Below are 57671 nucleotides of genomic sequence, written 5' to 3' on the forward strand. Positions count from 1 at the left end.
GTTACGCCCGCCAGGCCCAGGACGAACAGCGCCGAGCACAGCACGGGCACCGCGGCCGCATGGAACAGCGCGCCGTTGGTCCAGTTGAGCGCAATCAGTTGCCCGCCGACGAGCGGCCCGAGCACCGAGCCGATCCGCCCGATGCCGAGGCTCCAGCCGATGCCCGTCGAGCGCAGCGACGTCGGGTAATACTGGCCCGCGAGCGCGTTCACGGCCGGCTGCCCGCCGACCACGCAGAACCCGCCCGCGAACACGACGACCAGCAGCCACGGCAGCGCATGCGCGACCGAGCCGATCAGCCCCACCGACACGGCCGCGCACGCGAAGCACGCGAACAGCACGCGCACGAAGCCGTAGCGTTCGATGAACCAGCCGAGCGACAGCGTGCCGATCACGCCGCCCGTCTGCAGCACCGTGCCGACGATCACCGCGGTGCCCTGCGAATAGCCTGCGTCGCGCATCACGGTCGGCAGCCAGTTCGACAGGAAGTACAGATCGATCAGGTTCATGAAGCTGATCGCCCACAGCAGCAGCGTGACCGGCAGGCGGCCGTGGCGGAACAGCTCGGCGACCGGTGCGCCGGTCACGGCGCGCTCGCGCACGACGAGCCGCGTGTTCGCATCGATGCCGACCTGCGGCGCGAAGCGCGCGAGCCAGTCGCGCGCCTGCGCGTCGCGCCCTTTCAGCACCAGGAACTGCAGCGACTCGGGCAGCCGCGTGACCATCGCGATCGTGAGCACGAGCGGCACCGCACCGCCGACGAAGAACACCGCACGCCAGCCGAGCGCCGGGATCAGCGCCGCGCTGATGAAACCGCCGATCGCAGCGCCGAGCGTAAAGCCGCACGACACGATCATCATCCGCTTCACGCGATGCGCGGCCGGGCTGAACTCGCCGACCAGCGCCATCGCGTTCGGCATGATGCAGCCGAGGCCGAGGCCCGTGACGAAGCGCAGCGCCATCAGCACCGGGATCGAGCCCGCGAACGGCGTCGCGAGCATCGTCACCGCGAAGAACAGCGTCGAGCCGATCAGCACCGGGCGCCGCCCGATCCGGTCGGCCAGCACGGACAGCCCGAGCGCGCCGAGCAGCATCCCGAACAGGCTCGCGCTGAACACCGGGCCGAGCGCCTGCTTCGGCACGCCCCATTCGGCGATCACGCTCGGCGCGACATAGCCCATCGCCTGCGCATCGAAACCGTCGATCACGAGGCACAGCCCGCACAGCACCAGCAGCATCCAGTGAAAACCCGGGCGATGGGTCTCGTCGATCACGCGCTCGACTTCGAGCACGCGCGCGTCGGCCGGCGCCGCGCTCATTGCGCCACCTCGGCGGCCGGATGCGCGGGCGGCGTCACGCCCTGCCGCGCGAGCGCCATCGCTTCGCGCAGCACGTCGGCGTCGCCGATCTGGTTCGCAAGCAGCAGGATCAGCTTCGCGTTGACGAGCTGGCTGTCGCTGTCGGACAGGTCGCGATGCATGTCGATCAGCGCTTCGTAGAACGCGTCCGGATCGGCCAGGCGCGGACGGGTATCGAGTGGGGGCATGACGGGGTCTCCGGTGTCGTTATCGTATTCAGCGTGCGCAGGTCGCGCGCGCCAGTGCGTCGGCGATCGCCTGACGGTCGAGCGTGCGCGTCCGCGCGCAGACATGCTGGTCGGGACGCAGCAGGTAGAACGTGCCGGGCTTCGCGTCATAGCGTTGCGCGGCGAAACCGTCGACGTCCTCCACGACGTCGACGCCGGCCACCGGCTGCGCGTGCCCGGCCGGCACGACGAGCACGGGCCGTACCGGCAGCGCGAGGCCGTCGACGGCCTGCGCGAACGCGGCCGCATCGCCCGGCAACCCGAACAGCACGCCCGTGAAACCGCCGCCCAAGTGTTGCAGCAACCAGCCCGACGCCCCCTGCGCGCGCACCGGCGCATCGGCCGCCGCCGCGCCCGGCCGCATCGTGCCCGCGAACGCGTCGCCGTCACGGTCCGGCGTGTTCAGCGGCGAATCCGCGAGCACCGCCGGCACCGACAGGCGGCCGCTGTTCACGAGCTTGCGCGCGAACTCGCAGTCGCGCGCGAGCTTCAGCGTCGCGTCGCGGAACACGCGCGACACCGAGCTCTTCGGCGTGATGAAGTCGGTCGAGCGCGTCGAGTTGCGGATGTTCTCGTCGGCCGCGAACTCGCGCTCGCTGGCGTACGTATCGAGCAGGCGGTCGGCCGAACGGCCGTCGAGCACGAGCTTCAGCTTCCATCCGAGGTTGTCCGCGTCCTGCACGCCGCTGTTCGCGCCGCGCGCGCCGAACGGCGACACGCCATGCGCGGAATCGCCCGCGAACAGCACGCGGCCGTGACGGAACGTGTCCATCCGCTGGCAGCGGAACGTATAGACGCTCACCCATTCGAGCTCGAACTCGACGTCCGGCCCGAGCAGCGCGCGCACGCGCGGGATCACGCGCTCCGGCTGCTTCTCCGCGACCGGATCCGCGTCCCAGCCGAGCTGGAAGTCGATGCGCCACACGTTGTCGGGCTGGCGGTGCAGCAGCACCGACTGGTTGCGGTGGAACGGCGGATCGAACCAGAACCAGCGTTCGGTCGGAAACTCCGCCTTCATCTTCACGTCGGCGATCAGGAAGCGGTCCTTGAACGTGCGGCCGTGGCTTTCGAGGCCCATCATCGCGCGCATCGGGCTGCGCGAGCCGTCGGCCGCGATCACGTACTGCGCGCGCAGCGTCGCGACGCCTTCCGGCGTCTCGATCGTCAGCACCGCGTGCTCGGCCGCTTGCTCGACGCCCGTCACCTTGTGCTTCCAGCGGATGTCGATGTTCGGCAGCTCGAACGCGCGATCGGCCAGATAGCCTTCGACGTAGTACTGCTGCAGGTTGATGAACGCGGGACGCGCGTGCCCTTCCTCGGGCAGCAGGTCGAATGCGTACAACTGCTCGTCCTGCAGGAACACCTTGCCGACGTGCCAGCTCACGCCCTTGTCGACGAAGCGCTCGCCGCAGCCGAGCCGGTCGAAGATCTCGAGCGTGCGCTTCGCGAAGCAGATCGCGCGCGAGCCGGTCGACAACGTGTCGTCGTCGTCGAGCAGCACAACGGGCACGCCCTGCTGCGCGAGGTCGATCGCGGCCGACAGGCCCACCGGGCCCGCGCCGACGACGATCACCGGGTGCACGGCCGCGTCATGCCCGCGCGCGCGGTACTCGAACTTCAGCGTCTGGTAATCGATGCTCATGGTCGCCATTCGCTCCTCAACACTGCCGCGCGCACACCGGCGCACCCGTCGTCCCGCCCATCATCTGCCGGTGCGCCGGCCCGCCGTCCGGTGCGCATTTCCTGTCAACCGCCACGTCTCGCTCCTTGCTTCCTGTTGATTCGCGAACGGCGCCGTTCCGCAGCGCCCGAATGCCGCATTTCTTGATCGGCGACAAATCCTGGATTTACGAATAGTAAAACCAATTACGAATAGTGAAATCAACGTAAACCCGAGGTCTCGGCCCCAAAACGGGATAACCTTATGAGCGAAACGCCAAGCCGAGCGTGGCGCGCGCTGCTAATATCGAGATACGAGGCGGCCCGTTCGGCCGCCGTTTTCCTTCTTACGCCGATGATTCCGCCCACCATTCCCGAGCTGGTCGCCCGTGCCGGGCAACTGCCGTATCTGCGGGATCACCTCACGCTCGCCGAAGGCGGCACCGCGGGCGCGAATCTGCCCGAGCGCACGCTCGGCAGCGCCTACGAACCGATCTACGACGTGACGATGCCCGGCGCGCCGCAATCGACGTCGTTCGCCGATACGATCGAGCGCTACGGCGACGAACTCGGCTTCCAGGCCGTCACGCTCGTCACGGGTGCGCCGCACGATCCGGTGGACTCGGCCGTCGACGACCAGACGCTCGTCGCGATCGACCGCCTGTCGCGCACACTGCACGCGATCAACTTCTTCGGCGCGCAGCGCCACGGGCTGCTGTTCCTGCGCGTGCACGAGCGGCTGCTCAAGAGCGTGAAATACGACCACGGCAAGCATTTCTCGTCGGTGCTGCAGCGCTTCGGGCTGCCGACCGAGCGGGTCGTGATCGAGCTGCCGGCGGTCGCGGTCGCGCACAAGACCTTCCTCGGCTACCTGACGCGCAGCTACCAGCATCACGGCTTCAAGGTCGCGGACAAGCTGCCCGATCCGGGCCGCATCCTCGCGGTCGAATCGGACATGGCACGGCCCGACTACATCAAGATGGATGCGGGCATCGCGTTACGCGACGGGATGGTCAAGGCGCTGGTCGCGTATGCGCAGCGCGTGCGGATTCCGCTGATCTTCGACGGCGTCGTCGACGAGATGCAGTGCGAGCTGCTGCGCCAGCACGACGTGCGGTTCATGCAGGGGCCCGTGTTCGCGAAGGTCGTGACGGCCTGAACGGAGGGAAGTGGCCGGCGCGCGCGGGAAGCGGTGCGCCGGATGCCTGAATCGGCGAATACTGCTTGTGGAATCCGGCCGGCGCGACGAGATAGTCGACGCCGGCCGGTTCGTTATTGGAGGCGGGGAACAGCCGGTCCGGCCTGAATGCGGCGCTGCCGCCCTCGCTCGTTCCCGCCGACACCGGCGACCGACCGGTTGCCGTGCCCCGCCGGGCTCAGGCCGTCTGCCCGAGCCGCTGCGCGAGCGCCTTCAGCTTCGGCCCGACCTGCGAGCGGAACGCGACTTCGTCCATCGACGACGCGGGGCCGCTGCAGCTCAGGATCAGCCAGCGCCCCTCGCGCGGCTCGCGAAACGGCACGGCCGCCGCGTTCACGTCCATGTGCCACGCGCGGAACGAATAGCAGCAACCACCCGCCGAGAACTCGGCCACCGCCTGCTGCGCGGCGGCGACGAGCGCATCGGCATCGGCCGCGCCGCCCGCCGCGCGGTGCAGTTCCGCATAGAGCGCGCGGCGCACGTCCTCCGGCTGCACGGCCAGGTACGCGCGCCCCATCGAGCTCGTCAGCATCGACAGCCGCGAGCCGGGCGCGAGCCCGAGCGTCAGCGCGGTCTCGCTGCGGATCGTCTCCAGATAGATCATGTCGAGCCCGTCGCGGCAGCCGAGCGACACCGCCGCACCGATCTCGCGCGCGAGCGCCTGCATGTGCGGCCGCGCGAGGTCGATCGTCCCCGAGCCCGACAGCAGCGCGTAGCCGAGCGACAGCACGCCGGCGTCGAGCGCATACTTTCCGAGCGTCTCGTCGTAGCGCAGGTAGCCGAGCACGGTCAGCGTATAGGCGAGCCGGTTCACCGTCGCTTTCGGCAGCCCCGTGCGCTCCGCGAAATCGCGATTGCCGAGCATCGCCTCGCCGGGCCGGAATGCGCGCAGCAGGTCGAGCCCGCGCGCGAGCGCGACGACGAACTTGCGTTCGTCGATCATGGTTTCGTCGATGGTTGAAAGTGTCATCTGATGCTACACTGGGTTCGATTTGCAAAACATTGTTCCGCACAGCGGAACTTCAGTCAAGCGAACTTTAGGTACGAGGCCCGCCCCCAAACCCGCAGGGCCCACAGGAGATGACACGATGAGCGCTGCAACTTTTCATTGGGACGATCCGCTGCTGCTCGACCAGCAGCTGACCGAGGAAGAGCGGATGGTGCGCGATGCCGCGCAGGCCTACGCGCAGGACAAGCTCGCGCCGCGCGTCACCGAAGCGTTCCGCCACGAACGCACCGACGCAGCGATCTTCCGCGAGATGGGCGAAATCGGCCTGCTCGGCCCGACGATTCCGGAGCAATACGGCGGCCCCGGCCTCAATTACGTGAGCTACGGGCTGATCGCCCGCGAAGTCGAGCGCGTCGATTCGGGCTATCGGTCGATGATGTCCGTGCAGTCGTCGCTCGTGATGGTGCCGATCTACGAATTCGGCTCGGACGCGCAGAAGCAGAAATACCTGCCGAAGCTCGCGACCGGCGAATGGATCGGCTGCTTCGGGCTGACCGAGCCGAACCACGGCTCCGATCCGGGCAGCATGGTCACGCGCGCGAAGAAGGTGCCCGGCGGCTACGCGTTGTCCGGCACGAAGATGTGGATCACGAACTCGCCGATCGCCGACGTGTTCGTCGTGTGGGCGAAGCTGGGAGAGAACGGCAAGGACGCGATTCGCGGCTTCATCCTCGAGAAGGGCTGGAAGGGCCTGTCGGCGCCCGCGATCCACGGCAAGGTCGGGCTGCGCGCGTCGATCACCGGCGAGATCGTCCTCGACGAGGTGTTCGTACCCGAAGAGAACCTGATGCCGAACGTGAGCGGCCTGCGCGGCCCGTTCACGTGCCTGAACTCGGCCCGCTACGGGATCGCGTGGGGCGCGCTCGGCGCCGCCGAGTCCTGCTGGCACACCGCGCGCCAGTACGTGCTCGACCGCCAGCAGTTCGGCCGGCCGCTCGCCGCGAACCAGCTGATCCAGAAGAAGCTCGCCGACATGCAGACCGAAATCACGCTCGGCCTGCAAGGCGTGCTGCGTCTCGGCCGGATGAAGGATGAAGGCACCGCGGCGGTCGAGATCACGTCGATCATGAAGCGCAATTCGTGCGGCAAGTCGCTCGACATCGCGCGGCTCGCACGTGACATGCTCGGCGGCAACGGCATCTCGGACGAATTCGGCGTCGCGCGCCACCTCGTGAACCTCGAAGTGGTCAACACGTACGAAGGCACGCACGACATCCACGCGCTGATCCTCGGCCGCGCGCAGACCGGCATCCAGGCATTCTTCTGATCGTCCGGATGCGGCGTGCCCGGCAGCGCTGCCGCGTACGCGCAAAAAGATACGGCCCGCCCGGCATGACTGCCGGGCGGGCCGTTTTTCATCGGATTCGCAGGTCCGGGCCGCCGGCCCGGACCCGCGCTCACGCGCCGCCGATGCTTACTTGTTCGGCTGCGGCGTCAGGCGCAGATACGGACGCACCGCGTTGAAGCCCTTCGGGAAACGCTTCTTCAGCTCTTCCGGATCCTGCAGCGACGGCACGATCACGACGTCGTCGCCGTCCTTCCAGTTGCCGGGCGTCGCGACCTTGTAGTTGTCGGTCAGTTGCAGCGAGTCGATCACGCGTAGTACTTCGTCGAAGTTGCGCCCCGTGCTGGCCGGATAGGTGATGGTGAGGCGCACCTTCTTGTTCGGGTCGATCACGAACAGCGAGCGCACCGTCAGCGTCTCGTTCGCGTTCGGGTGGATCATGTCGTACAGCTGCGAAACCTTGCGGTCCGCATCGGCGATGATCGGAAAGCCGACGACCGTCGACTGCGTTTCGTTGATGTCGTTGATCCAGCCCTTGTGCGACTCGACGCCGTCGACCGACAGCGCGATCACCTTCACATTGCGTTTCTCGAATTCGCCCTTCAGCTTCGAGGTCAGGCCGAGTTCGGTCGTGCACACCGGCGTGTAGTCGGCCGGATGGGAGAACAGGACGCCCCAGCCGTCGCCGAGCCACTCGTGAAACTTGATGGGGCCCAGGCTCGATTCCTGCTCGAAATCCGGTGCGATGTCGCCAAGACGCAGACTCATGATGTTCCCTCCTCGAACGATGCTGGTTGAAACCGCGCGCCGGGTCGGCGCGGGGCAGTCTGTCAGCTTACGGGAAGCAATGGGCCGTGCGAACGATTATTCCGTTTGATATTCATACTTTTTTGTCATTTTTACCCGGTGCTGCTGCAGGACAGCCGGCCGCGGAGGAAACTTTTCACCCCGTTTGCCGCTCTGTTCATGATTACAAGTCGTTTACCATGCAGTCTTGCACCGCCGCCGTGCGTCTTCCCGGCTCGCCAGCAGGCAGTCGTTTCGCTACGATGTGAACCTGCAGCATGACAGCACGATGGGAGTTGCAATGTCGGAAATCAACAAGGAGAAACTGATGTCGGATATCAAAACCGTTCTCGCGGACGCCGAAGACCTGCTCAAGCAAGCCGCCAGCAGCACCGGCGACCGTGCAGCCGAACTGCGCGAGAAGGCCATGTCGCGCCTGAAGCAGGCCAAGGACAAGGCAGCCGACGTCCAGGTCGTCGTGGTCGAGAAAGGCAAGAAGGCCGCTCGCGCGACCGACGACTACGTGCACGAGCATCCGTGGACGTCGATCGGCGTCGCCGCCGGCGTCGGCGTGCTGGTCGGTCTGCTGATCAACCGCAAGTAACGCACTCTGCGCCGTTCCGTCCCGTGGGCCGCGTCGCGCGGGCCACGGGCGTCGAAGCCGCCCGGCGGTTGCCGCCGGCCGGCTTTGTCCTAGCTGCTCATTGCACGCGCAAGCATCTCATCCATGACGACAGACACTACTTCGCAGCCGTCCGGCCAAGGACCGCTGCGCCGCCTCGTCGGCTCCGTGATCGGACTTCTGCAGACGCGCCTCGAACTGGTGGGCATCGAGCTCGCCGAGGAGAAGGAACGCCTGATGGGCGTGCTGTTCCTCGGGCTCGCCGCGATGATGCTCGCGACGATGGCGCTCATCAGCCTGACCGTGCTCGTCGCGATCGCGTTCTGGGACACCTATCGCTGGCAGTCGCTCGCGGCGATCACCGCGCTGTATGCGGCGGGCGGCATCGCGTGCGCGCTGAAGGCGCGCTCAAGCCTGCGCGATGCGCCGACCGTGTTCGAGGCGACGCTCGCCGAACTCGACAAAGACCGCGAACTGTTCCGCGGCAAGCCGTGAACGCAATCGCGCTCACCCTTCCCACCTACTTCGCCGACGCGCCATGAGCCAGAACGTTACGGGCAATTCACCCCGCTCCCATTCGTCGCGATCGAACTGGAGCGCGTCGCAGCACCGCGCGCTCCGCAAGGAACTGCTGATTCTGCGATCCGAAGTCGAGCGGCTCGAACTCGCGGAGGCTGCCGGCGAAATGCGCCAGGCCGTCACGCGCTTCAGCTGGCTCAAGGTGTTCGTCCCCGGCCTGTCCAGCAACAAGTTCGGCCAGTCCGCGAAAAACCTGAACGCGAGCCTCGGCAACCTCGTCAACCAGTATCCGATGCTGAGTTCGCTCGCGTCGCTCGTGCTGGCGAAACCCGTTCGTTCGCTGCTGCGCGCGAGCGCGGGCCCCGCGCTGAAGTGGGGCACACTCGGCTTCGCCGCATGGGAGGTCTACCGGATCTGGAAGCAGTCCCGCGACGAGCGCGGGCTCGACGCGCACGACGACTGACACGCGGCAACACGCGCGCACGGCCATGCGCCGTTGCGCGCCTTTCTTGCGAATTCAACGCACACCCCAGCAAGCAGCGCGCTGTTCGTCCGCGCCATCGCTCCGTACATTGCCCTTCGTTCCGTCCGAGCGCAACGTGAATGCGCCGCAGGCATCATCGTGCATCGGGCCCGTGTCGAGCGGGCTTGCTTCCAGTTCATAGCTCACCGGCGAGTCGTCGCCGTCCGGCTGCCCGAGCGTCAATCGATAGACGGCCCGCCCATCCGGCGGCGCCTGCGCGAGCGCGTCCGGCAATGCCGCAGGCGGAGCGCCATCCAGCGTTTCGAGATAGTGGGCCGCCCGGTACAGCGCGGACACCGCCGACGCGCGATGAACGCGCACGACATGCTCGCGATACGACGGGATGCCCCAGCCGACCAGCACCGCGACGATCGCGAGCACGATCATCAGCTCGATCAGCGTGAATCCCGCCGATCGGTACACGAACGTGCGGCCGCTCATCGAAGCACCGTCGCGACACGACGCCAGCGTAGCGCGACGATGCGCCCGTCGCGTATCGCGACCTGATGCTGCAGCCAGACGGCGCTCGACGCATGCGCGCCGACGCCACGTGCGGTGATGAGGTAAGCGCGGCCACCGGCCGGCCCTGCCCCGCGCCATGCCTCGATCAGGCATCGCGGCGGCTGCGCGGCCATCGGCCATCCAGCGAACGGCGCGAACGCTTCGCTGGCCGCCAGCGCCGGCATGCGCCGCCACGCGTCGGGCTCCGCGTGCGATTCGCGTTCGCTCATGTACGGCGCCGAGCCGCGCAGCAATCGCGCGGTGCACGCAGCAAGCGCGGCATCGGCCGCATGGAATGCGATCAGCCGATCCGACAACGCACGCGTGCGGCGCGCTTCCGTCAGCGCGGACTCGAACCACGTGCCTGTCAGCGCCGCGACGGCCGCACCGACCGCGATCACTGCCGGCAATGCAAGCCCTGCGTCGCGACGCCAGTCGCGACCGACTGACCGCACGCGTATGCGCGGCTCGCACCGGCGCGTCGTCGGGGTTTCCGTGCAGGCAGCCTGCGGAGGTTCGTCGCCGTTCGCCGCGATGAGCCGATGCGTGTTGCCTGCCGCAACGCATCGCGATACCTCCCGCTCGTGATGTCCTGCTCCGCTCATCGCAACACCTCACTTGCGCGCGTTGCGTCGCTCAACGTGTCGTTGAATGCGATCGCGGAATTCCTCAACGCGACGATGCGATCAAGCGTCAATCGTGCGCGGTTGTCCGGTGCAACGGCGGCGCGACCGTCGCAGTCGACGTGGCGAACGGGCGCGCGCATCGGTTCACCGCGCGCACGCACGCAGACATGCACGGCCACGACGTCGCGCCAGTCGTCGATACGCAACGCATCGGCATCGACGAACGGCATGCCGCCGCGTCGCAGGTAGCGCACGCGCAACTGATCGATTCCTGACACGACGGGCTGTGACGTGCCCGGGCGGCCGCTTCCTTCGCAATACAGTTCGGGTTCGCCCGTCGACGGGCTGACATGCGCATCGAAGCGGTTCTCGACCGGCGACCGTTCGCCGGACACGCCGACCCCCTGCCCGAGGCAGTCCGACACCTGGCCGCTCACGGTCGGCCATGTCGATACGGCATCGCCGACATACCGGATCAGCAACCCGTCCGACGAAGCGCGCACGGGCTCGCACCGCACCTGCACGCCATCGCCCCGCACGCGCGCCATCGAACAACCGAACACCGGCGGCAACGACGACGCCCCTTCGGCATCGAGCGGCCTGAATCCCGCCATCTGGATCTGCTGACCGATCAGCATCAGCGCGGTGCCGGCCGCATCGCGCATCCGGAACCCGTCTTCCGCGCGCCGCTGCGCAACGCGTTGCGCGTGGTACAGCGCACCGGCCGCAGCGAGCACGAGGAGACCGACGGTCATCGCAATCAGCACTTCGAGCAGCGTATGGGCACGCATGCGGCGATCAACCTGCATCGGCGGCAGCCTCCCGAAACGGAATCCGGACGCACGACGGCGGCTGCGCCGACACGCCAGCGGTTTCGCATCGCGGCGACGCGGCCGTATTGCCGCCGCGCCAGCCGACCACCGCGTAACGCACACCGTCGGAGCCTTCATCGAGCGTCATCGCGCCGCCGGGCAACGACGCAGCCGCCAGTGCCGTGAGACCGGCGTCGCCCCCCGCTGCTGCGTGCGATAGCTCAATGCGCGCATCGGCCAGCCACAGCGCGCGCTCGCGCCAGATCGTCGCGCGTTGTGCACGCGCCATCGCGAGCTGGCTGCCTGCCACCGCCAGCATCACGGTCGCGAGCAGCGCGATGGCCAGCATCGCCTCGATCAGCGACGTGCCGTGCATGGCGTTGCGCATGGCGATCACGCCGCGTCGCAACGGCCGGCGGCGACACGCGCCCGGCCGCCAGCCGCGATCCGCACGCAACGCGATACGCGCGCGTCGTCGGCCCCGGACGGGCCGCGCCGCGGATGCAATTCGAAGCGCCGGATTCCGCCGACCGCCTGACCGACCGGCGGCGCGAAAGCCAGATCGTGCGCTGCGCCCGCGACGGCCACTTCGGCATCGCGCGGATAGCGCCGCAGAACGCGCGACTGCCCGTCGAACTGCCCGCTGACGATCCAGTCGCACGACCATTCGGCCGGATCGCACCGCTCACCGGCACGCAGACAGGCGCCGTCACTCCCGGCCCGGCACAGCGTGACGCGCACGCCGAGACGCGTCGCTTCGGACCGCGCAAACGACAGCGCCCCGAGCAGTGCGCGGGAGCGCGCATCCACGCGTTCACGCATGCGCCACTGGTCGAACGCGGGCGCCGCATGGAGCGCGAGCCCGGCCGCCAGCGAGATGGCGACCATCAGTTCAACGAGCGTGAACCCGCCCGAGCGTCGCACCACGTTTTTCAAGGGGTGACAGTGAAGTCCCATCGCAGTCGCCTTCCGTCAAGGTGATGCGACGACTGTAGCGACGCGTGCGGACGCACGCCATTTGCCGAACGGCCGACTGGCGACATGCGATCGCGGCCGACACAATCGACGCGAACTGAACCAACGGAGAAGACGATGAACGGACGCGGCGCGTCAGCGCTTACGCGGTGTCTTGGCGGGAGAAGCGCGACGGAACTCTTCGATCACGTCGGCAAATTCGGAAACGTCCTCGAACCGGCGATATACCGATGCGAAGCGGACATAGGCGATCGTATCGAGGCCACGCAACTCGTTCATCACGAGTTCGCCGAGCTTCTCGCTACGCACCTCACGCTCGCCTGTCGCGAGCAGTTGATATTCGATACGGGCGACCGCCGCGTCGATCGCGTCGGCAGCAACCGGCCGCTTGCGCAGCGCGAGTTGCATGCTGGCGACGATCTTGCGACGGTCGAATTCCGTGCGGCTGCCGTCCTTCTTCACGACGAACGGCAGGGACAGCTCAACCCGCTCGTACGTCGTGAAGCGCTTGTCGCAAGCCGAGCAGCGACGGCGCCGGCGAATCGCGGCGCCATCCTCGGACACGCGCGAGTCTACGACCTGCGTGTCGTCATGCCGGCAGAACGGGCAGCGCATCGATCAGCGATAGACCGGGAAACGCTGGGTCAGCTCGGCGACCTGCGCGCGCACGCGCTCGATCGTCGCTGCATCTTCCGGGTTCTCCAGCACGTCGGCGATCAGGTTGCCCACCTTCTCCGCTTCCGCCGGACCGAAACCGCGCGTCGTCATCGCCGGCGAACCCAGGCGCACGCCGCTCGTCACGAACGGCTTTTCCGGATCGTTCGGGATCGCATTCTTGTTCACCGTGATGTGTGCCGCGCCCAGCGCCGCTTCCGCTGCCTTGCCCGTGATGTTCTTCGCACGCAGGTCCACCAGCATCACGTGGCTTTCGGTGCGGCCCGACACGATCCGCAGCCCGCGCTTCACCAGCGTTTCAGCCAGCACGCGTGCGTTCTCGACCACCTTCTCCTGGTAGGCCTTGAACTCCGGCGACAGCGCTTCCTTGAATGCCACCGCCTTCGCCGCGATCACGTGCATCAGCGGGCCGCCCTGGATGCCCGGGAAGATCGCCGAGTTGATCGGCTTCTCGTACTCGGCCTTCATCAGGATCACGCCGCCGCGCGGGCCGCGCAGGCTCTTGTGCGTCGTCGTCGTCACGAAATCCGCGTGCGGCACCGGGTTCGGATACACGCCCGCCGCGATCAGACCCGCGTAGTGCGCCATGTCGACCATCAGGTATGCGCCCACCGACTTCGCGATCTTCGCCAGACGCTCGAAATCGATCTTCAGCGAGAACGCCGATGCGCCCGCGACGATCAGCTTCGGCTTGTGTTCCTGCGCAAGCTTCTCGGCCGCTTCGTAGTCGATGTCTTCGTTCTCGTTCAGGCCGTAGCTCACCACGTTGAACCACTTGCCCGACATGTTCACCGGCGAGCCGTGCGTCAGGTGACCACCGTGCGCGAGGCTCATGCCCATGATCGTGTCGCCCGGCTTGAGCATCGCGAAGAACACGCCCTGGTTCGCCTGCGAACCCGAGTTCGGCTGCACGTTCGCGGCTTCCGCACCGAACAGCTGCTTCACGCGCTCGATCGCCAGTTGCTCGACCACGTCGACATACTCGCAACCGCCGTAGTAGCGCTTGCCCGGATAACCTTCCGCGTACTTGTTCGTGAGCTGCGAGCCCTGCGCGGCCATCACGGCCGGGCTCGTGTAGTTTTCCGACGCGATCAGCTCGATGTGATCTTCCTGGCGGCGGTTTTCCTGTTCGATCGCTGCGAAGACTTCGGGATCGACGTTCGCGATGGTGCTTTGGGCTCTGTCAAACATACGGTTTCCGTTAAGTGTGTACAGGTTGACCGGAGTGGCCGAGGACAGTGCGTTGCTGGCGGGACCAGCTCGACGTGGCGGAAGAATCCGTATGACGCGAGGCAGGACAGCCACCGGCGATGCACGCAACGGCGCACAACGGCTGCCCAGGCGAACGGCAAAAACGGCGCCCCGCGCTTCACGGTGGGATGCTCCACCTTGAACCCGAAGGGTTCTATCGCCAGTCACGCAGGGGTGATGAGCGCGTTAGTGTATTGGATGCGTCATGAATAGGCAACCGCACGGCAGTGCGCCTCAGGCAATTGGGGCCAGACTCTACGCGCCCGTGCCGAAACGCTTTGGCGCCTTGCCGCGGTGCGGCAATCTCAGTAGGCTTGCGGGATACCACCCGCTACTTTGTCACCGACCAGGAGCAGCAATGATCGTGTTCGTCACAGGCGCGTCCGCCGGCTTCGGCGCCGCCATCGCCCGTGCCTTCGTCAACGGAGGCCACCGCGTCGTCGCGACCGCGCGTCGCAAGGATCGTCTCGACGCGCTCGCCGCCGAACTCGGCGATTCCCTTCTGCCGTTCGAGCTCGACGTGCGCGACCGCGCAGCCGTCGAAGCCGTGCCGGCTACCCTTCCCGCCGAATTCGCGGCGCTCGACGTGCTCGTCAACAACGCCGGCCTCGCGCTCGGCGTCGAACCGGCCCAGAAGGCCAGCCTCGACGAATGGCACACGATGATCGACACGAACTGCACGGGCCTCGTCACGGTCACGCATGCGCTTCTGCCCGGCATGATCGCGCGCGGCCGCGGCCACATCTTCAATCTCGGTTCGGTTGCCGGCACCTATCCGTATCCGGGCGGGAACGTATACGGCGCGACCAAGGCTTTCGTCCGACAATTCAGCCTGAACCTGCGCGCCGACCTGCTCGGCACGCCGCTGCGCGTCACCGACATCGAGCCAGGCCTGTGCGGCGGCACGGAGTTCTCCAACGTCCGCTTCCGCGGCGACGACACGAAGGCCGCGAACGTCTACCAGAACGTCCAGCCACTCACGGCCGAGGACATCGCCGACACGATCTACTGGATCGCGACGCGCCCGGCGCACGTGAACATCAACACGATCGAGATGATGCCGGTCGCCCAGGCGCCGGCCGGCCTCACGATCCATCGCGGCTGACACACCGGGCACACCGCGGCCGCCTCCGGCCGGCCCGCGGTGTGCTACGTCGTACTACATTCCGTTACGAAACCGTTACGAATCCGGTTCCCGCCTTCCGGTAGAATGCGCGCCATGACTCAGCCTACCCGCCCCCCGGAAGCGCCTTCCGGCTTTACCTGGCCGGTGCGCGTGTACTACGAGGATACCGATGCAGGCGGCATCGTCTTCTATGCCAACTACCTGAAGTTCTTCGAACGCGCCCGCACCGAGTGGTTGCGCGCATGCGGCATCGACCAGCGCCGGCTCGCCGACGATACCGACGCGATCTTCATCGTCCGCAGCACGTCGCTCGACTACCGCGCGCCGGCGCGACTCGACGACACGCTGGCGATCACGAGCCGGCCCGGACGCATCGGCCGCGCATCGGTGGAATTCACGCAGGAAGCCTGGTGTGGCGACACGCTGCTCGTGGCCGGACACATCCGCCTCGGCTGCGTCGACCGTACCGGCATCCGGCCCGCGGCCATCCCGCCGGTCGTGCTCGACGCACTGCACCGCGGGCCCGTCATCGAGGCCGGGCAGACTGTATTGTCAACGAAGCTCGCATGAGCGCCGTTTAGACAAAGCCTATGAACTTGCCTTCCTGATTCGATACTAAGCAAGGTTCGGCGCCAGGCATGGCCGGCGCGCCGCGCCACACGCATACCGGGCGCCCCGAAGGGACGTTACTCAAACCTCTATGAACACTTCTCAAGACCTGTCGATCATTTCCCTCGTCCTCAACGCGAGCGTGCTGGCCCAGGCCGTGATGGGGCTGCTGCTGCTGCTGTCGCTGATGTCGTGGACCTTCATCTTCCGCAAGTGGTTTGCGATCCGCCGCGCGCGTGTGCAGACCGAACGCTTCGAGAAGGATTTCTGGTCGGGCGGCGACCTGCAGGCGCTGTACCAGAGCGCGGCCAACAACCGCCACACGATCGGCGCGCTCGAGCGGATCTTCGAATCGGGGATGCGCGAATTCCTGAAGGGGAAGGAAAAGCGCATCAGCGATCCGGGCCTCGTGCTCGACGGTGCACGCCGCGCGATGCGCGCGTCGTTCCAGCGTGAAATGGACGTGCTCGAAGCAAACCTCGCATTCCTCGCATCGGTCGGCTCGGTCAGCCCGTACATCGGTCTGTTCGGCACGGTCTGGGGGATCATGAACTCGTTCCGCGGCCTCGCGAACGTGCAGCAGGCCACGCTCGCGAACGTCGCACCGGGCATCGCCGAGGCGCTCGTCGCCACCGCGATCGGCCTGTTCGCCGCGATTCCGGCCGTGGTCGCGTACAACCGTTACGCGCACGACATCGACCGCCTCGCGATCCGCTTCGAGACCTTCATCGAAGAGTTCTCGAACATCCTGCAGCGTCAGGCCCAGTAAGGAGCGCGCCATGGCAGGAAGTCCCATCCGATCCAGCATGCGCGGCGGCCGCTCGCGCCGTGCAATGGCCGACATCAACGTCGTGCCGTACATCGACGTGATGCTGGTGCTGCTCGTGATCTTCATGGTCACCGCACCGCTCGTCGCCCCGTCGATCATCAATCTGCCGACCGTCGGCAATGCCGCGCCGCAGGAGCAGACCCCGCCCGTCGTCGTCAACATCAAGGCCGACCGCACGATGAGCGTCAAGTACAAGGGCGACTCGGGCGCGACCCAGGAAGACACGATGACGAAGGCCGAGCTCGACGGCTTCATCTCGGCCCGGCAGGCCGATCATCCGGACCAGCCGGTCGTGATCGCGGCCGACAAGACCGTGCAGTACGATGCGGTGATGACCGTGATGTCCGATCTGAAGGCGCGCGGCGTCAAGCGCGTCGGTCTCCTCGTCAAATCGCAATGAACCCGCAGCAATCCACGCGCGGCACCGGCTACCCGCCTCAGCCTCCCCGCGAGCGCGGCACGTGGCGCGCGTTCGCGCTCGCCGCGCTGATGCACGTGCTGCTCGCGCTGTTCCTCTATCACGGCGTGCAGTGGCAGAACAGCACGCCGGCCGGCGCCGAAGCCGAGCTGTGGACCGAGGTGCCCGACGTCGCCGCGCCGCGGCCCGTCGTGACGCCGCCCGCGAAGGTCGCGCCGCCCCCTCCCCCGGTGCGCGACGAGCAGGCCGACATCGCGCTGCAGCAGAAGAAGCGGCAGCAGGAAGCGGCCGCGCGCGAAGCGCTGCTCGAGCAGCAGCGCCGCGCGCAGCAACTGAAGGCCCAGCAGGAAGACGACGCCCGGCGCGCGCAGCTCGCGGCACAGCAGGCTGCCGCGCTCGCCGCGCAGAAGGCCGCGGAACGCGACAGGCAGAAGCAGGCCGACAAGCTCAAGCAACAGCAGCTCGCCGAGCAGCAGAAGCTCGAACAGCAGAAACTTCAGCAGCAGAAGCAGGCACAGCTCGAGGCGCAACAGGCGGCGAAGGCCAAGTCCGACGCGGCCGCGAAGGCAAAGGCGGAAGCCCAGGCAAAGGCGAAGGCCGAAGCGAAGGCTAACGCGGCGGCAAATGCCAAGCTCGACCGCGAGCGCAGCGCGCGTCTCGCGCAGATGCAGGGCCTGTCCGGCGCCGGCGAAGGCGGCGGCGAAGGCCTCGCGAAGAGCGGCACCGGCACGGGCTCCGGCGGCAATGCCGCCACGCCCGGCTATGCTGACAAGGTGCGCCGCCGCGTCAAGCCGAACATCGTCTGGACCGGCGAGCGCGCAGGCCTGACCACCGTCGTCAAGATTCGGTGCACGCCGACCGGTGACGTATTGAGCGCATCGGTCTCCCGCTCCAGCGGGAATTCGGGGTGGGATCAAGCCGTGGTCAGTGCGATCCACGCGTCGGTCCCGTTGCCGCCCGATTCTAACGGTCGTACCCCGTCTGACATTACGATTACCTTCAAGGCGGCGGAGTGAAAGGAAATACGCTTACACTCCGTGCGTCGCTGTCAGACGGGAACGAATCGGGTATTTTTACTGTCTCTCTGCGGTTGCGCAGCGATCCAAGCCATACGGGAAGCAAGAAGCATGAGTTTGATGACAAAGCTAGGTTTCAGGGCACTCGTGGCCTCGTGTCTGATTACGGCGGGCAGCGCCGCTAACGCCCAGGTCAACGTGCTGATCACCGGTGTCGGGTCGACCCAGTTCCCCATTGCCACCGCGAATTTCGCGAATGAGGCAGGCCTGCCACAGCAGGTCACGTCGATCGTCCGCTCCGACCTCGCCCGCAGCGGCAAATTCACCAACATCGACGCGGGCAGCACGCCCGTGCCCGAGACCGCCTCGGTCGATCTTGGCGCATGGAAGGCCAAGGGCGCGAATGCGTTCGTCGCCGGCAGCGTGAACCGCGAAGCGAGCGGCCAGTACAAGGTCAACTTCATCCTGTACGACACCGTGAAGCAGCAAAGCCTCGGCGGCCTGACGCTGGTGGCCGCAAACGACGGATCGCTGCGCAAGGTCGGCCATCAGATCGCCGACTACATCTATCAGAAGCTGCTTGGCACACGTGGCGTGTTCGCCACGCGGCTGTCGTACGTGGTCAAGATCGGCAACAAGTACAAGCTGCAGGTCTCCGATTCCGACGGACAAAATGCGATTAGCGCATTGACGAGCGCCGAACCGATCATCTCGCCGGCCTGGTCGCCGAACGGTACGAAGGTCGCGTACGTGTCGTTCGAGCGCAAGAAGCCGATCGTCTACATCCATGACCTGCCGACCGGCCACCGCTACATCGTCTCCGACCAGAAGGGCAACAACAGCGCGCCGGCGTGGTCGCCGGACAGCAACACGCTCGCCGTCGCGCTGTCGCTCACGGGCAATACGCAAATCTATACGGTCAATGCGAACGGCGGCGGCCTGCGCCGTCTCACGCAGAGCAGCTCGATCGACACCGAGCCGTACTATTCGCCGGACGGCCGCTGGATCTACTTCACGAGCGATCGCGGCGGCGCGCCGCAAATCTACCGGATGCCCGCACAGGGCGAAAGCGCCGGTGCCGCGCAGCGCGTGACCTTCACCGGCAGCTACAACACGAGCCCGCGCGTGAGCCCGGACGGCAAGCAGCTTGCCTACATCTCCCGCACGGGCGGGGGCTTCAAGCTGTATGTGCAGGATCTGCAATCCGGCGCGGCGAACGCCATCACGAATACGAACCACGACGAATCGCCGAGCTTCGCGGCAAACGGCCAGTACCTTCTGTACGCTACCCAGTCGGGTGGTCGCAACGTTCTGGCTGCAGTGCCCTCCGACGGCAGCGCGCCGCCACAGATCCTGTCCGTCCAGGGCGGCTCCGTTCGTGAGCCGTCGTGGGGGCCCTTCATGCAATGACCACAAGGAGAGTAACCATGATGTCGAATAAAGCTCGTCTGGCCCTGGCCGTGATGATGATCAGCGCGCTCGCAGCGTGCAAGTCGGGCGTGAAGCTCGACGACAAGGCAAACAACGCGGGTGCGGTAAGCACGCAGCCGAGCGCCGACAACGTCGCGCAAGTGAACGTCGATCCGCTGAACGACCCGAACAGCCCGCTCGCGAAGCGCAGCATCTACTTCGACTTCGACAGCTATTCGGTGAAGGACGACTACCAGTCGCTGATGCAGCAACACGCTCAGTACCTGAAGAGCCACCCGCAGCGCCACGTGCTGATCCAGGGCAACACCGACGAACGCGGCACGAGCGAGTACAACCTCGCGCTGGGCCAGAAGCGTGCGGAAGCCGTCCGCCGTGCGATGGCACTGCTCGGCGTGTCCGATTCGCAAATGGAAGCCGTGAGCCTCGGCAAGGAAAAGCCGCAGGCAACGGGTCACGACGAAGCATCGTGGGCGCAGAACCGTCGCGCCGACCTCGTCTACCAACAGTAAGTAACGGAAGAATCGCCGTATGACGCACCGTGTATCCTGGCTGCGCGTTGCCGCAGCAATCTGCGTCGCGGGCGCGGCGTGGTCGGCCGCGCCGGCGCACGCCGGCGTGTTCGACGACAACGAAGCGCGCCGCGCCGTGCTCGACCTGCGCAGCAAGACCGACAACCTGGCAAGCCAGCTGTCGGCCGCCCAGCGTACGATCCTCGATCAAACCAGCCGTCTCGACCAGCTGAACCAGCAGGTCGCGACACTGCGCGGCGAGAACGAGGACCTGACGAACCGGCTGACGACGCTCGAGCGGCAGCAGAAGGAGTACTACCAGGATCTCGACACGCGGCTCAAGAAGTTCGAGCCGCAGCAGGCGACGATCGACGGCGTCGAAGGCACCGTGCAGCCGGGTGAGACGGATGCGCTCAGCGCGGCGCAGCAGCAGTTCCGCAACGGCAACTTCAAGGCGGCGGCGGCTTCGTTCCGCAGCTTCATCGCGAAGTATCCGCAGAGCCCCTACCAGCCGACCGCGCAGTACTGGCTCGGCAACGCGCAATACGCGCTGCGCGACTACCGCGGTTCGACTGCGACGTGGCAAGGGATCGTCAGCAAGTTCCCGCAGCACCCGCGCGCGGCCGACGCGCTCGTGGCGATCGGTACGAACCAGCTCGAACAAGGCCAGAAGGCGGCCGCAAAGAAGACGTTCGAGCAGGTTGTTTCGCAGTACGCCGGGTCGAACGCGGCGCAGACGGCACAGGGCAAGCTCGAAACGATCAAATAATTATCGTGGCGGATTGTTGACGCACTAACAATCCGTCGCTATAATCTTTTGCTCTTCGGGTCGTCGGCTGCAGTTGATGGAGCAGCGGACTTCACCGGGATACGCACAGTCAACAGTCTGACGCCGTCGTTTCCCGGTTCTCGAGCAGTTTTTGAGCACGTGGGGTGGTAACTCAGTTGGTTAGAGTATCTGACTTTTAATCAGAGAGTCGAGGGTTCGAGTCCCTCCCACCCTACCATCTATCTTTTAGATAGTTGTAATTGAAGCCTCCCGCGCGGAGGCTTTTTTGCGTCTGCTTTCTGCGCGTCGAATTCGCAATTTCGACTTCTCAGTTCCGATCGAATACGCAAGCATCCGGCATCCTTCCCGACGCGCCGGATGACTCAAGGCTCATCGCCTAGCAGGATGCAAGAAGGGGCTCGACAGCAATGCCAAGCCCCTGTTCCTTCGGCTCGCGCCCAGCACTGGCCATCGCTACGGCCCACGCGCCTGCAAACAAGCCACAATCACCCTGTCCATCACGGCTGACGCGCATTCGCCGCCACGGCCCCGTCGGACGTCGCCGCCGCAACCGGCACCTGCCCCGCCGCTGCTCCCGGCGCGCGCAATCGCACGATCCCCGCCTCCCCGACTTCGACGAACAGATCGCCTTGCGGCGTGACGACCATCCCCGACGGTCGATTCAGCGACCCCGGCAACGCGCCGGGCCGATTGCCGCGCGACCCGAGTTGCCCGGCGATCACCGCCGCATCGCCCTTCGCGTCGATCCGCAACACGGTATGGTTCCCGCTGTCGCTCACGTACACGTTGCCGCTTGCATCGGCCGCGATCCGGTCGGGCATGCACCACGTCCAGTCGCAACTGATCAGGTTGTTCGTCAGCCGGTCCTCCTCGTCGCGCGACTTCGCATTCGCAAGCGCGCCGTAGTACGCGTGCTCCGCGGCCGGCCACGGCCCGGGCAGGAAATGGATCCGGTGGGCGCCGGTTGCGGGATCGATCTGCCAGATCACATCGCGGCTCAGCACGTAGAGCTGTCCTTGCGGGCCGATCGCCAGATCTTCATAGCTGCCTGGCCGTCGCCGGCTCGCGACGAAACGCTCGACGTCTTCGCGCGGAATCTTGTACTGCTGCGCCTCGCGCGCCACCGTCGCGACCGTTCCCGTCGAGAAATCGAGCCGGCGGATGCTCGCGCCGTGGCCCGCGACATAAGGACTGTCGTCGAGCACGTACAGCCGGCCATCGCGGTCGAAACGCAGGTAGCGCGGCCGCCAGAACGTCGCCTGCGCGAACGGGCCGTCGACCCGCGTCTCGTCGCTGACCTTGCCGCTCACCGTCTGCACGTTGCCCTGCGGATCGATGCGCCGGATCAGCGCATTGCCGCTGTCCGCGACATACAGGTTGCCCGACGCATCCAGTGCGAGCCCCGACGGATAGCGGAAGCGCGCGCTCAAGCGCGGCCCGTCGCTGCGCCCCTTGTCGTCCGGCGCGCCTGCCCACAGCTCGCCCTTGCCGTCCGGCGCGATCCGGTAGATCGCGTCGTCGAGCCGGTCGACGTAGTAGATCGTGCCGTCGGCGGCAACCGCGAAGTCGTCGTCGACCGATCCCGGCAACGGCACGGCCTTCGCGTCGGCCGTGTCGGTCACCAGCAGCGCATCGCTGCGATTGCTCACCCCCGCGTACGCGAGCAGGCGGCCGTCCGGCGCCGCCTGCAGCACGACCTCGCCGCTGCCCGTCGTCACCAGCCGGCGGCCCGATCCGTCGATCGCCAGCGACGTCAGGTCGCGATCGTCCAAGCGGCCGCGGCGCAACGTCGGCTGCGCGATGCGCACGGTCGCGCTCGGCTTGCCGTCGGCGCCGACGGTCACGATCGAACGTGCGCTGGCCGCGATCATCTGTCCCGCGCCGTCGAACGCAAGTGCGATGTAGTCGGGATCGTCATGTGCGTCGCTTGCTTCGGTGTTCTTGTCAGTCTCGCTGGCCGGCGCCGCGCCGATGAACGGCACGCTGCCGGCCAATGCGGCGACCGGACCGGGTTCGGGCGGCACGCGCGTGGCAGCGGCGGCTGCGTCGCTCGCAGCCGCCGCCACGTCCGACGCGTCGGCGGCCTTGCATGAAGGCAGCGGCGTATAACCGGTCGGCGTCACACGGCCGAACGTCTTGCCGTCGGTGATCCAGATCGCGCCATCCGGGCTCGCCGCGATCGCGCGGATCCGCGTCGGCATGCAATCGCCGTCGGGCTGCTTCCACGTCGCCACCGATCCGTCCGCGCCGACGATACGCAAATGGCCCGAGTACTGTTCGAGCGTCCAGAGCCGGCCCTGCCCGTCGAGCGCGACGGCGTCCGGTTGATCGAGCTGGCCGACCCCGCGCGGACCATCGGCATCGCCCGACTTGCCGGGCACGCCCGCGATCGTCACGACGGTGCCGTCCGGCCGGATCGCGCGCACCAGCGAATTGCCGGCGTCGGCCACGTAGACGGTGCCGTCCGGCGCACGTACGGCGTCACCGGGCTGGTCGAAGCGCGCGGCAGACGATACGCCGTCCTGATACGCGCGCACGCCGCTGCGGCCGGCCAGCGTCGTCACATGGCCCTGCGCATCGATATGCCGCACCGTCGACGCGTACTTGTCCACCACGAGCACGCCGCCGTCACGATCGACATGCAGCCGCAGGGCGCCGGCGAAACGCGCAGCCGCGCCGGTGCCGTCGAGATTGCCTTCCGAACCCGGCGTGCCGGCTACCCATTCGAGCGACGGCCCGCCCGCCAGCGGAAAATTGCCGCATGCGCTCAGCAGCACGGCCACGGCCGCGCAGGTCGCGATGCGCACGCCCAACCCGTTCGCATTCCGGATCATCCTCTTCTCCTTACCCGTTCCATTCACGCCGGCTGCCGGTACGCGCATCGCGCGGGCCAGCCGGACGATTCCTGTCGTTCACTGCGACGCGGCCTGCGCAGCTGGTTGGCAGAACAGCTCGCCGTTGGCGGCGACATAGTCGGCCAATCGCCCCGGATCGCGCACATCGAACAGCGACACGCTGCCGTCCTGGCTCGCATTGAGCACCGCGAGCCGGCTGCCGTCCGGACTGAACGTCAGCGCGAGCGGCCATTCGCCGGTGCGATATGCCGCGCGCAGCATGCCCGTCGCGCGATCGGCGACCAGCACGGTGTTCTCCTGCGGCAGCGTGAAAGCCACCGTGTGGCCGTCCGGGCTGAACGCGAAGCGATAGCTCGTCAGCGCGCGGCAATACTGCGCGGCCTGACGCGGCCGCAACGTGTTCGCGTCATAGGCTGCGATGCCGTCGCGAAACAGCGCGACCAGATCGCCGGAACGCGGTTCGACCGCAACGTCGTATGCGTCGGCATCGGCGATCGTGCCGACCTGCGCGCGCGTCTGCGTATCGAAGGCATCGATGCCGCCCGCCACGCCGTTCGTGACGAACAGGCGCCGGCCGTCCGCGGACAACGCGAGCGCGGCAGGCCGCCCGAACGGCTGGTTGCCGGCGTTCCCGCCGCTCAGCGCAATCGGCTTGCCGAGCGTGCGGAAGGTCGCGAGATCGACGACGGATACCGAATTGGCGACCACGTTGAGCACATACGCGCGCGTGCCGTCCGGCGACACCGCGACGGCCTGCGGAAAACGCTGCACCTTCGCGACGCCATCGACACGCCCGCTGTCGAGATCGAGCTGCGCCAGCGAATCGGGACGCATCGAGCTGACGTACGCATGGCGTTCGTCGGCAGCGATCGCGATACCCGTCGCCCCCATCCCGCGACAAAAGTTGTCAGGACACCCATCCTTGGCTGGCTTCGCCGGTCGATCGCCCAGATCGCGCATACGCTGCCCGGCCGCCACGTCGATCACCGCGACCGTGTTGTCGCTGTTGCTGGTGACGTACAGGCGCTTGCCGTCCGGCCCGAACGCGATGCCGGCCGGCCCGTTCCCGACCGCGATGACGGCCGGCGCATCGGTCTTCGCGGGCGTTGCCGCCGCAGGGTCCGTCTGGGCGCACGCGCCGGCCGCCAGCATCGCGAGCGCCACGGCAAGCACCGCCCGATGCAGGATCCGCGGCTTGAAATCGACTCTCACTTTTTTGCTCCTGGAAGATGGGCATGCGGCGCCGGACGACGTGTCAGCGCACGCTCACGTCGCGCAGCACCGCACCGTATCCCGCGTACAGATTGCCGTCCGGCAGCAACTGCCGCTGCGCGAGTTGCCGGTGCACGATCGGCAGGTTATGGAACGGCATCCGCGTGAACAGGTGATGTTCGATATGGAAATGAATCGCGTGCGGGCCGAACAGGAACGTCTGCCACGAACGCCGGACGATCGTGCGCGCGTTGCGGCTCTGGTCCGCGCCAGCCGGCAGCCCGGCGTGCTCGAAGATCGCGCGCACCTGCCCGGCGAGCGGCAACAGCGTGACGGACGGCACGATCCACAACGCGACGTACAGCAGAGGATGCCCGGCCAGCGCGAGCGCGCCGAACAGCACGCCGTTGCCGGCCAGCATCGATGCGACTTCCCACGCGGCATACGCGCGCGACTTGCCGACCTTCGGCAACGCATGCGCAAACTCACCGCGCGCGAGCTTCACGACGCTCGTCACGTAGCCGATCCCGCACGCGTAGGCGAGCAGGCGGCCGACCAGCCGCCCGCGCGTCACCGGATAGTCGTGAACGCCGAACAGCAGCGCGACGGGATCGTCCGACTGCATCGGCGCGCGATGATGCTTCAGATGGCCCGCGCAATACGTGCGCAGCGACAGCCACAGCGGGCCGGCCGCAAACAACTGGCCCAACGCGTCGTTGACGCGCCGGTTCCGTGCCAGCAACCCGTGCGCGCCTTCGTGCATCATCACCGCGAGCGCGAGCTGGCTGCGCGCGATCACGATCGCGGCAACCGCGTACACGAGCGGATGCGGGAATGCGATCGCAACCGCGAACGCGGCGGCAATCATCAGCCAGTCGCCTGCCAGCGCCGCGCCGATGCGCGACGCGTTCACGCGAAACAGCGCGGGATCGGGCACGAACCGCGCGAGCTCGGCGTTCGATCCGGCGTGATGAACCTGGGCATCCGTCACGCGAGCCTCCTGCGCAGCGAACGGCGCTCGACCCACAGCGCACTGGCCATCGCGAGCGCCACGCCGCCCAGCACATCGGCAACCGTATGCTGCTTGAGCGTCAACGTCGACGTACAGATCAGCAGCCCGATCGCCGTTGCCACGATCCGGCGCCGGTCCGCGAGCATCCGGCAGGCGAGGCACGTCACCGCAACGTGCAGGCTCGGAAAACCGTTGGCCGCGAAATCGAGCTGCCACATGCGCGCAAGACGTTGGCGCACGAACGCATTGCCGATCTCCGCGACATCCGGCCTCGGCACCGCTTCCGGAAACAGCAGGAAGGACACGACACCGAGCACGAACGCGATCAGCACGGCCTCCTTGAACGCGGCGAACGCAGATGGCCTTGCATACGCGGCAAGCGCAATCACGAACGGAAAGAAGCCGACATAGATGGCCCACGACCACGCGATGAAAGGAATCCGCGCATCGATCGCCGTGGCGAACACATAGCGCGGCGTGACGCCGCGCTCCAGCAAAAGGAAGATCGCAAGGCCGGCAACCATGCCGAACGTCGCGGCCAGCATCTGCCGGATATCGAGCCGGCGCTCGTCTCGAAACGACAACGTGTTCATCGCGGCGCCGGCGCCTCGCATCGCGTATCGGCGTCGATCGCCTGCGCCCGCGGGCGCAACGCGAGGACGCGCGACGTCCATGCATCCACACGTGCATGCGCATGCTCGCGACCGGCGATCGTTCCCGCCGGTGTGCCGGGATTGCACATCAGCTCGGTTGCGGCCTGCCCGACTTCGTGCCGGAACGCGGCCGCATCGCCGCGCCACGTGACGACGCGGTGCACGAGTTGCAGCCGTGCCGCGCGCGCGGCGTTGCTCGCCTGCTCGGGCTGATCGGTCAGCACGAGCAGGATCGGGCGACGATACACGCGCGCGATCGACAGCGCGGCCATGCCGGGCGCCGATACGATCAGCGGCGCATGTGCGGCGCGCGTCGACCAGTCCGCGTCGACGCCGGTCCAGCCGTCGTGCCCGGCGTACCCCTCGCCCACGCGGTGCGCGGTGAGCCCCGCGTCGCGCATCCCGGCCGACAGCGCATCGGCAATCGCGACATCGCGAAAGTGCGGGTTCAGATAAATGGCCGCGGCAGCCGGCTCCGAAGCCGGCAGTTCGACGGCGACCGGCACCGGCGTCGGCAGCCGGCAATGCAGGTGCGAGCGCGGCGCATCGTCAGGGACGTCGTACGCAAAGTCGTGCTCGATGCAGCCCAGCGCCGAATCGATCTGCCAGTCGACGATCCGTGCGAAAGCACGCGCCAGCGCGCGCGGCAGCCGCTCGTCGAAGTTCGCGGTCAACGCGCGGCGGAGACTGCCGCCATACACGTGAACGATGCGACGCCGCCAGCCCGGCACCGCGCCCATGAACAGCAGCGCCGGTTGAAACGAGTCGTTGATCACGAGATCGGCATCGCGGACGATCGCATGCAGCCGCGCGATGTCGCGCAGCATGCGCGTCGGCCTGAATACGTAGTGCGCGACGTTGCGATCGGTCGCATCGCGCAGCATGTTCTGCCGTTCGTCGAACTGCACCGCGTAGTGACGGGACAGCACGGCCGCGTCGATGCCGAATGCCGACAGGAATGCCTGCCCCGCATCGGACGTCGTCAGCACGTCGACCTGCGCACCGGCCGCGCGCAGCGCATGCACGAGCAGTTGCGCACGCATCAGGTGGCCGCGCGCGTCGGCCGTCGCGAGATAGACGATCCGCTGCATCATGCGTGCGGACGAAGCGACTGGAGCCAGCCGGCCGCATACATCGCCAGTGCGCCCGTCACGCCGAAGCCGGCCTCGATCGCGCGAATCTCGTCCAGCAACGCGGCGAGATGTGCGGCTTCGGACGGTGCAACGAGACGGCGCAGCGTGTCCGAGCAGAGCCGGACGTGCCGCGTCTCGTCGGCGAGCACGCGCGCGAACAGCGGATACAACGGATGCGCCGCGCCGATCGTCTCGCAGTGGCGCGCGAGCACGCGCATCGCCATCTGTTCCGCACACAGGCCCGCCGCATAGGCGGGCACGAGCTTGCCTTGCGCGAAGTGCGGCGCATGGCGCTGCGCGAGCCGCCGCCATCGGATGATCTTGCGCCGGCTCAGCCAGTCGAGTTCGTGCGGCGCCGTCGACGGCGTGACGCCGCGCGCTCGCAGCGCATCGGCAAACGCGGCCGCGTGGCGGTGCTCGTCCGCGAGATGCTGCTCGATCCGCGGCGCAAGCCAGTCCGGCGGCTGCCCGGTCCAGTCCTCGTGCAGCGCGCACTCGGTCGCTTCTTCGCCGATCAGGTACATGCGCAACAGCCAGCGCTCGCCATGCGGGCTGCGATGCAGCTGCCGGAGCGCCGCCCGCTTGATGCGATCGACGAGATAGGCCCGTGCCCGCGCCACGCCACGCGGCACGGGCGCATCGAGACAGTCGAAGCGCTCGCCGTGCGACGCCTGCGGCGAAACGGGCAGTTCGCGCGCCGAGGTCATGCGGGCACGCCCCGTGCGGACGCGGATTTCGTCGCGGCCGCCGCAGCAGCAATTGAATCGCGACGCCAGCCGAGGATCAGGCCGACGAAGCTTTCCTGCATGAACGCATGCGCGGATGCGGCCGCGCCCGCGAATGCCTCCTCGTGTCCGTTCACGCGCAGATAGCCGTTGCCGTCGCGCGCGCCGAATTCGATCCGGTCGTTCTTCCTGAAGCCGCGCGCGCGCACGTCCTTCACGAGTGCGCTGCCGTCGAGACCGAACAGGAACAGCTCGCGCTGCGCGACCCACACCGGAATGTGATCGCTCAGCGCATCGAAACGGATCGACCACGTGCCGGACGCGAGCGCGCGCTCGACGTCGGCATCATGCGGTGCGTTCGACGTGAAGCTCGCGCGCGCGACCGACTTTGTCAGGCCGCCGACGCCGAGCGCGATCGTGATGTCGTCCGCCAACGGTTGCTTCGGATCGGTCGCGCTCACCTTCACGAGATGGCGCGCGAGCCGCGATGCCAGCGACGGATGCGCGAACAGCGCAAGCGTTTCGTCCGGCGTGAGCATGTCACGCTCGCCGTCGCCCTCCTTCACGCGCACACGATACGGATCGATCCGGACATCGGTGAACTTGCCGCGCACGGGCGCATGAACGTACACGTCGCGATCCCACTTCGCACCATCGCGACGCAGCAGCACGTGCACGCTCAACGGCACGCGCCGGCCGTCGCCGTCGACGCCCGTGCCCTGCAGCAGCACGTCGCCGAGCACGTCCTTCGTGCGGCGATTCGCATCGCTCGAAAACACGATCGCATGCGCGTCGGTATCGATGCTGGCATGAACGTCGGGCGCATCGAGCGCGACACGATTGCAGTCCGTCGCGGCCGCGCTCGCGAACGGGCAGCCGCTTTGCGACGCGAAGTGGTAGATCCCGCGCCCCGCGTGATCGACCGGCGCGGCATGGGCGCCGGCGCTGGCGGCAAACAGGGCGAGGCAGGCAACACGGGTGGCGAGTGAGGGCATGGTCGTCGTCGGGATGGATGCGGGGTGTCGGCGGTCGTGGCGGCGCCGTGTCAATGACGGTGATAGGACAGCGCTTCGAGATCGCGCCGGGCCGATGCGCGCCCGGTGAGACCGAAACCGCGGGCGATCGCGCCGAGCGTATCGACGCCGGACGCGACGATCGTGACGCCGACCGCCGCGAGATAGCGGGCGGCGCCGAGCCGCGGCAGTTGCTGGCGATTGAGCGCGCGCAGGCTGTAGCCGAGTCGCATCGCCATCACGCAGAACGGACCGAGCGGGCCGCTGCGTCCGAACCACTGCCAGTGGCGCGGCAGATACGCGCTCACGAGATACGGCGTCAGCGCGACGCTGTCCTCGCCACGCATCCAGCGCAGCTTCAGCGATTCGCGCTGCGTGTCCGGCAGCCGATGCTCGGTGTGGGCGTCCGGCGCGAATTCGATGGCCACGCCGGCAGCCTGCATCCGCAGCCCCATCACCTGGCAATGCGCGCGATAGACGCCGTCGAGCGGCTCGTAGCGGAATGACGCGAACACGTCGCGCCGGAACGCAACGTTGTTCGCGTAGAAATTACGTGTCGCGCCGTCGCGCAGCGGGCTCGGGAAATACATGAAATCGATCGACGTCAGCGCGATGCCGAGCACGTTCGGCGCATAGCTGGTGCGCCCCGCCACCGCGACGGGCGCCTCGTCCGCGTCGCGCGCGAATGGTGCGAGCAGATGCTCGAGCCAGTCGTCGGCCGGCCGGCAATCGGCATCGCCGAACACGACGATGTCGCAGCGCGCCGCGTCGACGCGGTCGAACCCATCGTTCTTCGCGTCGTAGTAGCCGGTGCTCGCGCCGATCTCGACGAAGTCGATCGGGCGGCCGGCAAGCGCGACGATCTGCGCGCACGCATCGGCGGGCAGGCCATCGTGCGTGATGATCCATTGCGCGAGTGCCGTCGGCGGCACGGTCTGCTTCGACAGCGCCGCTACGAGGCGCTTCAGGCTATCGACGGCCTGTGCGAGGCCGGCGCCGCCGCGCAGGTTGTTCGTCTCCAGCACGAGCGCGGCCTTCGCGGCCACGGAACGAGCGGCCGCGCGCGTGCACGGTGCGGTTTCTTCTGTGATGTCTGGCATCCTGAATATCTCCATCGTCATGCGCACCGGCATGGATGAAACGAATCGGCGGGGAGTCCGCGGCGTACCGGCGAATGCGGTTCGCCCACGGCCGTCATCGCGAACGGGCGGCCCCTTGGGCGCCCGCCTCGCGGGCCGTCACTCCTGGACGGACGACGTGGAATCGGAGTCGGTAAAGCGCGGCTTCGCGCTCTGCAGGTCGCGGGTGTTCTTCTGCACGGCCACTGCGCCGAACAGCGCGAGCACGAACGACATCGCGTAGAAGCCCTTTTCGCTCAACTGCAGCGTCGCGTTGATCAGGCCGACGATCAGCAGCGCGATCGACAGCAGCAGCGCGATCCAGCTGAGGCCGTAATAGATGCCCGTGACGGGAATGCCTTCCGCGCGGTCGCGGACGCTTTTCTGCAGCGAGATCGCCGCATACAGGCCGAACACCAGCACGGTGAAGTAGTAGCCCTTCTCGTTGAGCTGCATGCCGGCGTTCCAGAGTCCGATCAGGAATGCCGCGAAGCCGGCGAGCAGCGCGGCCCACGACGCGGCCACGAACGCGAACGACGGCTGCTGGATGCTGGTCTGGTTCATAACTTTGCCCTCTCTTTCTTCTTGTTCGAAATCGTTTTCGTTGAACTACGTTTCGCGCATGGTAGCAGCTTTGGCGCGCGCCAAGAGGCCGCGCTTGCAGTCTTACATTTCGCGCTGCGCGCGCCGCCAGCGCCCCGGCGTCGTGCCGAGCACCGCACGAAACGCCTTGCCGAAGGCCGCCTCGGACTGGTAACCGACCGCCTGCCCGATCTCCGCCTGCCCGCGCTGCGTGTCCTGCAGCAGCGCGCACGCATGCATCATCCGGATCTGCGCGACGAACGCGCCGACGCTCATCCCGGCCTTCTCGCGGAAATGCCGCGCATACGTCGCGCGCGACATCGCCGACGCGCCGCCGAGCGACTCGACCGTCCAGGGCTTCTCCGGCGCCTGCAGCACGGCCTGGACCGACGGGCCGAGCCGCGCATCGGCCGCAAGCGCAAGCCAGCCGGACGGCACGCGCGCGCCGCGGCCATACGCACGCAACGCATACGCGAGCAGCGCCTGGCCGAGCGCGTTGACGATCGCACCGGCGCCGGGCTGCACATTCGATGCCTCGGTGCGCAGCACGCTCGTCAGCAGTTGCAGCGGCGCGAATCCCGACGCCTCGCGCAACCCGACGTGCAGCACGTGCGGCAGCGTGCGCATCAGCAGCTCGCCGGCGCCGCGCGCATAGACGAACCGTCCGCAGAGCAGATCCACGCTCGCGCCGCCCGGTTCGGCCGGGTCGAGATTCGACTTGACCGGCAGCACCGCGCCGCCGCCGGTGCCCGATTCGCGCAGCGGCGCGAAGGCCCGCGACCGGCCGGCTCCCGCATCGAGCAGGTCGTGCGCGCCGCCCGCGGGCAGCAGCACGAAATCGCCGTCGTCGAGCTGCAGCGTGCGCCCGTCGGCGGTACGCAGCCGGCAGGTTCCGGCCAGCACCAGGTGGAACGCCGCCTCGCCGGGCGGCAATGGGTCGTGCGGCATCGCGAACGGCCCGTCGAGCAGGCAACGCACGTCGAGTTCGACATGGCTGCGACCCAGCGACAGCAGTTGACTCAATGCATCCATGAGACGATCGCGCTAAAAATTGACACTCTAGCGTATCGAAACCCTCAGCGCGAGCGATCAGAATAGCCCTGCATCGCCCGAGATCGCGGCGCCCGCCGCCCTCCTCACCTCTACTCGAAAGGACGCATCATGCTGAACTGGAACGAATACCGGAAGGAACTCTCGACGCGCATCGGCGAGATCGCCAAGCTGTCGCCCGATACGCTGGCCGGCTACAAGGCGCTGTCCGGCGCCGGTGCCAAGACGGGCCATCTCGACGCAAAAACACGCGAACTGATCGCGCTCGCGGTGGCCGTCACCACGCGCTGCGACGGCTGTATCGCCGTGCACACGGCCGAAGCGGCGAAGCATGGCGCGACCAAGGAGGAAGTGGCGGAAGCGCTCGGCGTCGCGATTGCGCTGAATGCGGGCGCGGCGCTCGTCTATTCGGCGCGCGTGATGGACGCGCTCGGCGACGGGGCGTGACAGCCGTTGCATGACGACTGCTGCGTGGCGCCCGGCCGCCTGGCCGGGCGGTTGCGCAGCGCGCGTGCGGGCACGCGTTGTATGAAGATTCGGCGGCGCACCCGGACCCGGATGCGCCGCGAAGTCGGCTACCATGCGCGAACGATCCATCGTGAAGGAGCGCTCCATGTGCCGCTGGCTCGCTTATACGGGTAATCCGATCCATCTCGAGACCGTGCTGTTCCGCGCGAAGCATTCGCTGATCGACCAGAGCCTGCATTCGGAGCTGGGTGCCACGACCACCAACGGCGACGGCTTCGGCATCGGCTGGTACGGGCACCCCGACGAACTCCCGTTCCGCTACCGCTCCGTGCATCCCGCGTGGAACGACCGCAATCTTCGCGAAGCCGCGCGCGCGATCCGCTCGCGGATGTTCATCGCGCATATTCGCGCGGCAACCGACACGCCCGTGCAGGAAACCAACTGCCACCCGTTCCGCCACGGCCGCTGGCTGTTCGCGCACAACGGGCTGATCCGCGACTTCCACAAGCTGCGCCGCGACCTGACGATGAAGGTCGATCCCGCGCTGTTCCCGACGCTCGAAGGCTCGACCGATTCCGAGCTGATGTTCCGCCTCGCGCTGACGTACGGCCTCGAGCACACGCCGCTGCCGGCGCTCGAGCGGATGGTCGGCGTGGTCGAGGAAACCGCCGCGCGGCATCGCGTGGCCGACCCGCTCAACATGACGATCTGCGCGACCGACGGCGAACGGATCATCGCGGTGCGCTACTCCAGCGAACGGCAATCGCGTTCGCTGTTCCACAGCACGTCGTTCAAGCACCTGCACGAGCTGTATCCGCATAACCCGCGCATCGCCGAAGCCGGCGACGACGCGTTCATGGTCGTGTCCGAGCCGCTCGTCGACCTGCGCGGCGCGTGGGAGGAAGTGCCCGAAGGCACGGCGATCGTCGCGCACGGCGCCGACGTGGAGCAGCGGCCGTTCAGCCCGCGCCACAAGTAGCGGCCGGCGCCGTTCGCGCGGTCAGGCGCCGCGCGATAACCGCATCCGGATCGAATCGAGCTCGGCGGGCAGCCGGCGCGAGCGGTCGCGTAGACGCGGCAGCGCGGCGAACCCGAGCCGCTCGTACAGCGCGCGGGCGCGCACGTTGCGGGTCAGCACGTCGAGCACGATGTCGCGGCTGCCGTCGGCCGGCAACGCACCGGCGTCCAGCGCGTCGCGAAACAACGCGCTGAAGAGGCCCGTGCCGCGCTGGCGCTCGTGCGTCGCGCAATGCGCGACGAGGATCTGCGCACGCTTCGGCGCCGGGATTTCCGTTTCGAGGATCAGCCCGCGCAACAACTGGCCGATCGTACGGCGCACGCCGAAGCAGCGCGCGAGCGCCCACACGACATGCACGTCGTCGAACGTCGTCCGCTGCCCGTCGTGAATCGCCATCACGGCGAGCACCGTGCCGTCTTCCCCGACCGCGACGCGATGCCGGCGCCACGAGAAGCGCCCAAAACGCGACCGGAACGCCTGCTGCAGGAAAGCGATGCAGCGCGCGTCGCTTTCGCCGAGAAAGAAGCCGAATTCGGCCACGCCGGACGCGAACACGAGCGGCGCGCACGCGGCCGCGTCGTCCGCGCCGGCCGCGCGAAACCGCACACGCTCGCCGGCGCGCGGGACCGCTTGCGCAACCGCGGCGGCCTGCGTCATGCGCTGCGTCCCGCGAGCCGCGACAACACGGCGACCGTCCGGCTGATCTGCTCCGGCTCGTGCGTCGAGCAGATGAAAAAGCGCAGGCGCGCGGCCTTTTCCTCGACGGCCGGATAGAAGATCGGCTGCACGTTGATCCCTTCGTCGAACATCGCATTCGCCCACTGCGCGGCCTTCAGCGAGCTGCCGGTGATGACCGGCACGACCGCATATCCGGCACTCGTGCCGGTATTCAGCCCGGCCGCGCGCGCCTCGGTCAGGAACTGTCGCCCGCGCGCCTGCAGCCGCGCGACGCGCTCCGGTTCCGCCTGCAGGCGCTCGAGCGCGGCCAGCGACGCTTCCGCGAGCGTCGGTGCCAGCCCGACGCTGTACAGGAAACCCGGCGCCAGATGGCGCAGCATGTCGACGAGCGGCTGGCAGCCGGCGATGAAACCGCCGCAGCCGGCCAGCGTCTTGCTCATCGTGCCCATCCACATGTCGACCTGGTCGGGCGCGACGCCGCAATGCTCGCGGATGCCCTTGCCGGTCGCGCCGAGCACGCCGAGCGAATGCGCCTCGTCGACCAGCAGGAATGCGCCGTGGCGCGTCTTCACGTCGACGAAGCGCTGCAGGTCGGGGAAATCGCCGTCCATGCTGTACAGCCCTTCGATCGCGATCAGCACGTGCCGGTATTCGCGGCGCACGCGCGACAGCAGGTCGTCGAGCGCCTGCCAGTCGTTATGCGCGAAGCTCAGCCGCTTCGCGCCGCTCAGCTGCGCGCCCTGCACGATGCTGTTGTGCGCAAGCGCATCGTGGACCACCAGATCGCCGGGGCCGAACAGCGCGCCGATCACGGTCACGTTCGTCGCGTGGCCGCTCACGAACGCGACGCAATCGTCGGTCTCGTAGAACGCGGCCAGCGCGCGCTCGAGGTCGCGCTGCACCGGGCGCTCGCCCGCGACCATCCGGCTCGCGGATGCCGACGTGCCGTAGCGGTCGATCGCGGCTTTCGCCCGCGCGGACACCGCCGGATCGCCGGCGAGGCCGAGATAGTTGTAGTTCGCGAAGTTCAGGTATTCGCGGCCGCCGATCTGCGTCGTCGCACCGGCAACGCCGTCGTGCACGCGGAAAAACGGCGAGTCGACCCGCAGTTTCTCGCCCATCTCGCGCATGATCCGGACCTGCTGATACTGCGGCATCGATTCGAAGCGGCTGCGCGCCGACGCGGTCTGCGCAGCCGGCGTGCCGGGTACGCCAGGCGCCGCGGCGGCATCGGTCGCGCGTTCCAGTTGCCGTTTCAGGGCTTTCGCCGCCAGTTGCTGGCGAAGATGCTCTCCCAGTGCCATTGCTTCCTTCGCTGTATCTCGAAAAGACGCTATGTTACGCCGCGCATTTTGAAAAAGCGTGGTGTCACGCGTCGGAAAACTCGGCCCACTGCCACGCATCGGGCGTGGCCAGCAGCGCATCAACCAATCGGAAATTCATCTCGTGGCTCGGCCGCAACGCGCTCACGCGCGCCAGCAGCGGCGCGCCGGCCAGCGCGAGATCGCCAACCAGGTCGAGCACGCGGTGCCGGACGAACTCCTCCGGCAGCCGCATCCCGCCCAGCACGCGATTGCCGACGATCGACGCGGTGCACGACGGCCGCGCGCCGCGCAGGATCGGCACCCCGCGCAGATAACCGGCGACGATCGCCGGAACGGCCCACTTCACGCGCCCGTACGAGCGCGACGGCGCGATTTCGGTCGCGAACGCGGCCGGCGTCAGCGCACCATCCCAGTGCATGTCGCCGAAGCCGCGCAGGTCGTTGCGCACGCTCAGTTCGTAGCGCGGTGCCGGCTCGATCCGCATTTCGCGCCGCTGGTCGCCCTCGCCGTCCGTGACGACGACGGGCCGCAGCACGCGGATGAAGCGCTTCGGCGCGTCGAGCGCGACGCGGCCGCACGCACGGATGGCATCCACCCAGGGCGTTGCACTGCCGTCCAGAATCGGCACTTCCTCTGCGTCAAGCTCGACGATCGCGTGATCGATCTCGCACGCGAGCAGCGACGCGAGCAAATGCTCGATCGTGCGAACGCCGACGCCGTCGGCATTACGCAGCATCGTGCAGAGCGGCTGGGCGCGGCGCAGCGCGGGGTCGACCGGCAGCGTCGCGAGCGTGCGCCCCTGCTCGACGCGACGGAACGCGATGCCCGTCACACCGTCTTCCGGACGCCCGGGCAGAATCCGCACGCCCACCCGGCGCCCGGTGTGCAACCCGTGACCCTCGATCGTCAGCGGGCGTGCCAGCGTGCCCTGACAGGTCGCCCAGCCGGTCGGTGCGCTCACCGGGCGACCTCCAGCGTCGGCGACGCATGGCCTGCTACGGGCGCCGCCCGGGTATCGAGCATCGCGCGCGCTTCGCCGTCGATCGCATGCTTCGCGGCGAGTGCCGCGACCGCGTCGTCTGCAGAATCGGTCGCGGAGCCGGCTTCGGCATCGGCCGACGCGCCGATCGAATCGACGATGCGTCCGGCCAGCGTCGTCACGGACGCGCCCTCGGCGATCGCCATCACCGACAGCTTGACCTCGAACGCTTCCTCGACCGCGAGGCCGAGCTCCATCCCCATCAGCGAATCCATGCCCATGTCGAGCACCGACTTGTCGAGCGCGATGCGATCGGGCGTCATGTGCAGAATCCGCGCGATCTGCGCCTGCAGCGTCCTGGCAACCAGCGCGATCGCCTCGTCGCGTGGCAGCGCGAGCACTTCCTCGCGCAACTGCGTGCCGCCGTCGCGCGCATCGCCACCCTTCGCATGCGATTGCAGCAGCGAATACCGGCGCGCCTTCGCGGCAGGCATCCCGCGTGCAACCGCGTGCCAGTCGAGCCGGACTACGGCTTCGCCGGCCGCGCCCGCGACCAGCGCCCGTTCGAGCGCGATCATCGCCTCGTCGGACGTGATCGACGCGCCGCCGATCCGCGACTGCAACGCCTCGCGCGTATCCGCGTGACGGGCGAGAAAGCCGACGTCCTCGAGCGGCCCCCAGGCCATGAACATGCCGGGCAGACCCGCCGCGCGGCGATGTTCGACGAGCGCCTCGAGGAAGCTGTTGGCCGCGACGTAGTTCGATTGCCCCGGATTGCCGAGATAGGTCGTCGCCGACGAATAGACCACGAACAGGTCGAGCGGCAGCGCGCGCGTCGCGCGATGCAGGTTCCACGCGCCGGCCACCTTCGGTGCGAGCACCGCGGCCATGCGCGCATCGTCGAGATTGCGCACGAGGCCGTCGTCGATCGACATCGCGGAATGCAGCACGCCCTTGAGCGCGATGTCGCGCCGGACGATCGCGGCAATCATCGCGTCGACCGCCGCGGCGTCGGTCACGTCGCACGACACGACGTCGACGGTGACGCCGAGCGTGTCGCGCCAGCGCTCGACTTCGTCGCGCGCCGCGACGGCGAGTTCGCCGGAACGGCTCGCCAGCGTCAGTTGGCGTGCACCGCGCTCGACCATCCAGCGCGCGCTCGCGAAACCGAGCCCGCCCGTGCCGCCGACCACCAGGTACGCGCCATGCGGATCGAGCGCGAGCGAACCCGTGCCCGTGATGCCGCGCGTCGGTGCCGGCGTGCCGCACGGATAGGTCACGAGCACCTTGCCGATCTGGCGCGCCTGCTGCATGTAGCGGAACGCGTCCTCGGCCCGTTCGGCGGGGAACGCGCGATACGGCAGCGGATGCAGCGCCGCTGCCGAGAACAGCGCCATCACTTCGCCGAACAGGCGTGCCGTCAGCTCCGGCAGCACGCCCATCAACTGGTCGGCATCGATGCCGAAATAGCTGATGTTGTTGCGGAACGGCCTGAGCCCGATATGGCTGTTTTCGTAGAAATCGCGCTTGCCGAGTTCGAGGAAACGACCGAACGGACGCAGCGTATCGATGCTGCGCACCATGGCTTCGCCGGCGAGCGAATTCAGCACGATGTCGATGCCCTGGCCGCCCGTCATCGCGCGGATGTCGTCCGCGAACGCCAGGCTGCGCGAATCGAGCACGTGATCGGCGCCGAGCAGGCGCACGAACTCGCGCTTCTCGTCGCTGCCCGCCGTCGCGAACACTTCCGCGCCGAAGTGGCGCGCGAGCTGGATCGCGGCGATGCCGACGCCGCCCGCGCCGCCATGCACGAGCACGCGCTCGCCGCGACGCAGCCGCGCGAGTTCGACGAGCGCGTAATACGCGGTGAAGAACGTGGTCGGCACGGTCGCCGCTTCCTCGAACGACAGGCGCTCGGGTTTCAGCGCGATCGCTTGCGCGCGCGTCCTGACGCGCGTCGCGAACGAGGCCGCTGCGAACCCGAGGACCGCGTCGCCCGGCGCGAATTCCGTCACGGCGCTGCCCACCCGCACGACGCGGCCGGACAGCTCCATGCCGATCGTCGCGCCCGCGAAACCGGTCTCGACCGCTTCATCGGACAGCAGCCCCATCGCATACATCACGTCGCGGAAATTCAGGCCGGTCGCAACCGGCTCGATTTCCACCTCGTCCGCGCCCAGCGCGCGTTCGGGCAGCGCAAACCATTCGAGATTGCGCAACGAGCCCGGCGCATCGAACGCGAGCACGGCCGCGCGCGCGATCGCGCCGTCATTGCGGGCCGCGGCCTGCGCGGCCGTCAGCATGCGCGGCACCAGCCGCCCGTGTGCGCTCAGGACGACTTCTTCCTCCACCGCCGCGCCGGTCAGCTCGCGAATCAGCGCGTCGGGAATCCGGTCCGCCGCGCGATCGACGTCGATCAGGCGGCACGCGAGTTCGGGATGCTCGTTCGCCAGCACGCGACCGAGGCCCCACAGCGTCGCCTGTTCCGGATGCGCGTTCGCCGCACCGGCGAACGGCGCGCCGCCGCGTGTGACGACGGTCAGCCGCGTGGCCGCGTTCGGCTGCGCGCCGAGCGCGCGCACGAGCGCCGCAAGGGCGATCACGCCGTCGCGCTGCGCGGCCATCAGACCGTCTCCCGTGGCCGATTCGGCCAGCGGCGCTTCCGGCGCGCAGAACACGACATGCGCCGGCTGCCCGGCAGGCAACGACGCGATCGCATCGGCCGCGTGCGTGATGTCCACGATTTCGGCCGGATAACCCGCGTGCGCGAGCGCATCGGCCAGCCGTCCGCCGAAACCGCCGACGGCATCCGGCGCGTGCATCACGAGCCACTGCTCGCTGCGCGCCAGCGTATCGAGATCGTTCGTGCCGTCGCAGCCTTGCGCGGCCACGGCGCTCGCGGGGTTGCGCGCGATGACGAACGTCGGCGTGCCGTCCAGGTCGAGCGACTGCTCGACGTGCCGCACGACGTCGACGTAGCCCGCGCGCTCGAGCGCCGCATCGAGATCGGCCGGCGCCAGCGGCACGGGCGCGCCGGCTTCCGTCGACGACGCCTGCGAGCCGAACACGATGTCGGAAAAGCGGCCGCGGCGCGACTCGGCCAGCAGCAGCAATCCGCCCGGCGCGAGCCACGAACGCATCGCGTTCAGCGCATCGGCCACATCCTGACGGCCGCTCAACGCACGGTTCGCGACGATCAGGTCATAGGGGCCGGCTTCGTCGGCCGCCAGCGACAGCCGCTCGCCCGGTTGCAGTGCGACCGTGCGCACCGCCGATTCCGCGTCCGCGTCGAACCCGGCCAGTTGGCCGGCCGTCGCGGCGATCGTGTGATCGCAGCGCGCGGCCGCGAGATGCATGCCGAGCGTCTGCAGCACGTCGCCGTCCGTCGCGCCCAGTTCGAGCACGCGCAACCGGCGCGCCGGTTCCCATGCGTCGACCGCCTGCTCGACGCCGGCCGTCAGCAGTGCGTGCACGTGCTGCCAGGTCGGCGATGCGGCAAGGAGTTGCTCGACCAGGCTGTGCCCGGTCGGCGACAGCAAACGTGCGCCATCCTTCGCACCGCTCAGCACGTCGGGCAACGCCGCGCCGCAATGCGCGAGCAGCGTCAGCTCGGCCACGTGCCCCGGCGACTCGGCCAGCAGCCCGCGCCACAGCTCGTCGAGCGGCGGCAGCGCCGCACACGCTGCATCGTCGCGCACGACGCGATCGCCGTCGCGATGGGCAAGACCGTCCTCGACGAGCATGTCGGCAAGACGCGTGGCAAGCGCCGCACGCTCGGCCGCCGGCTGCCACGTGCCGGCGAATGCGCCGAGCGCATCGAATGCACGAAGCACGTAGAGGCTCGCCAGCACGTCGAGCAGCGGCAGAATTTCGGTCAGATGCTGCGTGCGGCGGCCGTCCTGTTCGGCGGCATCGAGCCGCGCGACGGCTTGCGCGAGCAGCGCGTCGGGGGCCGGCAAACCGGCTGCGTCGACTTCGTTCGGCAGCGGCACCTCTTCGAGGCGGTAGACGAAGCGCGCGGGCAGGTTCTGCCGACGGCCGACGAGATCGACGCGCCGGAACCGGCAACCGCCGAGCCGCGCGACGATCGCGCCGTGTGCGTCGAGGAATTCGAAATGCGCGACGATCGAATGCGGGCTGCGCCGGTCGATCCGTGCGAGCACCCGTGCGACCGCGTCGCCGCGCAGATAGTCGACCCGGCCGATCTGCACCGGCACGTAAGCCGGATGCTCGCCGTCGCGCGCGTGCGCCGCCAGCAACGCGAACAGCGGATGAAACCCGCTGTCCATCAGCGCCGGATGCAGCAGATAGGCGGACAGCGCCCGCGCATCGCCGCATGCGGCAGGCGCGGCGACGTCGGCCAGCGCCGCGTCGTCGTCAGCGGCGACCCGCACCGAGCGAACCCAGCGGAACGCCGGCCCGTAGCCGAGGCCGATGGCCGCCGTGTTCGCGTACAGCGTGTCGCCGTCAGCGGCCGGCAGCGCAAGCAGGCGAGCGAGCGCGTCGGACGGCACGACGCTCGCGGCACCCAGCACGTTGCCGCTTTCCAGCATCCGCCCCGTCACGTTCAGCGTCCATCCGCCGTCGGACATCCGGTCGCGCGTCTCGATCGTGAAGGTCGCGGTGCGCGGCTCGATCACGAGCCGGAACAGCTTCGCCTGCTGCGGCTGGAACACGACCGGCATGCGAATCTCGACGTTTTCGAGTGCCGCATCCGGCGTATCGAAGAAGGTGCGTGCCGCGGCGAGCGCCATTTCCACGTATCCCGCACCCGGGAACGCCACGCCGCCGTCGACAACGTGATCGGCCAGCATCGGCAGCTTCGCCGGATCGAGCTGGTTTTCCCACGCGAATGCGTGTTCGTGCAGGCGATAGCCGAGCAACGGGTGCTCGCGACGGCGATTGACGAGGCCGTAGCCTTCGGCGGTCGGCGTCAGCCAGTAGCGGTCGCGCTGCCACGGATAGGACGGCAGCGCCGCACGCGACGTGCCTGGCGCGAAGCGGTCGGGATCGACGCTCGCGCCATGCGCGATCGCCGCGAGAATCGCTTGCCGCAGCGTCGCCGCGCTGCCGTGATCGCGCTTGAGCGTCGGCAGCGCCACGCCGGTCGCGCCGGCGGCCGCGAACGCCTGCTTCACGTACGTGCGCAGGATCGAATGCGACGATACCTCGACGAACAGCCGGACACCCTGCTCGATCAGATGCGCGATGCCGTCGCCGAAGCGCACGGGCTCACGGATATTGCGCCACCAGTAGCGCGCATCGAGCTCGCTGCCGGCGAGCGCGCCGCCGGTCACGGTCGACACGAAAGCGCCGTTGCCCGGTTGCGGCCGCAGGCTCGCCAGCTCGGCCAGCACGACCGGCTCGATGCGGTCCATGTGGCTGCTGTGGAACGCATAGTCGAGATCCAGCATCTGGAAGAACTTGCCGCTGCCGCGCAGCGCAGCCTCCAGCGCCTGCAATCCCTGCAGTTCGCCCGCGAGCGTCACCGCATCCGGGCTGTTGATGCCGGCGATCTCGACGCGCCGCGCCAGCCCGTGGCGCGCGATCAGTTCGCGTGCTGCCGCCTCGCCGATGCCGACTGCCGCCATCCGGCCGCTGCCGCGCGTCATCGCCTGCGCGCGGCTGCGGATCTTGATCACGCGCACCGCGTCGGCGAGCGACAGCGCGCCCGTCACCCACGCCGCCGCAATTTCGCCGACGCTATGGCCGATCGCCGCGTCGTATCGCATGCCGCGCGCGTCGATCACACGGATCATGCCGACCTGGATCGCGAACAGCAGCGGCTGCGCATTCTCCGTCGCGGCGAGCCATTCGGCGCCCGCACCGGCCAGCCATTCCGCGCTCGGGCCGCCGCGCATCACGTCGACCAGCGACGGGCTGCCGTCTGCACACCACAGCGCGTCGACTTCGTCGAGCGCCGCGCGGAAGACGGCGTTCTCCGCATAGAGTTCGTTGCCCATCCCGACCCACTGGCAACCGTTGCCCGAGAACACGAGCGCGGTGCGCAGCGCGTCGGCGGGTGCCTGGCCGGTCACGACGCAAGCCGGCAACCCTTCCTGCGCCGGCTGCGCCAGCGCCGCGAGCGCCGCGCGCCCTGCGGCCACGTCGGCCGGCGCGACGATCGCGCGATGCTCGAGCCACTGGCGACGACGTGCGGCCGCGGCAGCAAGCGCCTGCCAGTCGGCGCCGTTCTCGAGCGCTGCCAGATAGCGGCTCGCGAGCGCACCGAGCGCGTTCGCGCTGCGGGCGGTCAGCACGAGCGGAGACGGTGCTTGAGACGGTTCTTGTACAGCCGTCGACGCATCCTTTGCGACCGCCGCCGGCGCCTCGGTCAGCACGACGTGTGCGTTCGTTCCGCCGAAGCCGAACGAGTTGATGCCGACCGTCAGCGGCGCGTCGCCCGCATCGAGCGGCATGTAGCGATCGACGACGCGCAGACGCCCGCCGTCGAAATCGATGCCGGGATTGGGCGTGACGAAATGCAGCGAGCGCGGCACCGCGCGATGCTTCAGGCACAGCACGGCCTTCAGCAGGCCGGCCATGCCGGATGCCGTCTCGAGATGGCCGATGTTGGTCTTGACCGAACCGATCAGCAGCGGGCGATCCGCCGGGCGCTCGCCCGACACGACGTCGATCAGCGCGCGCGCCTCGATCGGATCGCCGACCGCCGTGCCGGTGCCATGCGCCTCGAGGTACGCGAGCGACTGCGGATCGATACCCGCGCGCGCGTATACGCTGCGCAGCAGCGACGCCTGCGCGGCCGCGCCCGGCACGCTGATGCCACCCGGCGAGTGGCCGACCGAGTTCACGCCGGAACCGGCGATCACCGCATGGATCGTGTCGCCATCGGCGAGCGCGCGATCGAGCGGCTTGAGCAGCACGAACGCGCCGCCTTCCGAGCGGACGTAGCCGTCGCCGGTCGCATCGAACGCGCGACAACGGCCGCGCGGCGACAGCATCGACGCCTTGGAGAAACTGACGAAGCCGAACGGGTGCAGCAGCAGGTTGACGCCGCCCGCGAGCGCCGTGTCGGCTTCGCCGGACTGCAGCGCGCGGACGGCCTGGTGGAGTGCGACGAGCGACGACGAGCAGGCCGTGTCGACGGACATGCTCGGGCCGCGCAGGTCGAACAGATAGGACACGCGGTTCGACGCGATGCTCAGCGTATTGCCGGTCGCCGAATACGGATCGATCACGTTCAGATCGTCCATGTTGCGGTTGCCGTAGTCGGTGCCCGCGACGCCGACATAGACGCCGCAGTTGCTGCCACGCATGTCCGCCGGGCGCACGCCCGCATCCTCGAACGCTTCCCACGCGAGTTCGAGCAGCAGGCGCTGCTGCGGATCCATCTGGGCCGCTTCGCGCGGGGAAATGCCGAAGAACGCGGCGTCGAAGCCGGCGACGTTGTCGAGGACGCCGGCCGAGAACGTGTAGCTCTTGCCCGGTTCGCGTTTGGACGGGTGCTGGTAGAAATCGGTGCCGAAGCGGTCGGCGGGGATTTCGGTGACTGCGTCGCGTTCGTCGCGCAGCAGTTGCCAGAAGTCGCCAAGATTGTTTGCGCTCCCGGGAAACCGACAAGCTATCCCAATTATTGCAATCTTACTGTTCATCTTTTATGTCGCTTTCTCGGATGCGTGCGGTTGCTCCGCGCGATTTTCACCCTCTTGCACCACGTGCAGCAGTGCCACGCCTAGCTCTTCGGCAGCCAAATGCCTGCATTCTGACGAAACTATGCCGTAATTCTTCCAGATGAAGTAGTCACTGCATTGTGGAGAAACGCCCAGTTTTTGGAATACATGAGGCAGAGCGGGAACGTGATCGCCGTAAAAACAAACGACCGTTTCACGATTGCTGGCGCGCAAATAATCCAGCAGGCGCCCGATCATTGCGTCTGCATTTTCAATGTGCCGTAGATATGCGGTCAGATCGCGCCAGGATGCGTCCTCGCCGAGAGTATGCCGTGAAGACGACTCACCAGGCAAAACCTGCTCAAGGTGTAGCGGGCCGTGGTTTTCCATCGTCATCGCAAAGATGAAACGCGGCTCATCCCGCTTGGCTTCCAGCGCAGCAATCACCGCATCCAGAACGGCTGCGTCGGAGATATACGGACCGGCGTGCGACGCCCCGACAAAATGCTCGATGTCGAGGAACGTGTTGAATCCGAGTAATGGAAAGGCGCGATTACGGCCAAAGAAATCAGCGTAATACGGGTGAATCGCCACCGTGCCATACCCGCCACGCCTGAAGCAGTCGGCGATCGAGGTGCACGCGCGGCGCACGAATGCGTACGGATAAAAGCGTGCATAACCGAGTTGCTCGGACGGCAAGCCGGTCAGCATCGCGAATTCGGTGCGCATTGTGTTTGCGCCCCACGCCGGAACTGAAAGCTCGCCGTAATAAATCGCTTCACTCCTCGCCAGATCCAAGTGGCGGAGTACGGTGGGCGCAATCGCCTGCGAAATACGCCGCACGTCAAACAGCGATTCACTCTGAATGATGATGACGTCCGGGCCCCGCCCTGGCGTGCCATTTGCGAACGGCCCTGCTTCGGTCACACGCCGGAACGCTTCGAACGTCGCTGCGCGCATACCGTTCAGCAAGTATGCGATGAAGACTGCGAAAAAACCGTGACGACGTTGATCCTCATCCGCGTCAAGTCCCAAAGGCAGGTGTGCCGCAATGTATCGAGCCAGCAAGAATGTCAACACGAGGATGACCAACGCCGCGACTGTCGGACGTGGCATAACAGGCGCCTCGGCAAGATAGCCGGCCATAACGAGTACGATGCCCGCCCCAATTGCGACGACCTTACCCGTGGTCAAGAATGGCAGATAGAGCCTTGGATGCGTGAACAGTTGACTGAACAGGCTGAGATCGGTGAAAACGAACGGCTCGCGAAGGGATTCGTATTTAGCGTTACTAACAACCGCGACGAGCCCGACCAGCGCGACAGCGACAAACGAAGAGAAGATCGGACGTGCAGTGACAAGCAACATCAGCGACGCGACGAACACGACCGCAAGCATATGCAAAAGCAATGCGTCGGGGCGACGCCGCAACTGTACGCTCGGGACGGCGAGCCGGTCCGGTAGGAACGATACACCGGCTGCCGCGACAAACGCGAGCCAGATCGTGCCAGTCAATTTGGGTCTTCCTTGCCGGGCAGATATGAAAGCTTGTCGAGGATCGCATCGGCCAGGGTGATGGGCAGCAAGGCCAAGATGCGCATGCCGAAAGCAAGCAAGCCAGGAAACGCTATTTCCGCGCGCCTTGCGTCGAGTTTGCGGCGAATATAGGCAGCGGCCCGGTCTGCGGTCCACATGAAAGGCTTATCGCCTGGAAAAACATCACTCATCGATGTTTTGACGAAACCCGGGAGAATCACGGACATGCGGACCCCATCACGCTTGAGCAGCGAACGGACGGAGTCGGCATAGGCCTTGATCGCGGATTTGCTCGCGCAGTAAGCCGGGGAAATTGCCATTCCACGAAGGGCGGCAATGGACGCGACCATCGCGATGTGACCATGCCTGCGCACGCGCATGCGGTCGATCACGGGAAGGACCGTGTGGATTGCGCCGTAGAAGTTCGTGTCGACGACGGTGGTGGTGCGGTCAAGGTTTTCCCAATCGGAGGCAGAAGAAAGCGTGCTCGCGATACCGGCGTTGGCGATGAGAAGATCGATCGGATATTGATCGTCGAAGTCATATAGCCACGCGCAAATCGAACCAGACTCCCGTACGTCGATCGCGCCGACGATGACTTGCGCGCCGCGCACACGGCATGCTGTTGCGGTCGCTTCGAGTTGCACGTCATTCCGACCGACGATGCCGAGCACGACACCCGGTTGCGCGTACGCCATCGCAAGGGCGCGTCCTATGCCGGCGCTTGCACCGGTAATGACAACATGACGAGGCGCAGAGTCAATCATTTGCACCCTGTAGGCGAGCAACCGCACCGGAAATCGCCATCTCGATGCCGGTTCGCGTATAAAAGTCGCCATTGATTTGGGTTCTATGGATCACATAGTCCAGAAAAGCGCGATAGAGATACATATCCGGCCCTTCCGCGAGCGTCCAAAAATCGTCCAGACGCCCCTGCCACGTCAATCCCGGCATCGCATAGATCGCCGCGCCCAGCACCATCAGCGCTCGCCCATGATGCAGCGCTGACAGGCCAACCGTACTATTTACGACGATTACCCCTCTGGAATTGTCGAGCAAGGTTGGGAGATGGCCGGCATCAATGAAGCGCAAGCGATTCGCGACACCCAATTTTCTTGCCAGCACTTCCGCGAAACGCCGATACGCAATCAAGCCCGTATCTAGAGGGTGATTCTTGATGACAAGCCAGGCGTCTCCTGGCGCATGCCGGGCAAACGAGTTGAGAACAACCGAAATCGCCTCGCAGACACCCTCGAACGGCGAGTGGACGACTATCTGGGTATCGGAATTAAGCTGCAACGGGAACAGATAGTAAGAACGTCTGCGTTCGAGCAGATCGCTCGTCACCCGCGTCGCTTCCCGTTCGTACAGGCGCTGCCGTGCCATGCGGTACGCGAGACCAGCGTATTCCTCGAAACCGTTCTTGGGACGATGACTGTGATAGTGCGGGAAACGTCGAGTGTGAAGAGCGTTTGCAAGACGGTACCGAATGTCGTGATAGGCCCGTTCATACAGGTTATAGCCCGTGGGGATGCTGGGCGGAACAGCCGGCAGGCGCGGCCGCTCATTGAGATACCACTGGGGATCTCTCGGGAGAAGTGAACGACCGTTGACACCGTGACGCTCGAACGTGATCCAGTGCGGGCGAACATACCCCTCTTCGAATACATGCACCCGCAATCCTCGGTCCGACGCAGCCGCATGCACCGGACGATGAATCGCGCGGCAATCGCCAAAGAGGAGCACATCCGTGTAACCTTCCGCCTCCATGATGTCGCCATACCATGCTGATAGCAGTTCCGGCTTGTCGCGATAGCTCCAGGCTCCTTCGTCATCGCCGTACGCCACATCGCCGCCACAAAAGTTGACTCTACGGACGCAGTCCCCCTGAGCTCGCAGTGCGTCGGCCAGTCGACTGAAGAACGGAGAGGCGGTACCTTGCAACGCAAGGAAGGAGCGACGCATAAATAATATCCAGAGGGCACGGAGGTCTTAGCCCGTGTTTTATAGCGGAACGCCACGCTCGCCATCTTCGAGAACGCATGGGGAGCCGGTCTTGAGAGCCGAAAGCTTATCTCATCGCTTCCGGCAAGCATATGGGGTGCAACAAAGAATGTACCTGGAAGAAATAAACGCATCACCTGCAATATCGACAAGCTATAATCGCCGACGCGGATCGTGCTAAAAGCAGGCGCTACAAGTGGTCGCGAGCAAACGAGCTCGCCGCGTCAAAACAACGCTGTCGGCCCCTACGCTGACGGCTCTCTATTTTTCGGGGTGATCGTCACCTGATAGATCTTCACGCCGACAATTCGACCCGGCCAAGTCGATCTTGACGTAAGGCATTCGATGGCTTGGAACGCAACCTGAACAATGTATCGAGCAGCATGACCACCATACCCGCCAAAACGCCACAGAATCTGCTGACTAGACTCAAGGGCATCAACCGCCTCTTCGCACTGACCGTCATTGTTCCAACCTTTCTTGCTTTCCTTTATTACGGACTCGTGGCGTCCGACGTTTACGTTTCTGAATCGAGATTTATCGTCAGAAGCGCGCAAGCTCAACCAAAACTGAGCGTGGTTGGTGCACTTCTTGAAGGCAGTGGGATATCCCGTTCAGAGGACAATACATACTCAGTTATTGATTACATTCAATCACGAGATGCATTGAAGAAATTGAATGAAGGAAATTACATCCTGAATTCTTACGCCAATCAAGGGGATTTTATCAGCCGCTTTCATACTTCATTCGGGAATAGCTTCGAATCCCTCTGGAAGTATTATTCGCGGAGCGTTGTGAAAGTCAAACTCGATCCAGTCTCGTCCATTACCACACTCCAAGCAAGGGCCTATACAGCGGAGGACGCCGCTCGCATCAACAAGACTTTGATCGAAATCAGTGAGCGTCTGATCAATCGATTGAATGCACGGGCCGCAGACGACACGATTCAGTTTTCACAGCGACAAGTCGACATTGCGGCAGAGAATGCCCGGAATGCCGCGACGGAACTTGCGAAATACCGGAACACCCACACCGTATTCGATCCGGAAAAGCAGTCCGCACTACAGTTGCAACAGGTCACGGCGCTACAGACTCAATTATTCTCAGCTCAGTCGCAACTCGGACAGCTGCAAGCTGTGTCACCACAAAATCCTCAGATACCTGCGTTAAAGTCGTATATCGAAACGATCAAGAAACAAATCGAAGTTGCGACTGGTAATGTAACGGGTCAAACAAATTCTCTGTCGCAAAAAGCCAGCCAGTACGCCCGAATCGAGCTTGACGCGCAGCTCGCTGACAAACAGCTCGCCGCAACGATGGCTGCGCTCGACAATGCCCGCGCCGAGGCCGAGAAAAAACAGCTTTACCTGGAAGTGTTGGTGCAACCAAACGCACCTGACGCAGCGACCGAACCGAAACGGCTGCGTGGCATCGTAGCAACTTTTTGCGTTGGTCTGATCCTCTGGGGCGTTCTCACGCTACTGATCGCCAGCATCCGTGAGCACCAAGATTGATGGCATGAGTGCATCCATGACCACATCCCTCGTACGATCTTTGTACATACAAGCGCGCGTGGTTCACGCCCTGATCATGCGCGAAATAATTACGCGTTATGGTAGGCACAATATTGGCTTCGCTTGGTTGTTTGCCGAACCGATGCTATTCACAATCGGCGTGATCGGGCTTTGGAGCATCGTGCACAAAAACCCCTCTTCGCAGCACATCAGTATCGTTGCATTCGCCATCACCAGCTATTCAACGGTACTTGTCTGGCGAAACGGGATTGGGCGATGCGCGCTGGCCATCACCCCAAATGCGTCACTTCTGTTTCATCGCAACGTACGCGTCATCGATCTTTTCATCGCGCGAATCGTACTCGAAATCGCCGGCGTCACACTATCAACAGCCGCATTGCTCGTAGCACTCATTGCAGTCGGTGTCATTCCTCCGCCCGCGGATATCCTGACGATGCTATTCGGTTGGGCGTTACTCGGCTGGTATACCGCGGCCATGGGGCTCGTCATTGGCGGACTGACCGAATACAGCGAAATCGTAGAGCGCCTATGGCACCCGATTTCTTACTTCCAGCTTCCGGTATCGGGCGCATTTGTCATGACGAGCGTTCTGCCGCCAAGTCTGCGCGACGTAGTCTTGCTATTCCCGGCGTCGAGTTGCACCGAGCTGTTTCGATACGGTTATTTCGGCGATGATGTCACTCCGTACTACAACATTCCCTATACCTGCGCTGTTTGCCTGATCCTGACCTGGCTCGGATTATTGATTGTCCGTGGTGCATCCAAACGGGTAGAAACAGCGCAATGATCGAACTTCTCAACGTCATCAAGAAATACGAGGTGCGGGACGGCAGACGCACGGTTCTGGATGACATCAGCTGTACGATCCAACGTGGTGAGCATGTTGGCATTCTTGGAAAGAACGGCGCAGGCAAATCCACGCTGATCCGGCTTATCAGCGGCACAGAACTGCCAACGTCCGGCGCGATCAGGCGAGGGATGAGCGTCTCTTGGCCGCTGGCATTCTCAGGCGGCTTCCAGGGAAGCCTCACTGGACTGGACAACTTGAGATTCATTTGTCGCGTTTACAACACTTCGTACAAGGCTGCCCTCCCCTTTGTCGAAGAGTTCACGGAACTCGGAAAATATCTGCGTGAACCAGTCAAGCGCTACTCGAGCGGGATGCGAGCGAAACTGGCGTTTGCGATGTCGATGGCTGTCGAGTTTGATTGCTTCCTGATCGACGAAGTCATTGCAGTGGGTGACTCAGATTTCCATAGAAAATGTCACGTAGAGCTTTTCGAAAAACGTGCTGATCGTGCGAAAATCATGGTGTCTCATGATCCGCATATGATTCGAGAGCATTGCTCGCGTGCTTATGTGTTAGATGCTGGTCGTCTTCGCTTTTTCCCCGACGTCGAATCAGCGTATAACTATTACGAAAGGCCACGGGAACATAATTAATATCGACATCAAGAACAAAGCATTCAATTGCGCGAATATTATCAATAAAATATAACGAATTCGCCCAGATCAAAAGCAGGGTGGTGGCGTACACTCCACCACCCATTAGCGCTCGATACTGCTAGATCCTTACGACTCGCACCTTTTTCACAGAAACCTGCGACGAATCGGTCAATGGTCGAAACACAAATTCAAATGCGTGCAGGTCTCGATGTGCTATGAACTCAAACGTAGTCTCACCCTCTTTAAGCTGTAGCTCGGCAACTTTGTAACCGAATCGTTCGCTTACGTCTACTTGAAAAAGGCCAGCCAGCTCGCCTTCTATCACGACACGATATCCACCACGCGGAAGGAACCAGTATGGGCCATGGAAAGCGACATGTCCGACCGACTCCGTCTTGTCAGTCAACATCACACCATCGGTCACCTTCGCCTGAACAGGATTGAAATCTGTAGGATAGATGTCAAAGAAATTTCGAACCAACCCATCTTTCTCGACGTGTGCCGGTAGTGCCGCAATAAAATATCCACGTGCCGACTTAAATTCCGGCAGCGATACACGAGAAAGCGATATGCCGTTGATTGCGTACACCCCCCAACCTACGGTTTCCGCATACTCCAGCAACCCCGACTCAACACCGCTATCGTTTTCAAGCTTTTCAAAAATAACGACGCATTCAGGTGAACGACGCACAATCTCGCGCATTCCATACAAGGCATGCAACTCATGGCCCTCCACATCCAGCTTGACCATGTCGCACACAAAATCACCGGGCATCAACTGATCCAAGCGCCGCGTCAGAATTTTTTCGCCACGCCGTTCACTGGACACATTTTCCAACGATGCGCCGCCGGCATGACCATCCGGAATGGACAAAAAAGCCTCGCCATCATTATCCGAGACGGCACAAGAGTGAACGGTAATCAACCCAGTATAGCCATTCAGAAACACGGAACGCAAAAACAGGTTTCTAATGCGCGCAATCGGCTCAAAACTATGGATTTTTCCGTTGCGCAAATATGTACCAAGGCGCAGCGAATAAAATCCGAGATTTGCACCAATATCCAAAAATACCGATTTAGCCCTTCTGAACGACAAAAACACCTGGAAATTATCTTCCTCGTAGGCACCGCCATTCAAAAAATTGATTGGACACCCAATGTCATCTGTATTTACAAAAATCGGCGTCTCATCAATCAAATAGGTCAGCGCTTCCTTTCCCCCAAGATAATTTCCAACTCTGTTTTTTACAAACTGGATATCATTAATAATACGATCCAGCTTTCTCTCAATCCCCTTCTCCCATTCGTTCGATGCCATTTACATTCTCCGATATACAAAAAATTGGGCCACACTACAAACCGCTCTCACTGATATGAAATCACATCAAAGAAAACCGAGAACGGCACCAAGTATTGTTCAACAGTATTCCGGACACAAAAAACTCAAACCAGCGGTACATCCTCGAGAGTCCCGGTAGCCAGCGCCCATTTCGTAGTGGCAACACTCCGGCGAACCGTATCGAAAAGGACAGGATCGACCATAGCAGGTGACCAGACCCCGGGGACCTTCACGTAAATAGTGTCGTGATCCGGCAATCCATGCAGATCGACGATATACGCCGAACGGCCGTCATTCAGTCGTCGTCGAAAGATTGGCAACACCGCCCCGTCTTTCGACACGACCATAATTTCGTCCTCACGCACCATGTGATAAACGAGTATCGAGAAAATAAGCCAACACTGCTCCGGCGCCCTGAAAAATCTTACTTCCGAGGTTTTCTGCGGGCCAGCCCAATATTCAACACCCGCATCTGTAAAATATGGTTGATGCCAGCCATGCCCCAGCCATATACCATTATTCCCATTCGACCAAACACGCGCCCAATTATCGGGAAATTGATTCGATTGAATTTTACTTAACAGCCTACGCTTGTAGCTTATAAAATGCTCGCGAACCGATTGCCACAGGAGTAAATCAACCGAATAAAGTTCCGGCATGCTAGAAACAATTTCGGCCAACGCCTTTTTCTCGTTACCATCAGCCATTGCAACGTTGACACGAGCATTCTGATGCATCATCGCTCGACCAGATTCGATCTGCCATAGAAAGCAGAACTCATCGATCTCTTCCGTTGGCACACACCACTTCACGCGACCCATGCACTTGATTACATGGCCCGCCATTTCCATGGTGTTTTCATAATCGATCGACCCATCCAAAAAAGCGGATATGAAATAACGAGCCTGAGAATTACTAAACAAATCCCAGTGTTCATCAAAAAATTTGTGCGGCGGAAGTAGATGAGCAGCTCGATGAAGATTACTTGCCGGTTCCCTGAGAACGTGAAGGTATTGCGACACAATCTGATTAATCGGCTCTCGAACCGTCACCAGGATTTCAAGGTCGTTGAAGTCTTTCAGGACAGGACCATTGACGTGGGCTTCAATGAAATCCTTGCCTTGCAACAATTCACGCAACCGATCTACTCCCTCGGGAAAAGTGAGATCGCCGGCCAAGAAACTCGATCGTTCCAGCGGAAACGCAGACGCAACGCGCATCGTGAGCGTCTGGCCGCCTGTCTTGGGAATATGATGATAAAAAATTTTACCCATGCTTGACAAATTACTCGCCGCCATAACGCATCCACGTGATGATCTTGTTGCCGATTGATGGCGTGTCGTGCCATTGCGTCAAATTCTTATCAAGTCCTGAAACAACGCTATCAACCGAAATAGATCGCAAGCAAATACTCTCACGCCCATTAGTCAAATGACATGGCTTATGTTCATGCCGCCAGCATGGATAACAAGGAAATTCCTTCTTACTAGGCGCTAACAGCTGAATATTAGGATAATCTTTTGTTCTCAATCTACCGCTAATTGCGCCGAATACCGCAATAGTTGGTATTTTCAATGCCGCGGCAATATGCAGAAAAGACGAATCGAGCACAATCAATCTTTCACACAAATTCGCCAGCGCAATACCATTTCTCAACGGCTCTACAACTTTTATTACATTGTTGAATTGATAGCCGGCCAATGGTTCATGGTGAAAAACCAGTACGCAATACTTCTTGGAAAGCTCCTCGACGAGCTTCTCCATGTATGGCCAATTTCGATAGCTGTCTGCAGCAAACGGCTGAACACCGATGACTGGCAACCCTTCCGGATTGACCTTCTGCAAATATTTAATCGCCCACTCTCGCTCGTCATCCTGGACGCGGTAAAAAGGCAAAAAGCCTGTCGTTCGCCGCAGATTGAGCTTCGAGACCCCCATCGACCGGGCAAATATTTCGATTCTATTCTGGCGCACGTTCGGATACTGGCGAGACTCTACCTTACCAGCAGGGCAATCCGTCAGATTAATCCAACGCTTGTATTTATGAATCTCGATTGACTCCTCGTCGATATCAAGTAAACGAATGCCAGGCAGGTCGGCGAGAATCGCATGAAATGACTTAGGGACTGCAAAATCGACAGCTGCATTGGGGTACTTCTTTTTCATTGCAAGAAGACCTGGCGTCATCATCAACAGATCGCCAATACCTCCCATCGCTCGAGTCACTAGAATACGGCGCTCCTTCAAACGCACGCCAGTCGACTGCTTACGAGCGACAGATCTCTCTGGTGCCCTGTTTGCGCTACGAAACAACTCTCCCTTCTTGATCAAGAATCGGTCTGATAGATACGACACCATGGTTCCGAGCAAACGAAATGGCTTATGCAACCCGATTGATCTCAGAGGAGGAACGCTCGATATAACATTGGCAATATAAGATGGCAAAATTATCACTCTATATTTGAGTGGAACATCACCATTTAATACAAGTGCACGAAATACACCGCGATAAGTTTTTGCAATTTGAGCGGCAAATGAATCTCGCAAGGCACCGCTCGTATGGCGTAAGGCCAGTCCGGTCCACAAGACGAGGCGATACTCCCTCAATCGATTACCTGCCGCAAGAACGTAAACTAACCGATGGCAAAAAGCAGGGAGCTCCTTTCTGCTTGGCAGCAAATAAGGCCGCTGAATCAATCGCAGAGCAACCTGACAAGCATGATCAACACGCCCTGCTAGTGCGTCGAGATAGGCGGCATGTACCGATAGCGACTGCATCAATCTGGGGAATTTCCTGACGCCAGTTCTCATGCCCACCGCAACGAGCGCTCTTGCCTCCGGTAAAAAATTCAGACCAGTTAGCTCGTCAACCAACTTTTCAATCCCCTTGAACCACTCTTCCGTAAACGAAATCCGAGCCTCAACGAGAAGTGATATATTGTGCAACACATCCGATACAAATAAATTGCCTTCGGCAAAATCATGGCGAAGCAATTCCGCGACATATGTACCAACACTGCAACAATATGAATAGAAAACGTACCGGTCCCGTAACGCGCTCACCCTGTCATCGGGACCCAGTTTCAGCCAGGCATGAAAAACGGGCGCGTGCACATTTTCGTATGCGATCGCGCCAAGCCCAATGTCTGTCTCGACATCCTGAGCAAGTACAACGCGCATTGCCGCGTCTTCACGTAACGTCATGGGGATCGTTTCTCGTACTTTCATCAACTGTCCACGCCCAATAATTCAACCCGTTCGGTACTTTTGTTCGATAGCCACACGAACCCTAGATCGACTTCATTTCAGTTGCTTCGCCATTCATGAAAAGGACATTTCGCCGCTTTCACGTCAACGCATACTTCAACTCGTCCAATGTAATGGGCGCCGTACCGACCTTGCCCACGACAACGCCCGCGGCTCGATTGGCTACATATGCGGCGTCCTCAAATCCATAGCCACTCGACAGCGCCGCAGCGAGCGTTGCGATCACCGTGTCGCCTGCGCCAGAAACGTCATAAACCTCCCTGGCCTCGGCCTTTATTCTCGTATGCCTCCCGTCGACAAACAGGCTCATACCCTCTTCCGAGCGAGTTACCAGCAATGCCTTTAGCTCAAGCTCGTCACACATCCGGAATGCCTTTCGCTCGAAGTCGGATTCGCTGCTCCAGTGGCCTGCCACCTGAGAAAATTCGTCGCGATTTGGCGTCAATAGCGTCGCACCGCGATAAGCCGAGTAATCTGAGCCCTTCGGATCGATAAGTATGATCTTATCGTTGCCGAGAGCATGCTCCATCATGTTTCGGAGATGACAGAGTCCACCTTTTCCATAATCGGAAAAAAGAACCGTCGCATGATTACCTAGTTCGGCGGCGAAAAGGTCTACCAACGGCAACAGCAGTTCGCGTTCTGGACGCTCCTCAAAATCAGCGCGAACGACCTGCTGCCCGCGTGCAAGGAGTCGTAGTTTCACGACCGTAGAAAAGTCGTCTGCGCGAAGAAATTGGCAATTAACATTCGAGACTTCCAGAATATTGGTCAAATCCTGACCTGCGGCGTCGGCCCCGACGACGGAAATCAAACTCGTTCTTGCACCGAGATTCGCAATATTCACGGCGACGTTCGCTGCCCCGCCCGCAGTCGTATGCACACGTGACACATGCACAACCGGTACTGGCGCTTCCGGCGAAATGCGCGTCGTGTCGCCAAACCAATAGCGATCCAGCATCACGTCTCCGGCGACTAAAACCGAAGAGGTCGAAAAATTCAAGTTCATATCTGGCCAATGTTGGTTGAATCGCCGAAGCTTGCTTTGACTGGCCCACCACGCGACACGAGAGATGACAAAGCGGTAGCCAAGTGATACGGAGTCGTCGACGGCATATCCGACCGTATGACAACGCCCTCGCGCGACAGGCACTCGAACCACCCTTTCTCATGCAGAAATCGAGCGCGAAAAAATTCCATGACTTGCTGCACACTTCCCCGGATGGTCTCTACTTCATGTGCTGCCAGTGCACGCAGGTACTCCGTCTGCGCCCAGATGCGCTGTGTCGAATCCAGTACGCGCCCGTTTTTGTCAATTGCCGCATATACGCCCGATGTAGTCGGATCAACACCATTGAGCCGAGCGAAATCAAATGCTTTCGTCAGAGCGCCCCGCAATCCCGATACCTCGAACGCCGAATGACCACTCTCATATGCAAATGCGTACCACTCGAATTGATGGCCAGGTTCAATCCGATTATTTGGCGCACCGATTGGAAATTCAGCGATGCACCCAGTAGGTTCGTGAACAAACGATTCCGCGACTGCTTGAACCAAATCCATCAGACGACGATCGTATAGACGATCCTTGGTGATTGCACCTGCCTTGAGCCATGCCTCTGTCAGGTGCATCATTGGATTCTGCAACGGGCCTTCGAGTGTTATCGAAAAATCTTCCGACATTAATGAATTCAATAAGCAAGAATCAGCACCCGCCACCTTGAATTCACGCAGAATCAATTCAGAAGTATTCGTCACGATCGATAGAGCCTCTTTATCCCCTGACAAGCGCGCGTATTCTGCTGTGGAGAAAATCACGAAAGCATGCGTATATAGATCCTTTCTGCGATCGCTAGGATTTCCCTGCGCATCGATACCATATATCCAACCCCCATATCTCTTATCCTCGAATCGATCTCGAAGAGATTTGAAAAGCGATGCCGCATGCTCGATTTGCCCAGCGAGGGCAAAAACAAACAACTGCCGCGCGCATGCCATTGCGCGATAGCGCACAGGAGTTATTGGGTCGAGGGTATCAGACGAAACCGCCTCAAAAGCAAGTTGCAGCTCCCGGTTATATCCCCGGCCACACCACACTGAAAGAATCTTCTTCACATAGTGTGATTCGAGAAATGCCAGCGCCTCTGTCTTCACCAAATCGACCTCGCTCATACCCCGCCCGACAGATTTACATTCTGCGACACCTCATCATACGACCCAACAGGCGGCGCAGAAATCAGACTCGAAAATCACTTGAACGACTGCACCCCATTCACGATCGGATATGCAACAGAAAATATGACATTTAAGAATTTCTGCAATTCGGCAACCGGCGCAT

At 64.4% G+C, this 57671-nt stretch carries 53 protein-coding genes, 1 tRNA gene and 1 riboswitch (2 of these 55 cut by a window edge); of the genes, 19 read left to right on the top strand and 35 right to left on the bottom strand.

Features of this window, described 5'->3' with window-relative positions; genetic code table 11:
* The 3 genes in view from VL15_RS02115 to VL15_RS02125 are tightly spaced (at most 28 nt apart) and all read right to left on the bottom strand, a layout consistent with a single transcriptional unit that may run on beyond the window.
* Positions 1-1319: the 5' portion of an MFS transporter gene (locus tag VL15_RS02115; protein WP_048242871.1), read on the bottom strand. The gene continues 43 nt to the left of window position 1, outside the view; only the first 1319 of its 1362 coding nucleotides appear in the window; the start codon lies at positions 1317-1319; its stop codon lies off the left edge, out of view.
* On the bottom strand, positions 1316-1546 hold the full coding sequence (locus VL15_RS02120; protein WP_048242872.1) for a DUF2783 domain-containing protein: 231 nt from the start codon (positions 1544-1546) through the stop codon (positions 1316-1318). The genes VL15_RS02115 and VL15_RS02120 overlap by 4 nt, the downstream gene beginning before the upstream one ends.
* A gap of 28 nt (positions 1547-1574) precedes the next feature.
* Entirely contained in the window at positions 1575-3236 is a 1662-nt protein-coding gene (locus tag VL15_RS02125; protein ID WP_048242873.1) for an FAD-dependent oxidoreductase, read from the bottom strand.
* Positions 3237-3599: 363 nt separating this feature from the next.
* Between VL15_RS02125 and VL15_RS02130 the strand changes: the two genes are divergently transcribed.
* Positions 3600-4403 (top strand): EAL domain-containing protein, encoded by an 804-nt coding sequence (locus VL15_RS02130; protein ID WP_048242874.1) that lies wholly within the window; start codon positions 3600-3602, stop codon positions 4401-4403.
* A gap of 217 nt (positions 4404-4620) precedes the next feature.
* On the opposite strand, the gene VL15_RS02135 is transcribed toward VL15_RS02130, so the two are convergent.
* On the bottom strand, positions 4621-5412 hold the full coding sequence (locus VL15_RS02135) for an IclR family transcriptional regulator (RefSeq protein WP_048242875.1): 792 nt from the start codon (positions 5410-5412) through the stop codon (positions 4621-4623).
* A gap of 118 nt (positions 5413-5530) precedes the next feature.
* On the opposite strand from VL15_RS02135, the gene VL15_RS02140 reads away from it, so the two are divergent.
* The gene (locus tag VL15_RS02140) at positions 5531-6718 is read left to right on the top strand and encodes an acyl-CoA dehydrogenase (RefSeq protein ID WP_048242876.1); all 1188 of its coding nucleotides are present in this window, start codon (positions 5531-5533) and stop codon (positions 6716-6718) included.
* 147 nt (positions 6719-6865) lie between these two features.
* Here the strand turns inward: VL15_RS02140 and VL15_RS02145 are convergent, their stop codons facing one another.
* On the bottom strand, positions 6866-7504 hold the full coding sequence (locus tag VL15_RS02145; RefSeq protein WP_011351087.1) for a peroxiredoxin: 639 nt from the start codon (positions 7502-7504) through the stop codon (positions 6866-6868).
* 319 nt (positions 7505-7823) lie between these two features.
* On the opposite strand from VL15_RS02145, the gene VL15_RS02150 reads away from it, so the two are divergent.
* The 3 genes from VL15_RS02150 to VL15_RS02160 all read left to right on the top strand — a co-directional run bounded on the left by VL15_RS02150 (position 7824) and on the right by VL15_RS02160 (position 9126).
* Positions 7824-8126 (top strand): DUF883 family protein, encoded by a 303-nt coding sequence (locus VL15_RS02150; protein WP_048242877.1) that lies wholly within the window; start codon positions 7824-7826, stop codon positions 8124-8126.
* 123 nt (positions 8127-8249) lie between these two features.
* A complete protein-coding gene (locus tag VL15_RS02155) occupies positions 8250-8639 on the top strand; it encodes a phage holin family protein (RefSeq protein WP_048242878.1) in 390 nt (129 codons plus the stop codon).
* A gap of 43 nt (positions 8640-8682) precedes the next feature.
* On the top strand, positions 8683-9126 hold the full coding sequence (locus tag VL15_RS02160) for a DUF3318 domain-containing protein (RefSeq protein WP_048242879.1): 444 nt from the start codon (positions 8683-8685) through the stop codon (positions 9124-9126).
* A gap of 54 nt (positions 9127-9180) precedes the next feature.
* Here the strand turns inward: VL15_RS02160 and VL15_RS02165 are convergent, their stop codons facing one another.
* The 7 genes from VL15_RS02165 to glyA form a co-directional block, all read right to left on the bottom strand.
* A complete protein-coding gene (locus VL15_RS02165) occupies positions 9181-9627 on the bottom strand; it encodes a type IV pilin protein (protein ID WP_048242880.1) in 447 nt (148 codons plus the stop codon).
* Positions 9624-10142 carry a pilus assembly protein gene (locus VL15_RS02170; RefSeq protein ID WP_196319534.1) on the bottom strand — a complete coding sequence of 173 codons (519 nt, stop codon included), beginning with the start codon at positions 10140-10142 and terminating at the stop codon, positions 9624-9626. The genes VL15_RS02165 and VL15_RS02170 overlap by 4 nt, the downstream gene beginning before the upstream one ends.
* A 146-nt stretch (positions 10143-10288) precedes the next feature.
* On the bottom strand, positions 10289-11122 hold the full coding sequence (locus tag VL15_RS02175) for a type IV pilus assembly protein (RefSeq protein ID WP_048242881.1): 834 nt from the start codon (positions 11120-11122) through the stop codon (positions 10289-10291).
* Positions 11112-11513, bottom strand: coding sequence for a type IV pilus modification PilV family protein (locus VL15_RS02180; protein WP_080970684.1), 402 nt, complete (start codon positions 11511-11513; stop codon positions 11112-11114). The genes VL15_RS02175 and VL15_RS02180 overlap by 11 nt, the downstream gene beginning before the upstream one ends.
* Before the next feature lie 5 nt (positions 11514-11518).
* On the bottom strand, positions 11519-12082 hold the full coding sequence (locus tag VL15_RS02185) for a GspH/FimT family pseudopilin (protein WP_048242882.1): 564 nt from the start codon (positions 12080-12082) through the stop codon (positions 11519-11521).
* 153 nt (positions 12083-12235) lie between these two features.
* The gene (gene nrdR / locus VL15_RS02190) at positions 12236-12715 is read right to left on the bottom strand and encodes a transcriptional regulator NrdR (RefSeq protein ID WP_006476792.1); all 480 of its coding nucleotides are present in this window, start codon (positions 12713-12715) and stop codon (positions 12236-12238) included.
* A 3-nt stretch (positions 12716-12718) separates the two neighbouring features.
* Positions 12719-13966, bottom strand: coding sequence for a serine hydroxymethyltransferase (gene glyA, locus VL15_RS02195; RefSeq protein ID WP_048242883.1), 1248 nt, complete (start codon positions 13964-13966; stop codon positions 12719-12721).
* A 137-nt stretch (positions 13967-14103) separates the two neighbouring features.
* A riboswitch (ZMP/ZTP riboswitch) is annotated at positions 14104-14204 on the bottom strand.
* Positions 14205-14384: 180 nt separating this feature from the next.
* On the opposite strand from glyA, the gene VL15_RS02200 reads away from it, so the two are divergent.
* The 9 genes from VL15_RS02200 to VL15_RS02240 all read left to right on the top strand — a co-directional run bounded on the left by VL15_RS02200 (position 14385) and on the right by VL15_RS02240 (position 20971).
* The gene (locus VL15_RS02200; protein WP_048242884.1) at positions 14385-15131 is read left to right on the top strand and encodes an SDR family oxidoreductase; all 747 of its coding nucleotides are present in this window, start codon (positions 14385-14387) and stop codon (positions 15129-15131) included.
* A gap of 105 nt (positions 15132-15236) precedes the next feature.
* A complete protein-coding gene (ybgC, locus tag VL15_RS02205; protein WP_048242885.1) occupies positions 15237-15722 on the top strand; it encodes a tol-pal system-associated acyl-CoA thioesterase in 486 nt (161 codons plus the stop codon).
* Between the two features lie 130 nt (positions 15723-15852).
* Entirely contained in the window at positions 15853-16530 is a 678-nt protein-coding gene (gene tolQ / locus VL15_RS02210) for a protein TolQ (RefSeq protein ID WP_048242886.1), read from the top strand.
* Positions 16531-16540: 10 nt separating this feature from the next.
* Positions 16541-16990 (top strand): protein TolR, encoded by a 450-nt coding sequence (tolR, locus tag VL15_RS02215; RefSeq protein ID WP_034182823.1) that lies wholly within the window; start codon positions 16541-16543, stop codon positions 16988-16990.
* On the top strand, positions 16987-18024 hold the full coding sequence (gene tolA, locus VL15_RS02220) for a cell envelope integrity protein TolA (RefSeq protein WP_048242887.1): 1038 nt from the start codon (positions 16987-16989) through the stop codon (positions 18022-18024). The genes tolR and tolA overlap by 4 nt, the downstream gene beginning before the upstream one ends.
* A gap of 111 nt (positions 18025-18135) precedes the next feature.
* Positions 18136-19434: a Tol-Pal system beta propeller repeat protein TolB gene (gene tolB, locus VL15_RS02225; RefSeq protein ID WP_048242888.1), complete on the top strand. Its 1299-nt coding sequence runs from the start codon at positions 18136-18138 to the stop codon at positions 19432-19434.
* A gap of 17 nt (positions 19435-19451) precedes the next feature.
* A complete protein-coding gene (gene pal / locus VL15_RS02230; protein ID WP_048242889.1) occupies positions 19452-19964 on the top strand; it encodes a peptidoglycan-associated lipoprotein Pal in 513 nt (170 codons plus the stop codon).
* Positions 19965-19983: 19 nt separating this feature from the next.
* Positions 19984-20733: a tol-pal system protein YbgF gene (ybgF, locus tag VL15_RS02235; protein WP_048242890.1), complete on the top strand. Its 750-nt coding sequence runs from the start codon at positions 19984-19986 to the stop codon at positions 20731-20733.
* Positions 20734-20894: 161 nt separating this feature from the next.
* Positions 20895-20971, top strand: a tRNA-Lys gene (locus tag VL15_RS02240).
* A gap of 280 nt (positions 20972-21251) precedes the next feature.
* On the opposite strand, the gene VL15_RS02245 is transcribed toward VL15_RS02240, so the two are convergent.
* From VL15_RS02245 to VL15_RS02290, 10 genes are all read right to left on the bottom strand, one after another.
* Positions 21252-23588 (bottom strand): hypothetical protein, encoded by a 2337-nt coding sequence (locus tag VL15_RS02245; protein WP_048242891.1) that lies wholly within the window; start codon positions 23586-23588, stop codon positions 21252-21254.
* Positions 23589-23666: 78 nt separating this feature from the next.
* Positions 23667-24821 carry a beta-propeller fold lactonase family protein gene (locus VL15_RS39020; RefSeq protein ID WP_053077560.1) on the bottom strand — a complete coding sequence of 385 codons (1155 nt, stop codon included), beginning with the start codon at positions 24819-24821 and terminating at the stop codon, positions 23667-23669.
* Between the two features lie 43 nt (positions 24822-24864).
* Positions 24865-25812 carry a fatty acid desaturase family protein gene (locus VL15_RS02255; protein WP_048242892.1) on the bottom strand — a complete coding sequence of 316 codons (948 nt, stop codon included), beginning with the start codon at positions 25810-25812 and terminating at the stop codon, positions 24865-24867.
* Positions 25809-26426: a phosphatase PAP2 family protein gene (locus VL15_RS02260; RefSeq protein ID WP_048242949.1), complete on the bottom strand. Its 618-nt coding sequence runs from the start codon at positions 26424-26426 to the stop codon at positions 25809-25811. Before VL15_RS02260 ends, VL15_RS02255 begins: the two co-directional genes overlap by 4 nt.
* A complete protein-coding gene (locus tag VL15_RS02265) occupies positions 26423-27580 on the bottom strand; it encodes a hypothetical protein (RefSeq protein ID WP_048242893.1) in 1158 nt (385 codons plus the stop codon). The genes VL15_RS02260 and VL15_RS02265 overlap by 4 nt, the downstream gene beginning before the upstream one ends.
* Positions 27577-28326, bottom strand: coding sequence for a hypothetical protein (locus VL15_RS02270; protein WP_048242894.1), 750 nt, complete (start codon positions 28324-28326; stop codon positions 27577-27579). Before VL15_RS02270 ends, VL15_RS02265 begins: the two co-directional genes overlap by 4 nt.
* Positions 28323-29339 (bottom strand): hypothetical protein, encoded by a 1017-nt coding sequence (locus VL15_RS02275; protein ID WP_048242895.1) that lies wholly within the window; start codon positions 29337-29339, stop codon positions 28323-28325. Before VL15_RS02275 ends, VL15_RS02270 begins: the two co-directional genes overlap by 4 nt.
* A 50-nt stretch (positions 29340-29389) precedes the next feature.
* On the bottom strand, positions 29390-30457 hold the full coding sequence (locus VL15_RS02280; protein ID WP_048242896.1) for a glycosyltransferase: 1068 nt from the start codon (positions 30455-30457) through the stop codon (positions 29390-29392).
* Positions 30458-30595: 138 nt separating this feature from the next.
* The gene (yiaA, locus tag VL15_RS02285; RefSeq protein ID WP_048242897.1) at positions 30596-31039 is read right to left on the bottom strand and encodes an inner membrane protein YiaA; all 444 of its coding nucleotides are present in this window, start codon (positions 31037-31039) and stop codon (positions 30596-30598) included.
* 102 nt (positions 31040-31141) lie between these two features.
* Complete coding sequence (locus VL15_RS02290) at positions 31142-32089, bottom strand: cupin domain-containing protein (RefSeq protein WP_048242898.1); 948 nt, start codon at positions 32087-32089, stop codon at positions 31142-31144.
* Positions 32090-32218: 129 nt separating this feature from the next.
* On the opposite strand from VL15_RS02290, the gene VL15_RS02295 reads away from it, so the two are divergent.
* Positions 32219-32554, top strand: a complete 336-nt coding sequence (locus tag VL15_RS02295) for a carboxymuconolactone decarboxylase family protein (protein WP_048242899.1) — start codon at positions 32219-32221, stop codon at positions 32552-32554.
* 166 nt (positions 32555-32720) lie between these two features.
* Entirely contained in the window at positions 32721-33554 is an 834-nt protein-coding gene (locus VL15_RS02300) for a class II glutamine amidotransferase (protein WP_048242900.1), read from the top strand.
* 21 nt (positions 33555-33575) lie between these two features.
* Here VL15_RS02300 and VL15_RS02305 read toward each other — a convergent pair whose 3' ends face one another.
* The 7 genes from VL15_RS02305 to VL15_RS02335 all read right to left on the bottom strand — a co-directional run bounded on the left by VL15_RS02305 (position 33576) and on the right by VL15_RS02335 (position 47707).
* The gene (locus tag VL15_RS02305; RefSeq protein ID WP_048242901.1) at positions 33576-34250 is read right to left on the bottom strand and encodes a GNAT family N-acetyltransferase; all 675 of its coding nucleotides are present in this window, start codon (positions 34248-34250) and stop codon (positions 33576-33578) included.
* Entirely contained in the window at positions 34247-35575 is a 1329-nt protein-coding gene (locus tag VL15_RS02310; RefSeq protein WP_048242902.1) for an aminotransferase class I/II-fold pyridoxal phosphate-dependent enzyme, read from the bottom strand. Before VL15_RS02310 ends, VL15_RS02305 begins: the two co-directional genes overlap by 4 nt.
* A gap of 64 nt (positions 35576-35639) precedes the next feature.
* Positions 35640-36557, bottom strand: coding sequence for a UDP-3-O-acyl N-acetylglycosamine deacetylase (locus VL15_RS02315; RefSeq protein ID WP_048242903.1), 918 nt, complete (start codon positions 36555-36557; stop codon positions 35640-35642).
* Positions 36554-44188 carry a type I polyketide synthase gene (locus VL15_RS02320; protein ID WP_048242904.1) on the bottom strand — a complete coding sequence of 2545 codons (7635 nt, stop codon included), beginning with the start codon at positions 44186-44188 and terminating at the stop codon, positions 36554-36556. Before VL15_RS02320 ends, VL15_RS02315 begins: the two co-directional genes overlap by 4 nt.
* Positions 44189-44191: 3 nt before the next feature.
* On the bottom strand, positions 44192-45721 hold the full coding sequence (locus tag VL15_RS02325; RefSeq protein ID WP_048242905.1) for an LTA synthase family protein: 1530 nt from the start codon (positions 45719-45721) through the stop codon (positions 44192-44194).
* Positions 45718-46509, bottom strand: coding sequence for an SDR family NAD(P)-dependent oxidoreductase (locus tag VL15_RS02330; protein ID WP_048242950.1), 792 nt, complete (start codon positions 46507-46509; stop codon positions 45718-45720). Before VL15_RS02330 ends, VL15_RS02325 begins: the two co-directional genes overlap by 4 nt.
* Positions 46502-47707, bottom strand: coding sequence for a capsule biosynthesis protein (locus tag VL15_RS02335; RefSeq protein ID WP_048242906.1), 1206 nt, complete (start codon positions 47705-47707; stop codon positions 46502-46504). Before VL15_RS02335 ends, VL15_RS02330 begins: the two co-directional genes overlap by 8 nt.
* A 422-nt stretch (positions 47708-48129) precedes the next feature.
* Here VL15_RS02335 and VL15_RS02340 point away from each other — a divergent pair, with 422 nt between their 5' ends.
* From VL15_RS02340 to VL15_RS02350, 3 genes are read left to right on the top strand one after another with little or no spacing between them, the layout of a single operon-like run.
* The gene (locus tag VL15_RS02340) at positions 48130-49260 is read left to right on the top strand and encodes a hypothetical protein (protein WP_155420099.1); all 1131 of its coding nucleotides are present in this window, start codon (positions 48130-48132) and stop codon (positions 49258-49260) included.
* A 16-nt stretch (positions 49261-49276) separates the two neighbouring features.
* Entirely contained in the window at positions 49277-50068 is a 792-nt protein-coding gene (locus VL15_RS02345) for an ABC transporter permease (RefSeq protein ID WP_048242907.1), read from the top strand.
* Positions 50065-50724, top strand: a complete 660-nt coding sequence (locus VL15_RS02350; protein ID WP_048242908.1) for an ABC transporter ATP-binding protein — start codon at positions 50065-50067, stop codon at positions 50722-50724. Before VL15_RS02345 ends, VL15_RS02350 begins: the two co-directional genes overlap by 4 nt.
* A 121-nt stretch (positions 50725-50845) precedes the next feature.
* Here VL15_RS02350 and VL15_RS39445 read toward each other — a convergent pair whose 3' ends face one another.
* The 6 genes from VL15_RS39445 to VL15_RS02375 form a co-directional block, all read right to left on the bottom strand.
* Positions 50846-52045 (bottom strand): FkbM family methyltransferase, encoded by a 1200-nt coding sequence (locus tag VL15_RS39445; protein ID WP_080970680.1) that lies wholly within the window; start codon positions 52043-52045, stop codon positions 50846-50848.
* A 125-nt stretch (positions 52046-52170) separates the two neighbouring features.
* The gene (locus VL15_RS41665; protein WP_155420100.1) at positions 52171-53364 is read right to left on the bottom strand and encodes a hypothetical protein; all 1194 of its coding nucleotides are present in this window, start codon (positions 53362-53364) and stop codon (positions 52171-52173) included.
* A complete protein-coding gene (locus tag VL15_RS41670) occupies positions 53351-55294 on the bottom strand; it encodes a glycosyltransferase family 9 protein (protein ID WP_155420101.1) in 1944 nt (647 codons plus the stop codon). Before VL15_RS41670 ends, VL15_RS41665 begins: the two co-directional genes overlap by 14 nt.
* A 118-nt stretch (positions 55295-55412) precedes the next feature.
* Entirely contained in the window at positions 55413-56342 is a 930-nt protein-coding gene (rfaE1, locus tag VL15_RS39450) for a D-glycero-beta-D-manno-heptose-7-phosphate kinase (RefSeq protein WP_048242952.1), read from the bottom strand.
* Positions 56339-57505 (bottom strand): AGE family epimerase/isomerase, encoded by a 1167-nt coding sequence (locus VL15_RS39455; protein WP_080970681.1) that lies wholly within the window; start codon positions 57503-57505, stop codon positions 56339-56341. Before VL15_RS39455 ends, rfaE1 begins: the two co-directional genes overlap by 4 nt.
* A gap of 77 nt (positions 57506-57582) precedes the next feature.
* Positions 57583-57671 carry the 3' end of a polysaccharide biosynthesis/export family protein gene (locus VL15_RS02375; protein ID WP_048242912.1) on the bottom strand. It continues 1075 nt past the right edge of the window, so the window shows 89 of its 1164 coding nt (coding positions 1076-1164); the start codon falls outside the window, past its right edge; its stop codon occupies positions 57583-57585.

The sequence above is a fragment of the Burkholderia cepacia genome (assembly GCF_001039005.1).
GTDB classification, from domain to species: Bacteria; Pseudomonadota; Gammaproteobacteria; order Burkholderiales; family Burkholderiaceae; genus Burkholderia; species Burkholderia theae.

Excerpts from the sequence above, each read along its gene's own strand:
- VL15_RS02120 (WP_048242872.1), bottom strand. The coding sequence starts at position 1,546 with ATGCCCCCACTCGATACCCGTCCGCGCCTGGCCGATCCGGACGCGTTC.
- VL15_RS02125 (WP_048242873.1), bottom strand. The coding sequence starts at position 3,236 with ATGGCGACCATGAGCATCGATTACCAGACGCTGAAGTTCGAGTACCGC.
- VL15_RS02130 (WP_048242874.1), top strand. The coding sequence starts at position 3,600 with ATGATTCCGCCCACCATTCCCGAGCTGGTCGCCCGTGCCGGGCAACTG.
- VL15_RS02135 (WP_048242875.1), bottom strand. The coding sequence starts at position 5,412 with ATGACACTTTCAACCATCGACGAAACCATGATCGACGAACGCAAGTTC.
- VL15_RS02140 (WP_048242876.1), top strand. The coding sequence starts at position 5,531 with ATGAGCGCTGCAACTTTTCATTGGGACGATCCGCTGCTGCTCGACCAG.
- VL15_RS02145 (WP_011351087.1), bottom strand. The coding sequence starts at position 7,504 with ATGAGTCTGCGTCTTGGCGACATCGCACCGGATTTCGAGCAGGAATCG.
- VL15_RS02150 (WP_048242877.1), top strand. The coding sequence starts at position 7,824 with ATGTCGGAAATCAACAAGGAGAAACTGATGTCGGATATCAAAACCGTT.
- VL15_RS02155 (WP_048242878.1), top strand. The coding sequence starts at position 8,250 with ATGACGACAGACACTACTTCGCAGCCGTCCGGCCAAGGACCGCTGCGC.
- VL15_RS02160 (WP_048242879.1), top strand. The coding sequence starts at position 8,683 with ATGAGCCAGAACGTTACGGGCAATTCACCCCGCTCCCATTCGTCGCGA.
- VL15_RS02165 (WP_048242880.1), bottom strand. The coding sequence starts at position 9,627 with ATGAGCGGCCGCACGTTCGTGTACCGATCGGCGGGATTCACGCTGATC.
- VL15_RS02175 (WP_048242881.1), bottom strand. The coding sequence starts at position 11,122 with ATGCAGGTTGATCGCCGCATGCGTGCCCATACGCTGCTCGAAGTGCTG.
- VL15_RS02180 (WP_080970684.1), bottom strand. The coding sequence starts at position 11,513 with ATGCGCAACGCCATGCACGGCACGTCGCTGATCGAGGCGATGCTGGCC.
- VL15_RS02185 (WP_048242882.1), bottom strand. The coding sequence starts at position 12,082 with ATGGGACTTCACTGTCACCCCTTGAAAAACGTGGTGCGACGCTCGGGC.
- nrdR (WP_006476792.1), bottom strand. The coding sequence starts at position 12,715 with ATGCGCTGCCCGTTCTGCCGGCATGACGACACGCAGGTCGTAGACTCG.
- glyA (WP_048242883.1), bottom strand. The coding sequence starts at position 13,966 with ATGTTTGACAGAGCCCAAAGCACCATCGCGAACGTCGATCCCGAAGTC.
- VL15_RS02200 (WP_048242884.1), top strand. The coding sequence starts at position 14,385 with ATGATCGTGTTCGTCACAGGCGCGTCCGCCGGCTTCGGCGCCGCCATC.
- ybgC (WP_048242885.1), top strand. The coding sequence starts at position 15,237 with ATGCGCGCCATGACTCAGCCTACCCGCCCCCCGGAAGCGCCTTCCGGC.
- tolQ (WP_048242886.1), top strand. The coding sequence starts at position 15,853 with ATGAACACTTCTCAAGACCTGTCGATCATTTCCCTCGTCCTCAACGCG.
- tolR (WP_034182823.1), top strand. The coding sequence starts at position 16,541 with ATGGCAGGAAGTCCCATCCGATCCAGCATGCGCGGCGGCCGCTCGCGC.
- tolA (WP_048242887.1), top strand. The coding sequence starts at position 16,987 with ATGAACCCGCAGCAATCCACGCGCGGCACCGGCTACCCGCCTCAGCCT.
- tolB (WP_048242888.1), top strand. The coding sequence starts at position 18,136 with ATGAGTTTGATGACAAAGCTAGGTTTCAGGGCACTCGTGGCCTCGTGT.
- pal (WP_048242889.1), top strand. The coding sequence starts at position 19,452 with ATGATGTCGAATAAAGCTCGTCTGGCCCTGGCCGTGATGATGATCAGC.
- ybgF (WP_048242890.1), top strand. The coding sequence starts at position 19,984 with ATGACGCACCGTGTATCCTGGCTGCGCGTTGCCGCAGCAATCTGCGTC.
- VL15_RS02245 (WP_048242891.1), bottom strand. The coding sequence starts at position 23,588 with ATGATCCGGAATGCGAACGGGTTGGGCGTGCGCATCGCGACCTGCGCG.
- VL15_RS02260 (WP_048242949.1), bottom strand. The coding sequence starts at position 26,426 with ATGAACACGTTGTCGTTTCGAGACGAGCGCCGGCTCGATATCCGGCAG.
- VL15_RS02265 (WP_048242893.1), bottom strand. The coding sequence starts at position 27,580 with ATGATGCAGCGGATCGTCTATCTCGCGACGGCCGACGCGCGCGGCCAC.
- VL15_RS02270 (WP_048242894.1), bottom strand. The coding sequence starts at position 28,326 with ATGACCTCGGCGCGCGAACTGCCCGTTTCGCCGCAGGCGTCGCACGGC.
- VL15_RS02275 (WP_048242895.1), bottom strand. The coding sequence starts at position 29,339 with ATGCCCTCACTCGCCACCCGTGTTGCCTGCCTCGCCCTGTTTGCCGCC.
- VL15_RS02280 (WP_048242896.1), bottom strand. The coding sequence starts at position 30,457 with ATGCCAGACATCACAGAAGAAACCGCACCGTGCACGCGCGCGGCCGCT.
- yiaA (WP_048242897.1), bottom strand. The coding sequence starts at position 31,039 with ATGAACCAGACCAGCATCCAGCAGCCGTCGTTCGCGTTCGTGGCCGCG.
- VL15_RS02290 (WP_048242898.1), bottom strand. The coding sequence starts at position 32,089 with ATGGATGCATTGAGTCAACTGCTGTCGCTGGGTCGCAGCCATGTCGAA.
- VL15_RS02295 (WP_048242899.1), top strand. The coding sequence starts at position 32,219 with ATGCTGAACTGGAACGAATACCGGAAGGAACTCTCGACGCGCATCGGC.
- VL15_RS02300 (WP_048242900.1), top strand. The coding sequence starts at position 32,721 with ATGTGCCGCTGGCTCGCTTATACGGGTAATCCGATCCATCTCGAGACC.
- VL15_RS02305 (WP_048242901.1), bottom strand. The coding sequence starts at position 34,250 with ATGACGCAGGCCGCCGCGGTTGCGCAAGCGGTCCCGCGCGCCGGCGAG.
- VL15_RS02310 (WP_048242902.1), bottom strand. The coding sequence starts at position 35,575 with ATGGCACTGGGAGAGCATCTTCGCCAGCAACTGGCGGCGAAAGCCCTG.
- VL15_RS02320 (WP_048242904.1), bottom strand. The coding sequence starts at position 44,188 with ATGAACAGTAAGATTGCAATAATTGGGATAGCTTGTCGGTTTCCCGGG.
- VL15_RS02330 (WP_048242950.1), bottom strand. The coding sequence starts at position 46,509 with ATGATTGACTCTGCGCCTCGTCATGTTGTCATTACCGGTGCAAGCGCC.
- VL15_RS02335 (WP_048242906.1), bottom strand. The coding sequence starts at position 47,707 with ATGCGTCGCTCCTTCCTTGCGTTGCAAGGTACCGCCTCTCCGTTCTTC.
- VL15_RS02340 (WP_155420099.1), top strand. The coding sequence starts at position 48,130 with ATGACCACCATACCCGCCAAAACGCCACAGAATCTGCTGACTAGACTC.
- VL15_RS02345 (WP_048242907.1), top strand. The coding sequence starts at position 49,277 with ATGACCACATCCCTCGTACGATCTTTGTACATACAAGCGCGCGTGGTT.
- VL15_RS02350 (WP_048242908.1), top strand. The coding sequence starts at position 50,065 with ATGATCGAACTTCTCAACGTCATCAAGAAATACGAGGTGCGGGACGGC.
- VL15_RS39445 (WP_080970680.1), bottom strand. The coding sequence starts at position 52,045 with ATGGCATCGAACGAATGGGAGAAGGGGATTGAGAGAAAGCTGGATCGT.
- VL15_RS41665 (WP_155420100.1), bottom strand. The coding sequence starts at position 53,364 with ATGGCGGCGAGTAATTTGTCAAGCATGGGTAAAATTTTTTATCATCAT.
- VL15_RS41670 (WP_155420101.1), bottom strand. The coding sequence starts at position 55,294 with ATGAAAGTACGAGAAACGATCCCCATGACGTTACGTGAAGACGCGGCA.
- rfaE1 (WP_048242952.1), bottom strand. The coding sequence starts at position 56,342 with ATGAACTTGAATTTTTCGACCTCTTCGGTTTTAGTCGCCGGAGACGTG.
- VL15_RS39455 (WP_080970681.1), bottom strand. The coding sequence starts at position 57,505 with ATGAGCGAGGTCGATTTGGTGAAGACAGAGGCGCTGGCATTTCTCGAA.